General features: G+C 65.3%; 36 protein-coding genes and 3 pseudogenes. 17 read left to right on the plus strand and 22 right to left on the minus strand.

Going from position 1 to position 56845, the window contains the following annotated elements; all coding sequences use genetic code 11:
• The 9 genes from JZ792_RS22220 to JZ792_RS22260 all read right to left on the minus strand — a co-directional run.
• Positions 1-727, minus strand: a 727-nt coding sequence (locus JZ792_RS22220) for a class I SAM-dependent methyltransferase (protein ID WP_216912947.1), incomplete at its 3' end; no start/stop codon positions are given.
• Positions 728-879: 152 nt separating this feature from the next.
• Positions 880-1539: a hypothetical protein gene (locus JZ792_RS22225; protein WP_216912949.1), complete on the minus strand. Its 660-nt coding sequence runs from the start codon at positions 1537-1539 to the stop codon at positions 880-882.
• An 82-nt stretch (positions 1540-1621) separates the two neighbouring features.
• The gene (locus JZ792_RS22230; RefSeq protein WP_216912951.1) at positions 1622-2869 is read right to left on the minus strand and encodes a DNA-processing protein DprA; all 1248 of its coding nucleotides are present in this window, start codon (positions 2867-2869) and stop codon (positions 1622-1624) included.
• The gene (locus JZ792_RS22235) at positions 2788-3354 is read right to left on the minus strand and encodes a hypothetical protein (protein WP_216912953.1); all 567 of its coding nucleotides are present in this window, start codon (positions 3352-3354) and stop codon (positions 2788-2790) included. Before JZ792_RS22235 ends, JZ792_RS22230 begins: the two co-directional genes overlap by 82 nt.
• 92 nt (positions 3355-3446) lie before the next feature.
• The gene (locus JZ792_RS22240; RefSeq protein WP_216912955.1) at positions 3447-4007 is read right to left on the minus strand and encodes a hypothetical protein; all 561 of its coding nucleotides are present in this window, start codon (positions 4005-4007) and stop codon (positions 3447-3449) included.
• Between the two features lie 175 nt (positions 4008-4182).
• A complete protein-coding gene (locus tag JZ792_RS22245) occupies positions 4183-5700 on the minus strand; it encodes an ATP-binding protein (protein WP_216912957.1) in 1518 nt (505 codons plus the stop codon).
• 214 nt (positions 5701-5914) lie between these two features.
• Positions 5915-7330, minus strand: coding sequence for a DUF3560 domain-containing protein (locus JZ792_RS22250; protein ID WP_216912959.1), 1416 nt, complete (start codon positions 7328-7330; stop codon positions 5915-5917).
• Positions 7331-7426: 96 nt separating this feature from the next.
• A complete protein-coding gene (locus JZ792_RS22255) occupies positions 7427-8164 on the minus strand; it encodes a hypothetical protein (protein ID WP_216912961.1) in 738 nt (245 codons plus the stop codon).
• 53 nt (positions 8165-8217) lie between these two features.
• Positions 8218-8850 (minus strand): hypothetical protein, encoded by a 633-nt coding sequence (locus JZ792_RS22260; protein ID WP_216912963.1) that lies wholly within the window; start codon positions 8848-8850, stop codon positions 8218-8220.
• 279 nt (positions 8851-9129) lie between these two features.
• Here JZ792_RS22260 and JZ792_RS22265 point away from each other — a divergent pair.
• Positions 9130-10261: pseudogene (locus JZ792_RS22265) on the plus strand (IS3 family transposase).
• A 406-nt stretch (positions 10262-10667) separates the two neighbouring features.
• Here the strand turns inward: JZ792_RS22265 and JZ792_RS22270 are convergent.
• From JZ792_RS22270 to JZ792_RS22280, 3 genes are all read right to left on the minus strand, one after another.
• Positions 10668-12386 carry a caspase family protein gene (locus JZ792_RS22270; protein ID WP_216912965.1) on the minus strand — a complete coding sequence of 573 codons (1719 nt, stop codon included), beginning with the start codon at positions 12384-12386 and terminating at the stop codon, positions 10668-10670.
• Between the two features lie 32 nt (positions 12387-12418).
• Positions 12419-12706, minus strand: coding sequence for an effector-associated constant component EACC1 (locus tag JZ792_RS22275; protein ID WP_308165401.1), 288 nt, complete (start codon positions 12704-12706; stop codon positions 12419-12421).
• A 141-nt stretch (positions 12707-12847) separates the two neighbouring features.
• Positions 12848-13573: a hypothetical protein gene (locus tag JZ792_RS22280; protein WP_216912969.1), complete on the minus strand. Its 726-nt coding sequence runs from the start codon at positions 13571-13573 to the stop codon at positions 12848-12850.
• Between the two features lie 795 nt (positions 13574-14368).
• On the opposite strand from JZ792_RS22280, the gene JZ792_RS42135 reads away from it, so the two are divergent.
• The 4 genes from JZ792_RS42135 to JZ792_RS22300 all read left to right on the plus strand — a co-directional run bounded on the left by JZ792_RS42135 (position 14369) and on the right by JZ792_RS22300 (position 19522).
• On the plus strand, positions 14369-15199 hold the full coding sequence (locus JZ792_RS42135) for a site-specific integrase (RefSeq protein WP_254190164.1): 831 nt from the start codon (positions 14369-14371) through the stop codon (positions 15197-15199).
• Positions 15200-15300: 101 nt separating this feature from the next.
• Positions 15301-17028, plus strand: coding sequence for a hypothetical protein (locus tag JZ792_RS22290; RefSeq protein WP_216912971.1), 1728 nt, complete (start codon positions 15301-15303; stop codon positions 17026-17028).
• A complete protein-coding gene (locus JZ792_RS22295) occupies positions 17025-19103 on the plus strand; it encodes a hypothetical protein (RefSeq protein WP_216912972.1) in 2079 nt (692 codons plus the stop codon). Before JZ792_RS22290 ends, JZ792_RS22295 begins: the two co-directional genes overlap by 4 nt.
• Entirely contained in the window at positions 19103-19522 is a 420-nt protein-coding gene (locus JZ792_RS22300; protein ID WP_216912973.1) for a hypothetical protein, read from the plus strand. Before JZ792_RS22295 ends, JZ792_RS22300 begins: the two co-directional genes overlap by 1 nt.
• Before the next feature lie 243 nt (positions 19523-19765).
• Here the strand turns inward: JZ792_RS22300 and JZ792_RS22305 are convergent, their stop codons facing one another.
• Together JZ792_RS22305 and JZ792_RS22310 are read right to left on the minus strand one after the other, a co-directional pair.
• Positions 19766-21649 (minus strand): Vgb family protein, encoded by a 1884-nt coding sequence (locus JZ792_RS22305; protein WP_438804362.1) that lies wholly within the window; start codon positions 21647-21649, stop codon positions 19766-19768.
• 191 nt (positions 21650-21840) lie between these two features.
• Positions 21841-30162 carry a SpvB/TcaC N-terminal domain-containing protein gene (locus JZ792_RS22310; RefSeq protein WP_216912975.1) on the minus strand — a complete coding sequence of 2774 codons (8322 nt, stop codon included), beginning with the start codon at positions 30160-30162 and terminating at the stop codon, positions 21841-21843.
• A 669-nt stretch (positions 30163-30831) separates the two neighbouring features.
• On the opposite strand from JZ792_RS22310, the gene JZ792_RS22315 reads away from it, so the two are divergent.
• Together JZ792_RS22315 and JZ792_RS22320 are read left to right on the plus strand one after the other, a co-directional pair.
• Complete coding sequence (locus JZ792_RS22315) at positions 30832-31077, plus strand: hypothetical protein (protein ID WP_216912976.1); 246 nt, start codon at positions 30832-30834, stop codon at positions 31075-31077.
• Between the two features lie 623 nt (positions 31078-31700).
• The gene (locus JZ792_RS22320) at positions 31701-41513 is read left to right on the plus strand and encodes a Tc toxin subunit A-related protein (protein ID WP_216912978.1); all 9813 of its coding nucleotides are present in this window, start codon (positions 31701-31703) and stop codon (positions 41511-41513) included.
• A gap of 173 nt (positions 41514-41686) precedes the next feature.
• On the opposite strand, the gene JZ792_RS22325 is transcribed toward JZ792_RS22320, so the two are convergent.
• The 5 genes and pseudogenes from JZ792_RS22325 to JZ792_RS22345 form a co-directional block, all read right to left on the minus strand.
• The gene (locus JZ792_RS22325; RefSeq protein WP_216912980.1) at positions 41687-42358 is read right to left on the minus strand and encodes a hypothetical protein; all 672 of its coding nucleotides are present in this window, start codon (positions 42356-42358) and stop codon (positions 41687-41689) included.
• Positions 42359-42480: 122 nt separating this feature from the next.
• Complete coding sequence (locus JZ792_RS22330; RefSeq protein ID WP_216912982.1) at positions 42481-43290, minus strand: methyltransferase; 810 nt, start codon at positions 43288-43290, stop codon at positions 42481-42483.
• A 139-nt stretch (positions 43291-43429) separates the two neighbouring features.
• Positions 43430-43786 carry a hypothetical protein gene (locus JZ792_RS22335; RefSeq protein WP_216912984.1) on the minus strand — a complete coding sequence of 119 codons (357 nt, stop codon included), beginning with the start codon at positions 43784-43786 and terminating at the stop codon, positions 43430-43432.
• Positions 43783-44328 carry a hypothetical protein gene (locus tag JZ792_RS22340; protein WP_216912986.1) on the minus strand — a complete coding sequence of 182 codons (546 nt, stop codon included), beginning with the start codon at positions 44326-44328 and terminating at the stop codon, positions 43783-43785. The genes JZ792_RS22335 and JZ792_RS22340 overlap by 4 nt, the downstream gene beginning before the upstream one ends.
• 122 nt (positions 44329-44450) lie before the next feature.
• A pseudogene (locus tag JZ792_RS22345) lies at positions 44451-45254 on the minus strand (adenine nucleotide alpha hydrolase family protein); the annotation flags it as partial.
• A gap of 576 nt (positions 45255-45830) precedes the next feature.
• Here JZ792_RS22345 and JZ792_RS22350 point away from each other — a divergent pair.
• The 8 genes and pseudogenes from JZ792_RS22350 to JZ792_RS42150 form a co-directional block, all read left to right on the plus strand.
• Positions 45831-46125 (plus strand): annotated as a pseudogene (locus JZ792_RS22350) (response regulator); the annotation flags it as partial.
• A gap of 296 nt (positions 46126-46421) precedes the next feature.
• On the plus strand, positions 46422-47015 hold the full coding sequence (locus tag JZ792_RS22355) for a TetR/AcrR family transcriptional regulator (RefSeq protein WP_216912993.1): 594 nt from the start codon (positions 46422-46424) through the stop codon (positions 47013-47015).
• A gap of 269 nt (positions 47016-47284) precedes the next feature.
• On the plus strand, positions 47285-48028 hold the full coding sequence (locus JZ792_RS22360) for an NADPH-dependent F420 reductase (RefSeq protein WP_216912994.1): 744 nt from the start codon (positions 47285-47287) through the stop codon (positions 48026-48028).
• 13 nt (positions 48029-48041) lie between these two features.
• Positions 48042-48806: an NAD(P)-binding domain-containing protein gene (locus JZ792_RS22365; RefSeq protein WP_368858164.1), complete on the plus strand. Its 765-nt coding sequence runs from the start codon at positions 48042-48044 to the stop codon at positions 48804-48806.
• 254 nt (positions 48807-49060) lie between these two features.
• Positions 49061-49831, plus strand: a complete 771-nt coding sequence (locus tag JZ792_RS22370) for an NADPH-dependent F420 reductase (RefSeq protein WP_308165402.1) — start codon at positions 49061-49063, stop codon at positions 49829-49831.
• A gap of 91 nt (positions 49832-49922) precedes the next feature.
• Positions 49923-50684, plus strand: coding sequence for an SDR family NAD(P)-dependent oxidoreductase (locus JZ792_RS22375; RefSeq protein WP_216912997.1), 762 nt, complete (start codon positions 49923-49925; stop codon positions 50682-50684).
• Positions 50685-50834: 150 nt separating this feature from the next.
• Positions 50835-51521 carry an LLM class flavin-dependent oxidoreductase gene (locus JZ792_RS42145; RefSeq protein ID WP_254190165.1) on the plus strand — a complete coding sequence of 229 codons (687 nt, stop codon included), beginning with the start codon at positions 50835-50837 and terminating at the stop codon, positions 51519-51521.
• A gap of 219 nt (positions 51522-51740) precedes the next feature.
• Positions 51741-52157 (plus strand): LLM class oxidoreductase, encoded by a 417-nt coding sequence (locus tag JZ792_RS42150; protein WP_254190166.1) that lies wholly within the window; start codon positions 51741-51743, stop codon positions 52155-52157.
• A 101-nt stretch (positions 52158-52258) separates the two neighbouring features.
• Here JZ792_RS42150 and JZ792_RS43005 read toward each other — a convergent pair whose 3' ends face one another.
• Together JZ792_RS43005 and JZ792_RS22390 are read right to left on the minus strand one after the other, a co-directional pair.
• Entirely contained in the window at positions 52259-52501 is a 243-nt protein-coding gene (locus tag JZ792_RS43005) for a hypothetical protein (RefSeq protein ID WP_216912998.1), read from the minus strand.
• Between the two features lie 37 nt (positions 52502-52538).
• Positions 52539-53831: a family 1 glycosylhydrolase gene (locus tag JZ792_RS22390; protein ID WP_216912999.1), complete on the minus strand. Its 1293-nt coding sequence runs from the start codon at positions 53829-53831 to the stop codon at positions 52539-52541.
• A gap of 243 nt (positions 53832-54074) precedes the next feature.
• On the opposite strand from JZ792_RS22390, the gene JZ792_RS22395 reads away from it, so the two are divergent.
• Positions 54075-54692, plus strand: coding sequence for a TetR family transcriptional regulator (locus JZ792_RS22395; RefSeq protein ID WP_216913000.1), 618 nt, complete (start codon positions 54075-54077; stop codon positions 54690-54692).
• A 449-nt stretch (positions 54693-55141) separates the two neighbouring features.
• On the opposite strand, the gene JZ792_RS22400 is transcribed toward JZ792_RS22395, so the two are convergent.
• A complete protein-coding gene (locus JZ792_RS22400) occupies positions 55142-55963 on the minus strand; it encodes an SDR family NAD(P)-dependent oxidoreductase (RefSeq protein ID WP_216913002.1) in 822 nt (273 codons plus the stop codon).
• 98 nt (positions 55964-56061) lie between these two features.
• Between JZ792_RS22400 and JZ792_RS22405 the strand changes: the two genes are divergently transcribed.
• Entirely contained in the window at positions 56062-56676 is a 615-nt protein-coding gene (locus JZ792_RS22405; RefSeq protein WP_216913004.1) for a TetR/AcrR family transcriptional regulator, read from the plus strand.
• The last annotated feature ends 169 nt before the right edge of the window (positions 56677-56845 follow it).

Here is a 56845-nt window from a genome sequence, read left to right on the forward strand (position 1 = left end):
GCACGATCTCGGTGCGGGGTACCGGCTGATGCCAGTGGGTGTCGTGGAAGGCGGTATCGACACTGCACCCCGGCTCCAGAGCGATGCCGGTGCCGGAGGAGAAACGCTTGTACTCGGCGTCGCCTCGACCTTCGAGCATCTCCTGACGTCCCGAGTAGTGGAAAGGCGCTGAGGACTGCGGCACCAGGAACACACCGTGACGGGCAAGGTGCGAAGCCAGGGCGATAATGTGGTATTCGAAGCGTGGGCCGCGGTAGCCGGGGGCGTTGCCGGTGCGGGGGTGGTTGCCGAAGGGCGGGTTGGCGATCGCGGTGTCGAAGGGCCGCCACCGCTGGCGGCCGGTATCGAACACATCAGCGCACACCCAGGTCGCCTCGGGGACCAGCTTCATTCCGACGGCCACGAATTCGGGATTGGCTTCGACACAGACGATTTCGCGTGCGGGCAGCCCGCGGGCCTGCTCGTGCGGGTTGCGGCAGGCGAAGGCGAGGGCGCCGATCCCGGCGCACAGGTCGATGACTCGGTTGCCGATCACGTCCAGGGACATGCAGTCCGCGAGATCGCCGGGGGTGAAGAACGCGCCGCCGGGATGGTGATTCTGGTTGGCCGATTCCTGGAAGTGGGTGAGAACGAAACGCTTCTCGTCCTCGTCCAGGTCACGGCGCACACCGGCCAGCGCGAGGGCTTCGCGATGCGCGGCGGCTTGGTCTCGAGTGAGTCTGCCCATGGACATCGACCTCCGAACACAGGAAAGACGCCGTACCCTCGGGCAGAGGGTTCGGCGAAATGGGGGATGGATGGGGACACGGACCCGGCGCCCACCTCGGCTGGGGCGCTGACGCGCCTGTGCGGTTCGGAGATGTCGGCGGCGGGGGTGTTTCAGGATCGTGGGATGTGTGACGCGGATTGTGCGGATTGTTCTGGTGCGCGCAGGATCTGGAATTGGCGCAGTGCCCACCCCGAGGCGGCACGTAGCGGGGGGCTGTCGGTCACGGTCCCGGTGTCGGTGATCCGGGCGCGTTGCCAGCGGGTCGGGGAGCGCACCACGACCTGTTGGACGGCACCGACGCCGTGGCCGTAGGTGTAGGGGCGGTCCAGGCGGATGACCGCGCCGACCGCCTCCTTGACGCGGAGGCGGGCGTCGACGACGGCGCGGTGATGGCTTATCGCTTCATCGCGCCACTGCCGGGTGTGGGGATGCTCGGTGGGTGTGAGCGCTTCCAGGACCCGACGGGTGACCCCTTGGTGTTCGACGGGTCCTTCGGTCTCGTGCAAATGTTTGACGACGATCTCCGATACGCCGTGGCGGTGCTGGCGCAGGTAGAGCAGCACGTGCGCCGACACCGTCACCGGTGTGGTGGTGGTGTCGGCGATCGCGGCGTAGAGGGCATAGGACCAGCCGCCGTGGCGGCCGGTGCCCAGTGCGGTGCGGCAATGAGCCACGACGCGTTGTCCCTCGGCGAGGTTGTCGCGCAGGTTGTCCAGGACGAAGCGATGCGTATCGGTCGAGGCCGATACCTGGAATCCGGTCGAACCCATCGTGTCTCCTCGAAATCGGGCGCTACACGAGGCGCGCCGCGCGCGGCGCGCGATGGTCAGCAGTTGTCTGTGACGAAGTCGCTCAGCCGTCGCGTGGCGTCGGTGAGGTCGGTGGCCGAGGAGCCGGTGCCGTCGAATTCGGCGAGGATGGCCGCAATTGGCGGGTGTGGTCGGGGTGCGATGTGGGGCCGACGGCGGGTTCCTCGTCCTGATCGGAGCGGTCAAGAAGTACTTGCAGTGCGCGGACCCGGTCGGGACCGAGGTTGTGGGCGATGCGCGTCCCGGGTGAGGCCGGTGAGGCCGCGGTGGGTGCGGGCAGCTCGCTGGGCAACGTCTCAAGCCAGCTCAGGACTTCGCGGAGGTCGGTGAGGGCCACGACGGTGATGGCTTCGATCCGGTCGAGATCGTCGGTGTGCTCGGGTCTTGCGATGACGACGTAGCGGAATTCCGTGCGCGCCGCCGACGCGATGAGGGTGGCGAGCGCTGGGGGTGCGAAGCGAGGTCGCAGGCTGCCGTCGAGGCCGAGTTCGGCCAGGAACACGACGTGGTCGAGTATTCCGTGCCAGGGTGATTCGACGGCGAGTTGGTGGACGGTGACCGCGGCGGCGAGATCCTGGTGTGATCCGCCGCCGCAGCCGCCGAGTCGGTAGAGTCGATACGGGTCGTGGGGATATTCGGCGTCGCTGTTGATCAGCCCTGCGCGCACCCGATCGCGGGTCTCACGTGTGATCGGGTGCGCAGGAACGGATTCGGCGATCGGGTCCGCGACTGCGGTGGGACTGGCGGCGATGAGGGCCAGTTCGGTGCCGCCGTGGCTGGTCGGGGTGAGGGTCCAGGCGAAGGTGTCGATCACGTGAGTTCTCCTGTCAGGCGAACGGTTCGGTCGGCAGGTCACCGGCGACGAGGAGATGTCGCGGGGCGAGGTGACCGGGGTGACGTCGCGGTCGGCGATGAGGTGATTGCAGTCGCGGGAGGTCGGGGAGGTGATCTGCCCGGGTACGGCGTAGGCGTTGCGGCCCAGCCGCTGCGCCCAGGTGATCGACGCCGCGTTGGAGCAGTTCGGGTCGGTTTCGACAAGGACGGTGGCGCGAGACAGCGTGGCCAGCAACCGGTGCGCCGCCCCGACCCGCTGAGGGCGGGTGCGGGTGCCGGGCGGGTATTCGCTGACCAGGAGACCGGCGGGTTGGGGTGCGCGCAAGTGGTGGTCGTGGTGACGGTAGGCCAGATCGGTACCGCAGGACAGGACCGTCAACGTCGCCGCCCCAACCTGGCGGGCGGCGGTGAGCGCACAGGCGTCGATCCCGGCGCTGCCGGTGGCCGCAATCGCCATACCGCGGGCGGGGTGACATCGGTGACGATCGCGGTGCTCACCTGGCTGCCGTAGCCGGTCGCACGCGGTGTCCCGGTGACCGCGACCGCGTCCTCGGCGATCTCGGACACCCGGCCGGTGCCCGATGCCCACAACGCCACCGGGCCGACGAAGTGTTCGGGGCCCCACTCGGGTGCGTGCAGCGCGGGCAGATGCGCGCGCAGCCATTCCGGGGCGTCGGGGGTGATCAGTCGGCCCCCACCCGCGTAGTGCACGACCAGGTCGGCGGCGGCGCGGTCGGGATCCGCGCGGGCGAGAACGCCCCGGTCCACCTCGTCGCCGACGGTGCCGGTGGCCAGGGCGGTCGCCGCGTCTTCTACACCGAGTCGTTCGATCAACCGCCACACCGGTTTCGAGGGTCCGCGTGCGGCCCGCGACAGCAGCGCCCACGCGAGCCGCCGGGGCTCACGCATTGCCGCGAACGGGCACTGATCGGTGCTGTCCATGAGCGAACTCCGTTCTGTCGGTGAATGAATCGGCCCGGTCGATCGGGGCGGCACCCTTGTGGCGCTGCCGGTGCGGGGCCGGGTGATGGTGGTTATGTGCCGTAGTCGGTGAGCGGGCGCCCCGAGCGCCAGTTGACCCAGGCGTCGGCGATGTTGGGGCGCGACCCGCCCGCGGACACGAGCACGGCGAAGGCGTGGGCGAAATCGACCGCGTCACCGGAGCCGACACCCGCGGCGTCACACCAGCCGCGCACATAACCCAGCGCTTCGGCGCACAGCCACCACGCCGTCCGGTTCCCCAACGCCGTATCCCATTCGGCGACACCGGGCACCCGCGCCACCGCAGACGGGGCGGGGCGCAGGTCGGCGGTGAGGTCACCGCTGACCCGCCAGGTGACCCACGCCTGCGCCAGGCCGGGCACGACAACGCCCTCGTCGGTGAGGGATTCGGTGACCCGCTCGGCATAGGCGGAGGCGAACGCCGCCGCGGTCTCGGCCTCGGGAGTGCAGGTGTGCTGGATGTGCAGCGCACCCCAGACGAAGCCCTCTGCGCGGGCGCGCGCGTTCTCGACCCGTGCCCGGGTATCGGTGCCGGTGCCGGTGCCGGTGCCGGTGTCGGTGGTGGGCGGGTCGGTGGAGGCGGGTATGGGCATCAGGTGATGGCTCCTTCGAACGAACGACAACACCGCCCGGTGCGGACGGCGCAAAGGGTGAGTGCTGGTGGATGTCGACGCGTCCGCACGGTGAGCGCGGGCTCTCCAGGTTTCTGCGGTGCGGTGATCGCCGAGGGCGTGACCCGTTCGGGTGGCTGGGAGGTCGGGGCAGGGCCTACGGCCTGCCGAATCCGTGCAGGTGCAGGGCTTCGACAACGTCGTGGGTGCTGGGACCCTCGCCGCCGCGCAGGTCGGCGATGGTCGCGGCGACCGCGAGGACTCGGTCGCCGCCGCGGCGGGTGATCCGGCCCTCGCGCCGTGCCGCCTCGAGCGGCGCGGCTTCGGCCGATGACAACGGAAACCGCTGGCGCAGCAGCGCTGCGGGGACGCGCGCGTTGGTGGTGTAGCCGTGCTCGCCCCACCGCCGGGCTGCCGCTGTCCGGGCGGCGGTGACGCGGTGGCGGACCTCGGCACTGGTCTCGCGGGAGTCCGCGCCGAAACCGCCACGCTCGTCCGGGTTTTCGCGGACGGTGATGTCGACGCGGTCGGCGAGCACCCTGTGCAGCCGCTGCCGGTGGCCGCGCTCGGCCGCGGGTGGGCAGGTACACGCGCCCTGATGAGTTGCGGGGCACAGGCATTCGGGCGCGGTCGCCACCACGAGGGTCTCGCAGGGAAGTCGCAGCAGGGTGTCGCGGTTGGCGACGACGACCTCACCCTCTTCGAGGGGTGCCCGCAACGCCTCGAGCGCGCGCTCGTGCAGGTCGGGGTACGACGCGAGGTGCAGCACGCCGTGGTGGGCGCGCGCCAGCGCGCCGGGACGCGTGGAGGTGGCGCTGCCCAGCAGCGCGCGGGCACTGGCGGAGTGGTGGACCTCGACGTAGGGGCGGGATGCGTTCGGCGGGAGGGGGCCCTCGGGCAGGGTGGCGGCCAGTGAGGCGATCGCGCGGACCTGGAGCGATTCGTTCTCGGTCAGGCGCGGCAGGAGTCCGGGCAGGCGGCGGGCCAGCGCGCCGAGCCCGGCTGCCGGTGGCCCGATCAGGCGCAGGTGGTGGCCTCCGGCCGCGGCCACCTCGAGGGCCCAGCGTGCCCGGTAGTGACCGCGGATCTCACCCAGGTCCACCCCGGTCGATTCCGGTGGTGCCGCCACGGCGGCGGCGGGCACGGACAGGGCGCGGTCGCCGCCGCCGAGCCACGCCGCGACAGCGCGCAGATGATCGGCGCCCGCAACGGTGATCCCCGGCGCGAGAGCGGCCTCGGCCAGGTTGAGACCGGGCACGATGACGAGGGTGCGTCCGTGGTCGCGGGCGGCCAGGACCGCGGCCAGGATGCCGCGCACGGGCCGCAGAGCGCCGTCCGGGGCGAGTCGGCCGAGCAGGACGACTCCGGCCAGGCGCGGCGCGGGAAAGGTGGCTGGATCGGCGGCGGCCAGGACCGCCACCGCCCCGGCGAGGTCGTGGATACCCTCGATGCCCGAGTCGGCCCGTGTGGAGAGGGTGAGGGTGAGCCGGGCCTGCGGCCACTCCCGGCCTTCCCCGGCGACCGCGGCGCGGACCCGGTCCAGCCACGCCTGCGGCTGATCCCCGCACGGGCCGCTCACGCTGATCGAGGGCAGTCCCGGGGTGATCTCGGCCGCGACTTCACACAGCTGCCCGGACAGGCCGCGCACGATCACTGACCAGGCTGTTGCGCCCATCACCGTTGCCCTCGGAGGAACCGGTCGAGGGACGGGGACGGGCGAGGGGGCGATAACGGGGCTTGGCGGACGGTATCGGAGGGCATGACGGTTCTCCCATCTGGTGCTGGCTTGGGGGATGCTGCGGTGTGACAGCGGATTCAGCGAGCGGGCCGCACCATCACGCGGCGGCTCGGCTGGTCGCCCGGTCTCGGCCGCAGCGGGTGGTGGCTGATCAGGCAGCGGGCAGATAGGTGCGGGCCTCGACCAGGGCGCGGACCTGGTTGTGGACTTCCTCGGGCCAGCGCACCGGTCCGGTGATCGCGAACTCGGTCACCGGGAGTTCGACCGGGTCCCCATGCACGCGCGTGTCCGGGCGGCGGCGCGCCCGCAAACGCAGCACACCCGGTTCGGTGATCGGCTCGGGTGGGGTGGCGAACCAGTACGGCGGGTGCGGCCACACTGCGTCGTAGTCGATGCCGTCGATGTTCCAGGACCAGCGCTCGGCCTGAAGACCACGCTGGTAGTCGAGTTTGGTCTTGCCGGGCTTGCGTTTCGGGCGCGCCGGGACAGCGGTGGCGTCGAGGTCGGCGAAGACGTCGGGGAACCGTTCGCGGGCCTGGGCCTCGGTCATGACGGCGGTGATGTCGTGGAAGCGGACCGTGTCATCGGTGGTGATCCACCGGTGCCCGGTCATCTTCGCCACGATGGTGTGCAGAACCAGCGGGGACAGGGAAAAGTTCACCACCGACACCGATTTCGGATTCACGCGCGTGATCTGACGCCACGTCGACCCGTGCACACGCACGAAATCCCCGACCGTGAAATCCTCGCGCCCCCAGTCCGGGGTCAGCCCTTCGTCGATCTGGGATTGGCGGATCTGTTTCCAGTAGGCGATGTCGCGCTCACGCTGGACCATCGCGGCCAGCACCCGCTCCCGATACTCCCCGGTGGCCGGTTTCGTGGTTTCGGTCTGGTAGACCTCGCCGCGGCCGTCCAGGAAGCGGCGGGTGTGCCCGTCGAGGGCGCGCTGGTCTCCGCGTTGCTCGGCCTCCAGGGTGTCGATGCGGTTGGCGACTGTGCGCGGGGAATACCGGTGCTCGGTGGTGTGAGCGGCGGACTCGGCACGATCGTGCGCGCGGGTCGCCTCGCGCCCGGCTTCGACTGAGCGCCCGAAAGTCTTCCACGCCTTGTCGATCGCGTTGCGGTGACGGCGTTCGGAATGGTGCCCGATCTTGACCGGCTCTCCGAACGGAGGTAGCGCGTCGTGGGCTCGCTGATGCGCCGCTTCTGCGGCGTCGGCTGTCGCGTCCTTGCGCGATGCCTTGTCCTGCAACGCCTCGACACGGTCGGCTTGGCGTGCGGCGCGGTCGGTCTCGGCGTCGGCGGTGGCGCGCGCAGTGCGATCGATGTCGACCTCGACGGTGTATCCGGCCTCGCGCAGCTTCTTCGCGGCGTAGTCGATGTGATACTGCTTCGGTTGGTGATCCCGGGAGGACACCACGATCCAGCACTGGAGGCTCCTGGCCCACCTCCAATGCCCGATCGCCTCGCGCACCTGCGTCATGACCTCGTAGGTGCCATCGTTGCGGTCGGTGCCTTCCAGCAGGGTGCCCTCTTCTGCGGTGTGGGAGATCGTGAGTGCCGACACGACACCACCTCCTTCCATGAGATGTCGACATGCGCAGACATGCATGTATGTGAGTGGGTAGATCTGTTCCGGCGTAGGCGGGTGACCCGTGTGCGGTCAGTCGGTACCGGGGGCGGGGTCGGGCAGCCGGTAGTCGTGGGGGCCGAGGCGGGTGAGTTCGTCGTAGGTGAAGTCTTCGACGGGGTCACCGATCCACCGCGTGCGGGGCCCGGGCAGCGGCGCGTCGCCGTGCAGCCACGCGTCGAAGATCTCGCCGAGGTCGAACAACCTGTCGGTGTCGCGGTCGAGAACACACAGGCGGGCCGCGTCACCGCAGCACACCCGCATCACCGACAGCTCTGACGCGCGCTCGATCTGGCCGAACAGCCGACCGATGTGATCGCCGGGCACCGCCGCGAGCGGTCCGCGGCCGAGGCGGCCGGTGAACGCGCCGGGATTGAAGAACGCCCGCAGCCGGGTGGTGAGTTCGTGTCGGCGTGCGGTGATGACCGCGAACACCACCTCGCTGAAGGTGTCACCGATGCTCGACTTGCGCAGTGCCGCCCGCACGCGGGGCAGTTCGGCACGGGTGAGGCTGCCGCCGACCAAGCCCAACAGATCCGCCACCGACACCACCACCTCATCCGGCGCCGCGCTGACCGGCACCGGGGTCTTCGTCGGCGGCGGGTCGGTCGCGTCGGGGTCCTCGTCGCAGCCGCCGACCTCGAGGTAGGCCCCGGCCAGCGGGTCGCGGTCGGGGAACTCCACGAGAGTGAGGCCGCCCTCATCGATCCCGACATGACGGGAGGGGTCCAGACCGGAGGACCATGTGCGTAGTTCGTGGACGGGGATCATGAGCATCCTGCCTTTACTGTTGTCGGAGAAGAACTTGCGCGCCCGTCCTCGCGTCAGGGGCGGCCGGTGAGCAGGTGCAAGATGCCGTTGGCGACCTCGATGATGTGTTCGAGGTGGAATCGGGCCGCTTCGGCGGTGGAGATATCGGCGTCGGGGAAAAGCAGCTCGGTGAACCCGGTGGTCAACCCGAGCCCGTCGTGGCTGCCGTGCTGGTTGCGCAGCACGAGGGTGAAACCGGGCAGCGCGGCGGTGTCGTCGTGATCGAGGCACAGCTCCAGACGCGGGTCCTCGGCGAGGACATCGGCCTCGCGCGCCGCGTCGAAGAACGCCAGGAGATCGCTGGCGGGCTTGGCGTCGTGGCGGCCCGGCAGCAGGCCCTCGACCCGGTCGGCGTGCACCGCCAGCCAGCCCGCGAACGCGGGCTCGTCGATCGCGAACCGGACCGGATCGTGGTGGGCGATGACGAAAGCGGTCTCACTCGCACCCCTGGCACCGGTCGTGGCGTTCGTGACGGTGTCGTCGGGTTCGTCGTCCTCGGTGAGCAGCTCGTGGGCCCGGTTCAGCAGATCCTTCTGGCGCGCACTGAGGATGTCGTGGGGGTCCCCGGCGCAATCCCACAGCTGCGCGGCCGTGCAGAGGAGGGACTCGATCTCCTGGGGGGCGAAACCATGGGTGATCGCGTACACAGTCGGGTGTCCTTTCGGTCTGTGGAGACAGGGCACGCGCATCGGCGATGGGTCAGGACCCCATCTCCGAAGGCGAGAAGGCAGATCTCGGCGCGGCGAACCACGCACGGCCTGACCGGCACGGCGTATCCGGGCGCGGCCCTGGAGTCGGCGGGTGTGAAACTGGTTGCAGACGGCGAGGATTCAGGCTGCGATGGGTGTGGCCCGTCCCCAGTGAATGAGACCGCTCGGTATTAGAGTCCTGCAGGCCCGGTGAGGGCTGGAAGGACGATGAGAGATATGGCTGGTCGGAAGCGGCATTCTGCGGAGGACATCGTGCGCAAGCTGCGCCGCGCGGACGAGTTGGCTGCTGAAGGTAGGACCGGCGAGCAGATCGCCGCGGAGCTGGGAGTGTCGGCGGCGACGCTGTACAACTGGCGCCGCCAGTTCGGTGGCATGGACACCGACGCGGCGAAAGAGCTCAAGGAACTGCGCGAGCAGAACGCGCGGCTCAAGCGGTTGTTGGCCGAGGCGGAGCTGGAGAAGGACGCGTTGCGCGAGGTGGCGAAGGGAAAATTTTGAGCCCGGCCGCCAAGCGCCGCGCCGTGGACATGCTCAAACAGGTGTTGAGCATGTCGGAACGGTTGGCGTGCAAGGCGATCGGGCTCGCTCGCTCTACCTATCGGCGCGTCCCGGTCGCGGCGACCCCTGCCGATCCGGACGCCGGTCTGCGGGCCTGGCTGCGCGCTTACGCCACGAAACATCCGGGCCATGGGTTCCGGCGCGCCTGGGCCGCGCTGGTCCACGACGAGGGTCAGGAGGTGAACAAGAAAAAGATCCACCGGCTCTGGAAAGAGGAGGGCTTGCAGGTGCGGGCGCACTCCCCACGCAAACGTGCCGGCACCTCGTCGGCGCCGAGTATCGACGCCGATGCACCGAAAGTAGTGTGGGCGTTGGATTTCCAGTTCGACTCCACCGTCGACGGCAAGGCGGTGAAGATCGCGTCGATGATCGACGAGCACACCCGCGAGTCGCTACTGCACCTGGTGGAACGCTCGATCACCGCCGAGAAACTGGTGGCCGAGCTGGAGAAGGTGTTCACCAGCCGTGGTGGTCCACCGCTGGTGCTACGGATGGACAACGGACCGGAGCGCTGCAACAGTTCTGCGTCGATCGGGTCGGCATCTCCTACATTCCGCCCGGGACACCGTGGAACAACGGCTACATCGAATCGTTCAACCGGCGGCTACGCGCCGAATGCCTCAACCGCAACCACTGGAGCACCCTGCTGGAAGCCCGCGTGGTCATCGGTGACTTCAAGGACGAGCACAACCAGCGCCACCGCCACTCGGCACTGGGCTACCTGACCCCGGCCGAGTACGCTGCCCGCTGCGGCCACACCCACCACCCCGTGGCCTGCGACATCAACTGAACCTGGATCGAACACAACCCGGCTCTACTACCGGGCGGACTCGATATCGGGGACTCGCCAGGTGAGCGCGCGCCGTGCAGGGCGGCGTGTTGTGACTCGCACCGATGCATGGCCTTACCCGATTTGATGCTGCTGGCGGGGAACAACGATTCATGACCACAGCGTGCAATGGCAGTTGGCCAGCTCAGGTATCGGACGCGGGCAGTCTTGCGGATCGTTTAGTCTCGGCGGGGGTGCGTGATCGATGACGGTAGGGGGCTCGTCGGCGCTGTGGGCGTCCAGCAATACATTGAAGGCGCCCATGGGTGGACGAGCCGACGCCGGGGGCGCGACACGATCAGGTGTGAGCGCTTCGCTGGCCAACTATCAGTTGAGACTGGTCACCTATCGCTGTAAGGCACAGTGTCTAGCCAATCGTCACAGTTGAGGTTGCGCGTCGGTTTCCATTGAGGGTTTCGACAGCTGCCAGAAGATCTAGCCTCTCACCGATACGGCCAGTCGCGATCGCTGTGAAGTATAGGTATGCGTTCGAGCCAGGACTGTAACTTCCTATATTGACTCCGTCTCCATTGATCCCATTACCGAGCTTCTTTCCGGTTGGATTATTGCCATTGACGAGTTCGGCTGATTCCGGTACGAACTGTAACGTAGGAGGCCAGATGGCTTTCATGACAACGCCCCGTTGTTCGACGCTCCCGTAATTCGCGTAGGCGAGGGCGAATTCGACACGGTCACCGCTGGTGACTCTGACACTGTCGAACCACTCTTTGGTTCCTTCGCGGCGTACCTGGTTCTGGAACATGAAGCGGGGGTAGTCTGCGACGAGCCGAAAAGTCACGCGCCCCTCCCCACCGCCAGGGATCGAGTAGTCGTCGGCCGGGCTTGTTCCGAGACGGACGCCCTCGACGGTGAAGAGCTCGATCCCCTCGATCTGTCGGGAACGGCCATCGCATTCGATGGTTGCGCTGCCTTTCTTGTATCGCAGAGCGATGTCGGTAGGTGTGTTATTCATGAAGGTGACACAGTCGGACACCTCGACAGGCAAGGTGTTGGAAGCGCGTAGAGATGCTCGTACGATGTCGCCTTGGTGCGAGGCTGCGGATCGGATCAGCGCGGGGACTTCGACACGCAGACGTGTGAAGTTCGCAGCTCGCATGGGCGAATCGTTGCAGTAGAAGACCGAAATCTCGTATTCTCCACCGCCGGTGAGTTCGACGCGGTCGGCGAATACTGCGTCGGGGGAGACGTCACGAACTCGCATGAAGTTGCGTTCGTCGCCGTAACGCGGATTGTCGATGATCGAGTTCCACCGCGGGTGGGTTGGTGGAGCCGCGGTGGTGTAAATCTGCCGGCTCGGCCACCAACTAGTCGGGCTTGCGGGGCCCGAGATCCGGGACCGCTCAATTGCGGAGACGGTCGAGGAGACAGCAACGTTGCGTACTAGGGTGATGAGACCGCCGGTGTTGCGGTTGCGTGCCTGCGGGAGCGGGCGGGACTTGATCGACAGCGATCGGTGGACCGTCCGATAGATCGAGTCCATATCGAGAAGTCTCGGACCACCGGGAATCCCTGTGGACAGCGTTTCGATCAACTCGCCGGTGAAGGCGGTGAAGGTCTCACCCGGTGGCGCAAGGGCTTTCCGCGTCTCGGCCGATGCAGTGAGTACGTAGCTCCCCTGTACAGTCGCCCCCTCGGCGATACTGTCCGAGACGCTCATCCCGCCGAGTAGTGCCCGTCCGCTGTAGCAGCAGTCCAACACGACCACTTTGCGTTCGGCCGGCACAGCAGGGTCGATGATGACTCGGCGAAGTTCTTCATACCGCATGGATGTATACCCGCGCGCGGGCACGGAATCAGGAAGGGTGAGGCACAATTCGTCGGTGAAGGGATCGGCGAGGCCGTGTCCGGCGTAGTACACCACCAAGGTGTCGGTCGCCTCCGCCGCAGCATGTCGGACGCGATCGAGAATTTCGCGGGCGGTCCTGGGCTGGGATACCACTACACAATGTTGATCAGGAAGCCCCCACAGAGTTGGATTCGAGAAAACACTTTGTAGCCCTTCGAGGTTCGCCCGCACGGCAGGCAGATCATCGAGGAAGTCATAGGCATGTACGCCTATGAGCACGGCTCGTGACGTGGTCGGATCTGGCAGGCTTGTCACGTCTCATCTGGTTCGATCGGGATCTCGACGCCGTCACCTTCAACCGTGACCGACGGCGGTCGCGGTCGCGAATTACGCCACGATGCGACAGCAACCAGAAGGCTGCTCAGCGCGATCGCGTTGCTCAGAACGACATTGACCACTTCCAGCGTGCCGCCCATCCCGCCAGGCTCTCTGTCATCCCCCAATGCGACAGTGGCATGGCGACTAACCTCCGGATCGGCAGCGAGCCACCGATACAGCGAGTTTGCTGATGAATCCGACACTGTGATGCTCACGTCCACCCCCCACTTCTACCGCGTTGCCAGCGTCGACGCGCGGTGATCAGCGAACATCGCACGGCTAAACGACGCCGAGGGCAGTCTCCCAACATCTTTCGCGGCGCGAATGGACTCCATGGTCGTATATCAGGGACGATGAACCGGTCATGCTGCGATGGCGGCATCCGGCGTATCGCTGGCCAATTGTGATTGAGACCGGCCAGCTGTCGCTGTGAGGCACACGTGTTCGAGCGCGAGCAGCCGTTGGTCGGCGTGCCCGCCCCATCGGGTCTCGAAGCCGGGACGTTTTTTCGGCTGGATGCTGTGCGGGGCGGCGACGAAGAACTCCTCCAGGCGTGGATAGTTCTCGGTATCGACGGTCAGCCAGAGCCGGGTGTGCTCCCCTTCGGTCCGTACAGCGATCTCCAAGCTATCGGCGAGGTCGCAGATGAACCGCAGGGTTGCGGTGCGGTCGCCGCGATGGGTGACTTCCACCGCGCGCCAGGCTTGCGCGCGGGCACTGTAGCAGCGCCGCACGCGGTACACCGCCCACTCACACGCGTCCATCGTCGCGTCGGCCAAGGCGTGGACCTCGAACGCGCCATCCGCGCGTAGGCGATCCCGTAAAGATTTGCCCGGCCCGAACAGTCCACTGCGGTGGTTGAGCGCCAGCGCGCAGTACTCGTCGACGAGATGATGGAAGGCTTCGTCCGGATAGGCGCGGTAGCGAGCGAGCTGGTCGGGCCAATTGGGCACACTGACGTAACAACACTGCCTACAGCAACTTTTCGGCCACCACACGCCGAACAGTCCGTACAGGTAGCCCTGACTCATCGCACGGGTCATCCCGGCCTCGTGCAGCGGATAGATCGGATGGCGGCGCCCGCCCATCGTCACCGAGGTGTCGCGGGCGATCCGCCTCGTTTCCTCGGCGTATGTATGCGTGGACAGTGTCCGCGTTGATAGCTTGCCGCGGTGCAGATGACTGGGTGGCGGGTTCGGTTCACGCGTCGTGCTCGTCAGTGGCCTGTGGAGCCGCGAGAGTTGTTGGTGGAGTTGGGGCCGATTGCGGATTGGCTTGATGGTGAGTCGATTCCGGACGGGATACCGTTCTTGATCGCGCCTGACGGCAGTTACGACGTGGTGCTGAACCAGTATTTTCTGTCGTTGAGGATGGCGGCTGCGTCGCGCCATACCCATGATGCGGTGGCTCGGGATCTGGCTCGTTTCCTGGAGTTCCTGTGGTTCCACCGGCCTGGTGTCGATGGCGGGGGTGGGGTGAGGCGTCCTCGGACGTGGCGTGATGCTGAGGTCGAGGACCGGCGGGTGTTCGAGTTGTGGCGCTGTCGTGATGAGGATGGTCCGTTGGTGGCGGCGTCGACGTGGGAGCGTGAGGTGTCGTCGGTGAACTCCTTTTATCGGTGGGCGGTTCGGGTCGGTCATGTGGCGAGTTCGCCGATGGTGCAGCGGCGTAGCCGAACTCGACCGGGGCGGCGGGGCTCGGGGGAGCAGGAGACGGCGGCCGAGCGTCGTCCGGATGTGCGTCGGGATCGGGTGGAGTGGCTGACGCCGCGGGCGTATCGGGAGTGGCGGGATGTGGGTCTGCTCGGTTACGGGCGCGACGGGATGCCGGATTCGTTGTTTCGGGGGTCACGAGGGGCCCGTAACGCCGTGTATACGGACGTGATGATCCGTACCGGATTGCGGCTGGAGGAGCAGTCGAGTTTGACGATGTTCGAGTTGCCGGTCCGTGACGGCTTCCATGGCTACTACCGGCAGTGGCTGCCGGCGGCGATCGCGAAATTCGGTTCGGCCCGCAACATCTACTTCCCGGACAGCGTGTTGCGTGATGTGTGGTCCTATGTCGAGATCGACCGGGCGGCGGCGGTCGCGGCGGCGCGGGCGGCCGGTCGCTACGAATGTGTCGTCGACCCGCTGATCGTCGATCATCCGCAGCGAGCGGCGGTCCGTCTCGGTGGGCGGTGGGTCGGGGTGGAGCGGTTGAATCCGGGGCAGCGGGCGCGTTTGCTGCGGTGCACGCCGGGTGGGTTGGAACCGGCGGCGTTGTGGTTGGGTGAGGACGGGTTGGCGTTGGGGTTGTCGGCGTGGAAGTCGATGTTCCGCAGGGGAAGTGAGCGTTGCGCTAGGTTGGGTGTGGCGGTGTATTGCCATGCGCACATGCTGCGGCACAGCTTCGCAGTCACCACTTTGGAGCACTTGCAGCGCGGACACCTCGACGCTCTGGGGTCGCTGGATGCCCAGCAGCGCCGTCACTACCGGATGGTTTTCGGCGATCCGCTGGACTGGGTACGACGCCGGCTCGGTCATCGATCGGTGGAGACCACACAGAAATACCTGCACACTCTGGCCGAACTGGAGATGGAGACCAGAATGGCGCTGGTCGGCGACGCCTGGGAGGACCCACGCCTGCTGCGCCCTGCCGACGTCACCACCGAAACCGTCGCCGACGACACGACTGACTCGCACAGCACCGACGACCAGACGCGGACGCAGTGAACGACATCGCTGATCACGAGCGTGCAGGCAGGGCTGGTACCCGGCGAGGTCGGCCTTCGCGCCAACCCGCTGCCGTCTACGACCCAGGCCCGCCGGTCACCGTGGCCGGGGACCAGTTGGAGGTGGAGTTCGTCGGCCGTGACAACCGCCGCAGGGTCTACGACTTCACCGAGATGCCGATGCCAGGAATGCGCGTCGAACTCGCAGCGGCGTTTGCGATCCGTGTCGGTCACACCGGCACGCTGCACACGGTGGCGAGCGCGAACAATGCGTGGACGGCGGTGAAGCGGTTCACCGCCTTCCTCGCCACACTGGCGACGCCACCGTCGACGGTGGACGACATCACGGTCTCGCATTTGAAGCGGTACCGGGCGGCGAAGCTCGAGACCACCACCGAAGTCGCGGTGCTGGCCGAGATGCGTCGGATCTGCCGGGTGCTGATGGAGATCCCCGAGCAGCATCTTCAACCTGATACACGGTCGTATCTGCGGGTCGGGCAGTTGTCGACAACGGTGTCGGATCGCCACGGCGTGCCCGGATATTCCGACGAGGTCTTCGCGAACATCATGCGGGCGGCACGGTCGGATGTCGCCGTGATCCGTGACCGTATCCGCGCAGGCGAACAACTACTCGTGCAGTCGAGAGAACCTGGCGCACTCACCGAGGCGCGACAGCATGAGGCCGCGGAACTGGCGCAGCTCGCCGCCACCGGCGAGGTGCCGCTGCTGCGGTTTCCTAACGGTTCACCGGATCCCCGGTCACGACGTGACTATGCGGCACGGCTGTTCCTGATCAGCGCCGACCTGGCACCACTGGTGGTGCTCGGTGTCGGGTTGACCGGCCGCAACAGCGAAACGATCAAGGAACTGCCCGCGGTGCATCGGCTGCTCGACGATCGTGCCGTGCAGGTTGAGATCGTCAAACGCCGCCGCGGCGCCGGACACTGGTTCGCCGAGGTCGCCTGGGAGATCGGCGCTCCGCACCGTGCCCTGCACACTCCAGGTGGGTTCTATCTGCTGCTGCGGGAACTCACGGCCCGCTCACGCCAGTTCAGCGGATCGCGCACGCTGTGGTCGATATGGTTGAACGGCTCGGTCCGCGACCGATTCCGGGACAACGGCGGACATATGGACCCCTTCGCGAAGACGCTCGACCGGTGTATGAACCTGACCCGGTGGGCACGCCGACACGACCTGACCGAGCACGGAAAACCTCTGGTGCTGACCATGAACCGGCTCAAGACCACCGTCGAACGCCGCACCACCCGCGCGGTGGGCGGGCACCTGCCCTCGGCGGCGCGTACCAACACCCAGGACGTGCTGTTCACCAACTACCTCTCCGGTGACCCCGAGGTCCGCGACTGGGCACAAGATGTCGTCGCCGAAGCAATCGGCGACGCGGAAACCGCTGCGCGGGAAGCGCATCAGCGAATCATCGCCGCGAACAACGGACCGGTGCCGGTGATCGAAGCAGATCCCACTGCGATGACGACAGTGACCGCGTTCGCCTCGTGTCGTGCGATCGATGACAGCCCCTTCAACGACGGAGTGTGCCGAGCGTCGTTTCTGGCGTGCTTCGCCTGCCGCAACGCCGCGGTGACCGCGGAGCACCTGCCCGGAGTGGTCGATCTGCTGGCCGAGCTGGAACGCCGATGGCACGGCAGTACCGCTGAGGACTGGTGGCGCCGCTACGGGCAGGTGTGGATGTCGATCACCGAGGACATCCTGCCCGCGTTCACCCCGACCCAACTCGATCACGCCCGATCACACAGCGATGGACGCAGCACGCGCCTGCTGGACCTGCTGGAAGGACCGCGAGACATCCGATGACCAGCCCCACCCCAATCGCCGCCGCCACCGACCGTATCGACCCCAACGCACTCGTTCTGGCCCAACGCCCTCTACGGCCGGGCGCCCGCCTGGCCGACACACCTCGCTACCATCAGGACAGGTGGGATCTGTCGCGCGCAGTACTACAGAAACAGCAGCCGTCATGGGTGCTGGACTTCACCACCCTGCCCCCGCCGTTCCAGCAAACTGCCAAGCAACTGTTCTATTGCCGACTCACCGGTGACCTTCCCGAGGGCGAACGCCCCAGGAGTATCGCCTCGATCCGGACCGAGTTCAGCGCGTTCAAAATCGTGCTCGCCTGGTTGTATCGGCGCGGTCGTCGACGGTTGGCCGACGTTGTACCCGAGGACATCGAAACTTTGCTCAAACACCTCGTCCACGAGGGCAAATCGCGGGGATGGCGGGTGAGCGTGCGCGGCAGCGCGACCGATCTGTGGACATACCGCAGCCGACTCACCGACGCGCTGGTCTTCGATCCGTCGGTCGTGCTGGACGACGTCGAGGGGGTCCGTGGCAGCCGAGGTGAGAACACCACCGACCGCATCAGCGAACCCATCCTCGGTCCGCTGCTCGGATGGGCGCTGCGCTACGTCCAGGAACTGTCCGGCGACATCCTCACCGCCAGAACGGAATGGGCGAGCCTGCACGCGCGCCACTGGACACGACGAGCCCAACGCCGCCCCGCAGGCAGCAAAACCGCCACCCCGCTGCTGGCCGCCGTGCTCGACCGATACCTGCGCGAGGAGCGACCATTACCCGGGGGTCCGGTCGGCATCAACCACTCGCACCTGGCACGGGAAGCCGACGCCACCCGCAGTACCCTCAAGTGCATCCGAAACCTCGCCTTGATCGAGGACGCCGCACGACAAGTCGGCGTCGACGACAACTCCTACCTGTGGTCGCCGATGAGCGCGCTCATCGCCGGGCGGCCCTGGCTGCACCGAATGGCCTACGCGGACTACGCCGCCTACGAACAGCGCCTGAGCACCGCCTGCTACATCGTGATCGCCTACCTGTCGGGCATGCGGGACAGCGAGGTCAAACACCTGCACCGCGGCTGTCTGACCACGACATCGGACCGCACCGGACGGCTGACCCGCCACCACGTGACCAGCCGCGCCTTCAAAGGCGAGAACACCGCCGAGGGCGTTGAGGCCACCTGGGTCGTCGGGCCCCCGGTGGCCCGAGCGATCGGCATCCTCGAACAACTCCAACCCGCGGACCAGCCTTGGCTGTTCGCGCCGCTGTTCACCGGCCACCACTCCAACCAGCGCCGCGGCGGTCGCGTGTTCGTCAACGAGGCCCTTACCAGCAAAGCCACCAACGAGGACATCGCCGGATTCATCGCCTGGATCAACACCTACTGCGCTACCTGCGGCTTGCCCGACACGGTCCCCGACATCGACGGACGTCCGGCACGGGTGACCACACGCCAATTCCGTCGCACCCTGGCGTGGTTCATCGCGCGCCGCCCGGGTGGCTCCATCGCAGGGGCCATCGCCTATCGCCACCACAGCGTGCAAATGTTCGAAGGCTACGCGGGAACCTCCAACTCCGGATTCCGCGCCGAAGTCGAAGCCGAACAAGCCCTGGCCCGCGGCGAAGACCTCGCGATGATGGTCGAACGCCACGAACACGAAAGCCTGACCGGACCCGCAGCCGAGGAGGGACGACGTCGCCTCGCTGAATACGGTCGCCATGTTCGATTCCAGGGCATCGTGCCACGCGACCGTCGCCAGTTCGAGAAACTGGCCGCCCAGCACGATCCGCACGTCTACCCCGGACGCTACGTCACCTGCATCCACAACCCCGACAAAGCGCTGTGCCACAACGGAAACAACACCAACCCCGCCCTGGGCGACTGCCGACCGCTGGCCTGCCGCAACGTCGCGATCACCGCCGACAACACCACCGCCTGGCGCGAGCAACTGCACGACATCGAACAAGAACTCGACAACGACACCCACACCCCCTACCTGACCTCACGGTTGCGAACTCGCCGCGACCAGATTATGCGCCTTATCGACATCCGCGACCACATGCGAGGCGACTGATGACCACTCCCACACCGCCGCAATCGCAGCTCCAGGCAGTCGCCGCCGAGGTATTGGCCCACGCCCGCGAAACAGGTATCCGCGCCACCGTGACCTCACTGGCTCAGTACGCGGGCATCACCCGGCCCACGCTCTACCGCAACCACCCCGGCCTCGTTCAACAGTTCCTCGCCGACGCAGCCCAAAGCGCGGCCGAACTGTCGCCGCGCCCATCGCGCTCCTCGTCGAACGATGAACTGCGAGAACGAAACACCCGATTACGCGAGGAGAACCGACAACTGCGACTGCACCTGGACCACTACGAGGAACACATCCGCCGACTCACCATCGAGAACACGCGACTACAGGCCGCTGTCGCCGGGCACGTCTCGGATCTGTCCACGCACCGTCACCAGCGAATGATCAACGACATCCGGTGACAGGGCGACTCCGGAGCGCCGTGCGTGAACCGGGTGAGGACGGCATCTAGGCACAGGGAACTCGGGCAGTCGGCTACTCGTGTGGGTCGCGATCGCACACCGACTCTGCCGGTGTGCCCACGTGGCCATTTCCAGCGGATCCGCCGTATCGAATTTGCCTATCGGAAGTCGGGGCCGGCACCGCGTTGGCCGGGCAGCCAACAGCTGATCTTGTAATTCACAAGATCACCGACAGAGCCGAACTCAGACCCAGGATGGCTCGAAGTATCCGATCCGTTGGCCCTTGTACTCGGTGAACCACAGGCTTCCGCCCGGTCCGGCAGTGATGCAGACAGGCCAGCTATCGAGAGTCGGCAGCGTGGGGGTTTCGGTGATGGTCCCGTCCTGGGTGATCTTCCCGATGCGATTGCCGTCGTACTCGGTGAACCAGAGGTTTCCGTCCGGCCCGGCGGTGATGCCGAATGGCCCGCTGTTCGGGGTGAGGCCGGCGTCGTATTCGGTGATGGTTCCGTCCGGGGTGATCTTCCCGATTCGGTGGCCCTTGTACTCCGTGAACCACAGGTTTCCGTCCGGCCCGGCCGCGATACCGCTCGGCCGACTGTTCGGGGTGAGGTCGGCGTCGTATTCGGTGATGGTTCCGTTCGGGGTGATCTTCCCGATGCGATTGCCGTCGTACTCGGTGAACCAGAGGTTTCCGTCCGGCCCCGCGGTGATGCCGAATGGCCCGCTGTTCGGGGTGAGGCCCGTGGTGTATTCGGTGATGGTCCCGTCCGGGGTGATCCGTCCGATGCGATTGCCGAATTTCTCGGTGAACCACAGGTTTCCATCCGGGCCGGCCGCAATATACGCGGGGCCGCTGTTCGGGGTGAGGCCGGCGTCGTATTCGGTGATGGTTCCGTTCGGGGTGATCCGTCCGATGCGATTGCCCTCGAACTCGGTGAACCACAAGTTTCCATCCGGCCCGGCCGCGATACCGACCGGCCCGCTGTCCGGGGTGAGGCCGGTGGTGTATTCGGTGATGGTCCCGTCCGGGGTGATCCGTCCGATCCGGTGGCCTTTGTACTCGGTGAACCACATGTTTCCGTCCGGCCCGGCGGCGATGCCGACCGGCCAGCTGGGTAAGCGAGGGTATGCGGTGATGGTCCCGGCTGTGGTAATCCGCCCGATCAGGTGGCGCTCGTACTCGGTGAACCACAGGTTTCCATCCGGCCCGCCGGTGATACCGAATGGCCAGCTGTTCGGGGTCAGGCCGGTGGTGTATTCGGTGATGGTTCCGTCCGGGGTGATCCGTCCGATGCGATTGCCCTCGAACTCGGTGAACCACATGTTTCCATCCGGCCCCGCCGCGATACCGCTCGGCCGGCTGTTCGGGGTGAGGCCGTTTTTGTATTCCGTGATGGTTCCGTCCGGGGTGATCTTCCCGATGCGATGGCCGTCGTACTCGGTGAACCACATGTTTCCATCCGGACCGGCCGCAATACTCGTGGGGCCGCTGTTCGGGGTGAGGCCATCAGTATGTTCGGTGATGGTTCCAGCTGGAGTGATCCGCCCGATGCGATGGCCCTTGTACTCGGTGAACCACAGGCTTCCGTCCGGGCCGGCCGCGATATACGCGGGGCCGCTGTTCGGGGTGAGGCCGTCGGTGTGTTCGGTGATGGTTCCGTCCGGGGTGATCCGTCCGATTCGGTTGCCCTCGAACTCGGTGAACCACAGGTTTCCGTCCAGCCCGGCCGCGATACCGAGTGGGCCGCTGTTCGGGGTGAGGCCGTCGGTGTATTCGGTGATGGTCCCGTCCGGGGTGATCCGCCCGATCCCGATTCGGTCGCCGTCGGACTCGGTGAACCACAAGTTTCCATCCAGACCAGCCGCAATACAGCCCAGGCTGACGTTCGGACTGAGGCCGTCAGCGGTTTCGGTGATGGCTCCGGCTGGAGTAATCCGCCCTATCCACTGATAATCGGTAAACCACAGATTTCCATCCGGCCCGGCAGTGATGATCTCTGGATAGCTGTGGAGGCGGGGGTATTCGGTTATGGCCCTGGCGGCACGTCGGACCGAAACGCCAGCTCTGATAGGGCTCATCGGGCGACCTCGATCCTGGCCATGATGGGCGATGGGTGGCAGCATGGCTTGATCCTTTCAGTCTTTCCTGAGCCGGCATTAGTGCGACTCCCGCAAGTGAACTTATATTCTCCGAGTTTATAGACAGAAAAGCCGGATATTCAATCGACTCAGCTAACCATGTCCCTATTTATTCAGACGTCGAGAAGCGTCGAAGCACGGTGTCATATCCTTCGCCGAACTGGCGATACTGTTGTTTAAAGGCCGAAACTAAACCCGGCGCGCAGGAAACCACGGATCGCATCTCCGGCAGCCGCCTGGATTGGGCCAGCCTTTCGATCTTCCCACGACTGAGCAGTCAGGGCGGGAACTCCCAAGAACGGGACTTGGGCCACAGCGAAGGCATCGTCAGCCACTCCGGCGAGAATCCCGACGACGAGGGTGCCAGCACCCATGAGTTGGGCGTTGACCTCGCCGCGGTTGTGAGACCGTTCGAATTTGACAGTTTCGTTCGCTTCGTTCGCCGCTCCGACCATCGTGGATACATAGCCCGCCACCCTAAGTGCTTTTGACGCGTTCGCTGCCGTCCATGCCGCTGCGCGTGCGAAGCGACCCGGCGCTGCGGTACCGGTCGACGGCGCTGCCACGGGATCAGGCACGGGTGGGACAGGGGTGGGGGCTGCTTTGGGAGAGACTTGAGGTGCACTGCTCGGGCCCATCGAGGTTGGGCCCGGCTTGTCGAAAGGCAATGACAACTGTTCAGATTGGACAGCGCCCGCGGCGGGAGGTCCCGGCGCCGCCGGGGCCTTATGGTAGCCCTCGGCTGCGGCTGCGATCTCCAGGCGTGCTTCGAACTGCCTCGCATACGAAGCCATTTCAGCTTCGAAAGGCTCGGGAGGTGGCGCCTTGAATCTTGTCCCTGGCGATACTGTTAAGTCGCGCGATTTTCCGTCAATGTAGACGCGCGCAAATTTGCCCTCTTGGACGGCCTGGGATCGCAACTCACCCGCTTCTGACGCCAGTGCAACGTTTTCCTCGCCAGGGCCGGGTGTCAGCGGGACGCGGGTACCAGCGGGCTGGGTGACAAAAGGTTGGTCGGCTGGATGCCACCAGTGTAGGCCACCCATTCCGGGCCCGAATGCATAGTCAAGTCCCCTTAGTGCCTCCCGTTGCAACGGAGTGATTCCGCGATCCGCCGCTCTTGCGACTGGTCTGATTGTGAATTGGGTTTGATTCATGAGCCAGGTCTGTTCTTCTTGACGTCCGTCCGGATCTTGCATATTTATTGGCCGTGCGCTGACGAATTGATAAAGATTCAGTCCGCTCGCGATCCCGGAAGGGTCGCAGCTCATCCACCGACCGATCCAGGGCGCGTAGTATCTGGCACCGTAGTAACAAAGCCCTGTTTCGTCGTCGCGTTCCTTGCCGGTGTATCGGTAGCGTTTCGGTGTTTCCGTTGCTATAGCCTGATAGGTGGAGCTGCCGTAGGGCGCATATTCTTCGTAAGAGATGATCTGCGCTCGGTCATTTAGCTCCACACTGGCCGATCCGAGGTGACCGCCGACCTGATAGCGAATAAGCTGCTGTGGCGCTTGGTCGTTGCCCGCCCTATCGATCGTGCGTGTCTCCACCAGGGAGATACGCTGTTGGCCGTCCATCACATGGAGCGTCTCGCGCTCAAGTGTGGCTGTGTTGCTGCTGATGGGGCCGCCATGCGTGCGGAAGATCTCGAAGCCGCCAAGGTAGATGCGCTCCTCGGTGAGGCCCGGCGCCTTCTCCCACACCTTGCGCACGCGCTGGCCAGCAGCGTCGTAGACGTAGAACGCAACTCCGCCACCGCCTTTGCCGACCTGTTGCAACTGGTCCTTGTAGTCCCAGTGCATATTCGGCCCTGCACCTCCGCTTCCCAGGTGCGGCATGCGCAGCATGTTGCCGTGGGCGTCGTGCGGGTAGGTGTCGGGTGCGCCGTTGCCGACCTGAGTGCTGGTCAGCCGGTTGCTCTGCTTGCCCGGCTCGGTCAGGCTGGCTTCTGCGTAGGTGTACGCGCGCGTCCAGCCTGCGTGCGCTGGGTCGTTACCGCGGTGCTGCATTTGCAAGAAGTTGCCGACAGCGTCATACACGTAGCGTTCGGTGTAAGTGCCCATGGCTTTGCTGTCTCCGGGATGCGGCAGCCCGACACGGCCGGCGTCGTCGGGTGAGTGTGGGATCGGTACCCCGCCTTGCCCCAAGTGCTCGCGACCGGTGGCCTGGATCAGCCGGTAGAGCGCGTCGTAGGTGTAGTCGTTGCTCGGCTCGACGCGCTGGTTCTTGAAGTAGACGGCCTGCTGTGCATCGTCGCGGATGTGGGTGATGTTGCCCGCGGGGTCGTAGATGTAGTGCAGGTTCTGCACGCCGCACCTCCTGCCTGTGGGTGGCTGCTTGGGCGCGGCGATGCTGTCCGGGGGTGGGTTCGGGTTTTCGCAGTCGTCAGTGAAGGCCACGCCCTGGGCCGTCGCGGGGTTCACGCCTCGGCGCGTGTACAGGTGCGTCAGTCGGAAGGTGTCGGGGTCGTAGGTGTAGGTGGTGCGGATGACCGTCGCGTCGCGGGTCTTGTAGTCGATGAGTGTGCGCTGGCCTTTGGCGTCGTAGTCGATGTTGGCTACGCCGACTGGCGACGGCGCGTCGTCGACACCGGGGTCGAGCAGGCCCGTCGGCTCAGTGCCGCGCTCCAGCCAGACGTCCACTCGCTCCAGCAGGTTGGCCTCGTTGAACACGTGCTGGATGACGTTGATCTTGTTGGGATGCCCGGGCCGGGTCCGGCTGCTGTGTGGGGCGATGGACTGGATGGGCCGGTTGAGTGCGTCGTATCGCGTGCTGCTCTCGAAGGTTTCGTCGTCGAGGTGAGCGTTCCACGGGTCCGGGAGGGCGGTGTAGTCGCTGAGCAGTTGCCGGTTGCTGTAGAGCAGGTTGCCTTTGAAGTCGTAGGCCGCGGTCGGGTTAGTGCTGGTGTTGTGCCGTATGTAGGTGGCGATGCCTGCGCAGTCGAAGTGCCAGCGAATGCGAGTGCGCATGTTGAGGCGCTGCGCCTCTGCTTCCTGGGCTGGCGTGGCGTTGAGGGGTGGCTCACCGTAACCGATCCATTCGACGAGGATGTCGCCGCGGTTGAGCGTGCGAGGATCGGAGTTGGGTTTGAGCGGATCGGCGTCGCTGAAGGTGCCGCGGACGGTCTGCTTCACCGGGCGGTGCAGGGAGTCGTAGGTCGTCGTGAAGTTGTGGCCGCGGCCGTCCCAGGCGCGGATGGGTTTGCCTGCCACGTTGTTGAGTGTCCAGCGCGGGCCGGCTTCCATGCTGAGTTGGTGGATGCGGTTGCCCAGCATGTCGTAGGCGTACTGCATGACGATGCGCTGCTCCAGCGCGCCCAGGGGCAGGTTGTCGGCGTCTGGCAGCTTTCGTTCGTCGAACACCTTGCGCTGGTTGCCTTCTATATCCAGCTCGACGCGGGTGCGGAACTGTTCGTCGGGTTTTTCGTGGAGCCGATGGCCTGCGCAGATCACCCTGTTGCGTGTCACGGTTAGGAAGGGGCGACCTAGTGCGTCGAAATGCGCGGTGGTGGGTGTGTCGGCGTGCGCTGCGGCACGCTCGGCCGCGTTGCGCTCGTCGGCGCCCAGTGCGTTGCCGATGCGCTGGGCGTGCCAGGTCTGCCAGGTCGCGGGTTGGGTCTTGAAGAACCTCTTGACGTAGCTGCCGATGTCGGGGTCGGTGCGCGGGTCGCCGGTCTGCAGGTTGCGCGGCGCGCAGGTGTCGTTGACGTCGTAGGTTGTCTGCTGCCAGGGGTCGAACACCACTTTGTCGTAGGTGTGGTTCGGGTGCAGCGTGGCGATGACGCGTCCGGCGGGGTCGTAGAAGAGCACCGGGCTGACGCCGATGCGCACATCCATCTCGAAGCGGTGGGTGTCGGTGAAGAAGGGCTCGTACTGGCGGACCGGTTTGCCCTTGTTGTTGTACACGGTCCAGCCGCTGCCGACCCAGCGTGGACTCACGTCATGGGGTGTCATCACGGGCCTGTTGTCGGGACCGACGATTGTCTTGCCGTCTGCGTCGCGCTGCGGTGCGGGCCCGGGCTCGGCCTGGATCTTGTTCTGGATCTCGCGGCTGAAGCCGTCGGAGTAGCTGAAGCTGAGCTGGATCTTCAGTCCCTGCGGCGGCAGCGCGTCGTGTACGTGGGTTTCGCGGGCGAGCGTGGCGGCGCATGCAGGCAGCCACTTCTCCGGTTTCTTGGGATGCGCCCGCTGTGTGCGTTGGAAGCGGTCGAGGTCGTAGACGATGCGCGTCGTGGCGTCTTTGAGCAGTGCTGCCGCCGTGGCGTGCGGATCGGCGGCGTCGAAGAATCCGTCGAGCTGGTCTTGCGTGAGATCAGGGACGAAACCGGCGAGCGAGTCGCCCTCCGCCGGCGCGGGCAACGGCTTGCCCATCACAGCGGTGCCGACCACCATGCCGAGCGTGTCGAAGGCGACTTCGGTCCGGTTGCGGTTGGGGTCGCTGACCAGACGCGGCTGCAGCACTCGGTAGTCATTGGTGTCCACGGTGACACGGTTGTTCAGCACGTCGCGAGTCTCGACCATCAGCAGGTCGTGGGCGTCGACGTCGACCAGGGTGTTGTGGCCGAAGGGGTCCAGGTAGCGGCGAGGCAGGAAGAAGTGTTGCTGGGCTTGCGCCAGTTCGGTCGCCGCGTTGTCGCCCGGATTCGGGCTGAAGAACGATCGCCCCGAGGGAATCCACCAGTGATCGTCGGTGTCGCTCGCGGGGAAGCGGCCGTCATTCTTGAGCAGCTGACTTTTCAGGTAGCCACCCTGGTCGCCGCTCTTGCCTCCGAGTATGACCATCGGATCGGGTATCAGCGGCTCAGGGATTTGTCCCTGGCGCGGACGTTGGAAAACCTGGGTGAGCAGACCGGGGGTGAAAGCGAGTTTGTAGCTTTCGCCAGGCAGGGCGAGTGGTTGCAGTTCCCCGAGCGGTAGGAGGACGGTCAAGTCGTCGCTGCGGTAGAGGGTGCGCACCGATTCGATGGGGCGGCGGCGATGGTTGCCGGAGGCGGTGGCTTCGTAGGGGACTTCCGGGGCCGTGAACTTGTGGCGTAGACGTCCCGGCCTCGCGAGGTCGGGTTCGACGAAATCCGAGGCGCTGTAGCGGCCGTCTGTGCCGGTGATCGGGTATCCGGTCAATTCGAACGCAATCGCCTCGCACCCAAGCGGGTTGCGGTGTGTGTCGGGTGAGTCGATGGCGTTGGTGACACGGTTTTCGGTGTAGGTGAGCAGCGCCGTGGTTTGCCGATCACGGTCCCATTGCTCCGACAATGGTGAGGTGCGGCGTCCGTATCCGATGGCGGCTTGTTTGAGAACGTTGCCGTAGTCGTCGACTTCCAGTGTCAGCGTGTGCTGGATGCGCGGGTCCGTGGGGTTGCGCTCGTAGTGGTAGCTCAGTGCCTCGCGCGCGTGGGTGCTGAACACGGCGTGGCGGTTGGAAGCCCGTGACTGGAGCGGGCGGATGGTGAAGTTGTGTTCGGTGACGGTGTAGGGCCGGCGAGCGCGCTCGATCTGCTCAGGTGTGGCACCGGGATGGTCGGCGTCGTCGGCATAGACCTCTTGGCGCAGCATCGAGCCCTTGAGGGCACGGCAGGCTTCACGCTCTTCGTCGAGCGTAAGTCCTTCGGGAAGCTCGGTGTCCGGCAACAGCATTGCCGCGGCTTGCAGGTCCGTGAGGCCGGGCTCGCGAAAGTATTCGCCTTGGTCGGTGCCGTTCGCCAGGCCGGCGAAGTAGTCGGAGACGTGCTCTCGGCCGAGGTAGAGGCCGGTATGGAACCAGGTCTTGGTGTGGACAGGTGGGACATGCGAGGCGGCATCGATGTTGTCGGCTGGTATCTCGCCCTCGGCAAGGGCCGCGAATTGCTCGGTGTCCCACTGCTCGACCATGCCGAAGCCGCGGAACTCGCGCTCTTCGCCGTCGAAGTGGCCGTGGTGGTAGGCGTAGCGGGTGACGAAGCGGTTGCGGCTGATGTGGTCCCAGGTTTCTACGCGCTCGACCACGTGTACGGGGAACGGCAGGCGCATGATCCAGGGTTTTCCGGCCTGTTTGTCCTGTAGGTAGAACTGGGTCGAAGGGGCGTAGTCGACGCGGGTTTCGGCACCGAGGTTGTTGACGGTCTTGACCAGCAGATGGGGCTTGCGGTCGCCCATGAGGTTGACGTAGCGCATCGGCGACTGTGCGTCGCCCGGCAGGCGCGACGACCAGACCAGGCAGGCGGTGCCGTTGCCCAGAAGGTCGATCGGCACAATGCTCACCAGGTCATCGACGCGCGGGAACACTTTCAGCACCTGCGGCTGACTCCACCCGTTGCCGGACTGGTTGAAATACAGGCGCACGCCGTCGCGGTGCAGGTAGATGATGTCGGTGGTGCCGCTGCCGTCGATGTCGGCCAGGCGGATGCGCTGGTGATCGAACTGGTCGGGGTTGTCGAACCAGGGCGCGTTGTCCATCGTCACCTTGGCGCCGAACCGGCCGTAGCCGAGGTTGGGCCAGTAACACACTTCGCCGTTGCGGATACGGATGATATCGGTCAGGCCGTCGCCCGACAGATCGGCCAGGTAGATGGATTGCGTGCCATCGGCGAAGACGACGCGGGGTCCCTTCTCCTCGTCGAGCGCGTGCGCGACGCGCCGGGCGGGACCGAAACCTTCTTCGGCGAGCGAGGCATGCCATACAAAGGTGTCGTCTTCGGTGATGAGCACGTCGGCATGGCCGTCGCCGTCCAGATCGACGAACTTGAGGTTGGGGTCGCGGAATTCGCGGTTCAGCCGCGAGGCGAAGGGACGGAAGGGCTGCCAGCCTTCGGCCTCGTCATGCTCGTACAGGCCGGGGGTGGGGCCTTCCGTCATAACGAGGTCAGGCTGACCATCGCCGGCGAGGTCCATGATCTCGGCGCCTGCGCTCAGGGCGAGGTTCGGTTTGAGGGCAACGGCTTCAATCGGGGCGAACGTTGCCTTGACGACCTCGCTGCCGTCCAGCTGTCGCTGCGGGATCGGGCTCCGGTTGCGTTTGTAGTACCAAGCTCCGGCCTGCTCGGTGAGAATGCCGGGGATACCTTCGCCGTGCAGGTCGGTCCAGCGGTAGACGCTGTCGTCCAGGCCTATGGGCAGGTTCTCCAGGCTCGCCGGGTCGACCTCTTCGACGACCTCCTGCACGATGGGCACTGTGTAGGTGAACTCCACCGGCGGCAGGCTGCGGCGTGTGATCGAATCGCCTTCCTGCTTCCACCCTGTTTGCGTCACCTGCTTCAGGAAGCTGTAGACAGGCCCCGAGGCAGTACCGGGGTCGATCTCGTCGTCGTAGGTGAAATCGGTGCTGCGAACCACACCTCGGTAGCCCGGTTGCGCCGCCCGGTCTCCGACCGCCGGCTGGTCGGGAATGTGGTGCAGCATCAGTACCCGCTCGCATCGGCGGCAGGTGCGCACCTCGAAACCCGAACGGTAGCTGGAGAAAGCATCCGTGCGATAGAGCCACGGCTTCTCCGCCTGGCCCATCGGGTTGGCCTCGTCCAACTCCCCGTAGTCGAATCGCACTTCGAACAACCAGTCCGTGTCGGTGTCCGACGGCGGATCGGGTAGGTCGCTCAGGTTCCGGGGACGTCGCCCCTGGGCATCGAGCAGCGGCCTGATGTTGCCGTACAGCACACGCTGCAGGTAGCGATTCGTGGTGCGGCGCGAATCCGAGGCCAGGCCTCGGTTGTGCTGATGGACCTGACCCAACGGATCGGTTTGGCCTGGCCGTAGCCGGTAGTCGCCGTCCTCGGTCTTGTAGAGGTAGCGGATGCCGTTGCCTCTGTCGTCGCGCGATTCGCAGATCAGCCACGAATAGACGCGGCTGTCATCGAGCGGGTCGGTGATACGCGAATTCGTGTCGTAGCCATACAGTGTGAGGATGTTGTCCTTGGAGATCGAACGCCAATGGACATCGCCGGGCGAGCCGATCTTGCTCCAGCGCTCGATGCGGGCGAAGAGCCCTTCGATACGCGGGCGGTACCGCCGCACGCGGTAACCGTCGAGTTCGTCTTCGTGCACGACGAGGCGACCGGACGCATCCCGCACCCAAGAGCCGTCCGCGTCACACTGGAAACCACTGTGGTCGGCGATCCAGGTACCGTCCGGGTCTCGCCGATAGACCGGCACCAGATCTTCGGCACCCGAGAGGACGAAGACATCGGAATCGGCAGCGTCGAAATACCGCGGGAGGCCTTTGTCGGTCTTGCGCGTGATCGACGGTAACGACAGGCTCCACCCGAAGCCGAAAGGGCCGTTACCCGAACCGGAGTCATAAGACAGCGAGAACTGCGGTCCGAAACCGGAGCGGCCCGGGCTGGTGGCGATGGGCACCGACATCGAGCCGGTGCCGGTGACCGGGTTGGCGGCGAACTTCTCACCGATACCGCGGATCGCGCCGCCCCCCTTGGGTAGGCCTATATTGGGCGGCACCAGGCCCTGCGGGGTGCTGGACTCCTCGCTTCGGCCGGTGTCGCGGGCCCGTCCCTGTGTCCAATGGTCATCCATGGCACTACCCCCTCCAGTCGCCCACACAGGTGATGTTGCCGGCGTGAGGACCGATCCTCACCCGGGCAGCCAAGTTTCGGCGACCTCGCCGGTCTAACGCGCGAACAGCGAGGCCGGATTCTTCGGTGGTCGAGTCGACGGCGATCCCCAGCGCACCACCACCTTCGGGAGACTCGACGGTAGGCGCCGAAATCATGAACTCCCGTTTGCTGGGATCTGTGGCCGTGACACTGTCACCCGGCTTGTTCGCATCAGATTGGAACGCCATCGCTGACTCTCCTTACTGGGTGCCCTGCACACAGCGCCACACCGGACTCGGACGACCGCTCTCAGGACAGCGATATAAAGCGTAGGCGGCACGTGCCGAATCATTCATGGACTTCGGGACAACGATATTGTGAATCTGGGGCCCGCAGGAGTAGGACACGGTCGCCTGTCCCCGGCAATAATGCCGACTGATCGGCCCCCCATGAAGGGGCCGCGGTTATGAGTGAATCCGGTCGACGGCAGTAGCCGATGAACTCGCGAGTACGTCATCAAATGAGACCTCGGGATTTCTTCGCGCGTTACCGCCGCTGTGGGCGATCACATGCGACCATACAAGTAGGAAGCGCTCTGCTCGGCGGGGCCGAAACGTACAGGTCCGCTCTTCACATTCCGGAGGTGCGCGTGGAGGTTTCGCTCACGGGAACGGTGGATGGTATCGATGTCCATGCTCTTGTCTCAGGGCAACCCGTCCACTGTTTCGCGGTCATCAACGGTCCTGGCCGCGATCCCGTTCAGATCGTCGTCTATGAGCCTCGCTTACAGACGGCTCTCGAACTCGCGTCGGCAAAGAATTGCGAGGTTGAAGTCACGGTCTCGGAAGACGGAACACAAACCGTCGCTACGCGTGTCCGGCTGCTGGATCGCTGAGGACAGTCCAGTGGCCTCATCCGGGAGTAGTGAAACTGTCGACTTTCGGTTGGAATTGCCTTCCACTGCGAATCCCGCAGTGCGTAGAGGCGTACTCGTGCATTGTTGGTAGGCAGGCGCCGATCGTTCGGTGCAGAAGGAATACAGAAAGAAGCGAGCGTTTGTCCCGCTGAATGACCGTAAGAACGGTACGGAGGCATCGTGTGGGTACTGTCCCGCCGCGAGAGATGTCGCGCCGCGGCCTGCCGGGGTTGCACCTGTGTCGGGGGTGCGACGCTGCCCGCCACATCGGGACTTCTATCCCGCTGTCAATCACCAGTTGGTCGCTCGGCCAGGATTGGTGCACCGAGCGTTCTTCGGCGACCCGTGATGGCGGCAGGGCGATCGCGGCGTGCGCCCCCGCACGGTTGCCCTGTAGCACAGGGGATCTCGAAAGCTTGAAGTTTCCGGTGCGCACCCAGGACCAGATGATCGTCCGGTCGGATTGCGGCCGGTTCGGACCCACCTGTACCTCCCTCGGGGGTCGTATCTGACTCAGCGCGGCCAATGTGCCTCGCGCGCGTGCAACTCGAACTCGAACACAAGCAATTCCAACTGGTGTCAGCCCCTCGAAGGAGAACGCCATGGCCAAGAACCTGAGTATCGGCGCGGTCGGCGCAGAGGTCGCGTGGCTACATGAGCAGCTGCAGCGACATGATTTCGACATCCCGGACTCCGAGGTACGCAGCTTGTTCTTCGGGCCGGGCACATGTGAGGCCGTGCGGGCATATCAGCGAGAGCATGAAATCACCTGCAGCGGTGAGGTGGACGACTCGACCATGGCACTGCTGGCCGACGACCCGCCGCCATCCGAAGGCGGGGTCGGGCCGAGTGGCTCGGTACCGATCGCGGCCGAAGAGGAGATGACCGCGACGTTCTGGGTGGTGCACGGCGTGGTCCGCGAGGATGGCGAGCTCTACCCGGATCGGCCGCTGGTGCGTGTCTTCGACGCCGCGCACGTCGGCGGGGACGGCCTCGGTCACGCCACCGCCGGGCGCGACGGCACGTACCGGATCGAGTACGAGCCGCCGCAACCCGGCGGCACCACGGACTTCGCTGTGGCCGTGTCGGCCTTCTCCACCGATGGTCGCGAAATCGGCTTCTCGGCACCCGAACAGCCCGCTGGGCCCGACATGGAGATCGATCTCGAAGTCACCGACCCGAGGCCGCCGCGGCGGGTGCGCGGCACCGTCGTCGACACACAGGGCCTACCCGTTCCAGACCTCATCGTCAGGGTGCTCGACCGTGACATCGGGGCACCCATCGATGTTCTCGGGGTTGTGGAGACCCACTCCGACGGCGCCTTCTCGGTGAAATACCGGTTAGGGAAGTTCGTACGCGACGACGTCGATCCGCCCGTCGCCGATATCGTGTTCGACCTCCGGCAACATGACGAGCTGAAGTTCGACGAGCGGAAGTTCCGTGTCGAACGCCTCCCCGCCGGTGAGGACGACGTGATCACCGCGCCCCTGCCGGTTCCCGATGACGAACTCGTGCTGGGCATCGTCGCCCGCCCCGACGAACTGGTGCGTATCACCGTCACCGACATCGCCGGCACGCCGTTCGGCCCGTCGGAATACAAGCGGATCATCACCGCGCTACTGCCGATCACCAGCCGCCACGACATCGTGGAGTTCGACGAAGCCAAGTACCGCGACATCAGCTTCGCGGCCCGCGAGACCGGCGCCGCCGTCGACCTCATCGACGCGATGGTCGCAGCCCACAAGCTGCAGGTGAGGCTCGGTGAATCGGTGGCGCAGCAAACCTGTTACGGCGTGGTCCGCCACACGGGTGCCCGTACCGTGAATGCAGTGGCAGCGCTTCTGGTTTCGGACTTGATCGATGCGCTCGACACGGCAGTCAAGGTCGGGACGATCGACTCGCTGGACGAAGCTGCAAGCGTCGTCGCCGCTGAGCTGCATCGTGTAGCGGTAAGCAGGGCGCTAGAAGCGGATCCGGCCAACGCCAGTGTCACTACCCCCTTGACACACGCCGTATCGGATTCGGCCGTGCGGGCGTCGGTGTTGTCCATCCTGCTGGCTCCGCAGGAAGGGGACGTGTGGGAAGAGATCGAACTCCAACATCCCCAGGTCGATATCGGTCGACTGCAGTATTCGCTTCAACTGAGCGCGCTGGTGAACGACAACGACAAACTGTTCACAGCGATCACCACCAAGATGCCCAACATCACCGCAATGGACGCATTGGTCCGCCAACTCGATCACGCCACTTTGGTCGAAGCGATCAAGGACGCGAACGCCGTACCCGATGACCCCGCGCCGGGAGAATCACAGGCCGACATGCAAGACCGGCTCGCGCGGTCATTGCGCCGATTGATGGATGCCGCCCACCCTACTGCCGCCGTGGCACGCACGTTCGCGAAAATCCACGAAACCAAACCGAATATGGTCGATGCGCCGACGACAGCGTTTCTCGACATGCTGGCAGTCGAGGGAATCGATCTGGCCACCGCCGATTTGAATGCTGTGACAGCGTCCAAGAAGATCGTACGTGCCCTGACCGACGGGCAGCGCATCGCTGGGCTCGCCGGTGCCCAGCGCGCGCAGCGGCTGTTCCGAGTCAGCGGCGACGCGATGGACCTTGGTTTGCTGGCGTCGGCACTCGATGTCACCGGCAAACCCTTCGGCGGAGCCGTCGACATCGCCCGGCTGGGCAGACCAGCGTTTCTGGCGCGATTCCCGTCGGCCACGCAGGTCCAGGTGGCCGCGCTCGAGCAGGTCCACAGCCGGGCTCAAACGCTGGCCGATTCGCTGGCCGATTTGCTCGTCGCCCAACATCAGGACAACCGTCCCGACCAGATCCGCAGCACGGCTTCCGGGCTGTACCAACCACCGCCCGACACCGCGTTGGTCACCGAAAATCAGGATGCTCGACCTGACTACGTCCAGCTGTCGACCACCGAGGCGATCGGAGATCAGGTCAGGCTCGCGTCCTGGACAAAGATCTTCGGCAGTGAGGAGCAGTGTGAATGCGACGAGTGCCGGTCGGTGATCGGGCCGGCCGCCTACCTTGTCGACCTGTTCGAATACCTGGACAAGCGATGCAAGCCGGACAAGCCGGACGCGATGGGCGTCACATTGCTCGACCGCCTCATCGGCCACCCGACCAAAGGTGAGGGCGGCAGCCCGATCGCCGGGATTCGCCCAGATCTGGCCCATATCGAACTGACTTGTCACAACGTGAACACCACGATCCCGTTCATCGATGTGATCAACCAGATCCTCGAAAGCGTGATCGCATTCGACGGCAGCGTCATCCCGCTCGCGACAGACGGCAACGGCAACATCATTCAGCCCCCCGTGCTGGCACCGAACGAGCTGAGTCCGGGCGTAACCGGGGCGCAGTTGTCGGCGTCCCCGGAACGGATCATCGCGAAGGCGTATAAGAAGCTAGCCGACGCCGTCTGCCCGATCGGGTTGCCCTACGACCGGCAGCTCGACACCACACGCACCTGGATGCGCCAATCCGGTGTGGACCGCGCCACCGCGCTACGCATCTTCCGGCAGCCCGACGACGCCATCGCCGCCGAAACTCTCGGACTCTTTCGGCGCGACTGGGAAATCATCACCGGCAATGCCTTCGGCGGAAGCGCACCAGACCCCGCGCCTCCCTCGGCAGCCGTGTTGTACGGGGTGGCCACCACCGACGCCCTGACAAACGCACGCCAAGTGATGCAGGCACTCGCGATCACCTTCGAGCGTCTGGTGGAGGTGGTGCGCACCAACTTCGTCGGCGGATTGGTCCCCGACGCCAACGACCCCGACACCGCGGCACGCATCCTGCTGACCGTCGAGCAACTCAAGAAGCTACGTACTGCGAACTATCAGACAACCGATCCACAGATCCTGCGTGCGCTGGAGCTCGGTGGGATCACCGGCGACGATGTGAAAGCATTCGACGCCGCCCACCCGGGTAGCACCATCGTGTTGGATCCCTCGATCTCCTGCGACCCGGACGCCGTGGGGCTGCGCCACCTCGACGACACCCCCCTCAAGGATGGCGAATGGTTGCGCATCCATAGATTCGTGCGATTGTCCACCCGCAGCGGCATCGCGCCCGCCGACTTGGATGTCGCGCTCACCGCCATAGGTGCACCCACCGCTACTGATCGCGCCACCCTGCGCCAACTGCGCGATTTGGCGCGGCTGCGCAACTTCCTCGGTGTCGACTGGCCGCGCGCCGCAGCAGTCGTCGGGGGTATCGGAACCCGAGGCCGCACAAATCTCTACGACGAGCTGTTCGTCGACTCGGGTTTGGCGCAGGTCCACCCCCTCCTCGGGCGCGGCCCAGCCGGTGTCCTGGTCCAGGGCGGGCAGGTGGAACTCGCCGCGGTCGCCGAAGCGATAGCGAGTGTCCTGCAATGGACCCCGGAAGTACTGGCAGCAGTCGCCAGCGAACTGAAACTGACCCGCGTAACACTCGCTCACGTATCGACGCTTCACAGAATCGCGATCCTCGCACGTGCGTTGGGTATCCCTGCGGTGGAGACGCTTCGGCTCCACACGTTGCTGCGGCCGAACAATAGCGCGGGGTCCACCCTGCGGTTCCTCGAACGCGCTGAACGCATCATCGGCCTGCGGGTCGGAATCACGGCGATCGAGGCACTCGCTGCCGAACCCAAAACACCGCGGTCGGGAGACCCTGCGGTGGACGCGGCCCAAGCCGCGCGTATCACCCTTGAGACGACCCTTCATGCTGCCGGTACCGGTAGCGAGCCCGCCGAGGCGAGAAAGCTCGTTGTCGATACGGTCGCCAAGGAACTCGAAATCGACCCCGGCTCTGCCCGCCAGCTGGTCGACGCCAGCGGTGACCTCGCCGCCTTGTCGTTCAAACCCAGCAAAGACCAGCTCGATCGTGCGCAGACAGAGCTGATCAGAATTGCCCGTCTGGCCAAGATCATCCGCGCGCTCGCCGGCGCCGGGCTGTCACTGTGTGACGTGCTGGGGCGTCCGAGCCGGCCGGCCAACGTCTCGCTGGCGGTGATGATCCGCTCCGGTCTGTCCGCCACACGCCTGGAAGTCATCGACGACATGGCCCGATTCGCCGACCTCGCTCGGCGGATCGGGCGGCCGGAGCGCCTCGCAGAGGCGGCATCCAGGGTCCTCGGCAACGACTATGCCGCGATGATCTCCGCGATCGCGTCCTGGCTCGACGTCAGTGACAAGAGGGCATCAGCGATACGCAACCTCCGTGGAGCGGCCGGACCTGCTCCGCTGGAGTTCCTCGCCGATCTGGCCGACATGTCTCGAGCCACAAAGCGTTTCGGAATCGAGCCAACCCAGGTAAATCTCGTACTCGGTGAGCCCGTAGCACCGAACGCGGTCGAGACCCTGCTGGCGGGTGTGGCGACACACTACTCGTCGGCGAGCTGGCTGGAACTGTCCAAACAACTCACCGACCCTATTCGGGAGCGCAGCCGCGACGCGCTCGTCGCCTACCTCAAACATCACGAGGTGGGAATTACCGACGACAACGACCTTTTCGCCAAATACCTCGTCGATGTGGGCCGTGACTCATTCGTGCTCACCTCACCGATCCAACAGGCCACCTTCGCTGTACAGACCTTTGTCCAGCGCTGCCTGCTGGGACTGTACGGGCCGGTGATGCGCGACCAGGTCAACAGTGACGAATGGGTTGTCCAGGGCAGTTACCCGGTCTGGGCGTCACGCATGATGACCTTCCTGTGGCCCGAGCAAATCCTCAACCCCGCATGGCGCGACGACAAGAGCCCGGCCTTCATCGAGCTGGAAAACGGGCTGCGCCAAGGAGATGTCACCGAGGCCAACGCCCGCAAAGCTCTCGAGGGATACCTCGACTCGATGGCCGTCACCTCGTCGCTGGAGATCTGCGGCACCTACCTCCAGGACAGGTTCACCGGGGCCGACTCCACACGGTTCATCGCTGTCCTACATATCGTGGGGCGCACCCGCACATCGCCGCGACGCTACTTCTACCGCCGCTACGAAACACATCAACACCACAAAGAATGGACCGACTGGGAGCCGATCACCGCCGATATCGAAGGCATCGAACAAGATCGCGTCCAAGGACGTAAACAGGACTCCGACCCACCTCCACAAACTCCAGGTGTCCATGTGCAGCCGGTGGTCTGGGGTGGTGCCCTGCACCTGTTCTGGGCAACATTGGTACGCAAGGTCGACATACCAAGCGCGCCACCGAAAGCGGATATCGCCGCTCCGAAGATCGAAGGCCGAATCTCCGAACCTTATTGGGAGATCAAACTCAACTACACACGCCGTGACCCAGCAGGCTGGACGCCGAAAACCCAGTGGCCAGCTGTCGTGGAAACATGGACGGCTCCGTACACGATTCACTACTACGTCGGGTTCGGCGGTGAATTCTACGATATGAGTTACGAAGAAACTGCGCGTCCGATCTGGTACGAGCCGGAAGAGTTGCTTCTACATGTCAAGACGGTGCAGGACGACGCTGCCCTTGTGATCTCCGTAGCAAGCCGTTCCGCGACGACGCAATCAGAACTCCTGTTCACGTTTACCACAGCTGGACCGCACGGGCGTACGACCATTAGCCGCGACTGGGGCCTTCCCGGGGGAGATCATCCTGAGTGGAAGGGCACTGTTTCGTCTGATTTCCAGGCTATCTCGGCGAGCGGCGATCTCTTTGCGGTTGCTTCGAGCGACAGGCCCAGCGGCGATCGGCTGCTGACGGCGTCGACACCGATGCGTATCAACAGTCCCACACAAGCTTTCCCGGACCCGATGCGTGTACCGCTGTTACTCGACCTCGGGGACAACGTCTATTTCGCCCAGACCGCGCCTGGAACTACGTCGATTGGCTTGCTTCACCTCGCCAACTTCGAGGACGACAGCCACGCCGTGCATCCGTCCTACAGCGACACTGTGATCGACTCGGTGAGCCGACCGCTGGTCGGCCCAGCAGTGATCGACCAGGCAAAAGCGCAGCAGTTGGCGAGGATCAGAAAGGTTACGCCGCCCGAGTTGATTTCGGCCGCGAAAGCCACCGTGGCTCAATCGCTGAAAGCCCGCAACCCGTGGATCAACGGCAAAGCGCTCGTGGTGGCCACGGCGGATTTCACCTCCCCAAGCGTCGCAATCAATCCACCGTCGACCGTCACAGCTGTCCCCCCAACGGACGCAGCCACCATCGCGACACTTGAACACGAACGGTGGTGGGGCGGAGGTTGGTGGAGCGGTGATTGGGGACTAGGTGAATGGTGGAGCTGGTGGCGGAACAGGACCATCCCCGCCGTCGATCTGACAGTGAGCCCGTTATCCAACCCGTTCGTCAATCAGTTTCAAAACGCACTGCGAACAGGCGGGCTCGACGCACTCTACAAACCTGGGCTTCAGCACACACAACTCGACGCGGCTCAGACGTTCCGGACCCGTTGCGCCCCCGACCCCCAGCGCGTCACCGCTCCCGATACCGAAGGCGTGGAGTTCGAGAGCACCGCGCCCTGCGGCCGCCAACACTGGGAACTGTTCTTCCACATCCCCGCGCTACTGCAAGATCTGCAGCGCGAGAACAAGCAGCTCGACGCCGCACTCGCGACGATCCGACGCATCTACGACCCCCTGTCACCGGTCACCGACCCCAAAGACGTGTGGCGCTTCACGCCGTTCCGCGACGCCCAACCGATCCGAATCGAAGAACTCTTGGCAAAACTCAACCAGCCGCCGGAGGACAAGGAACGACAGGACGTCGAAGCCCAACTCGACCAGATGCGCCTGTACCCGTTCCAGGGCCACAGGATTGCACGACTGCGCCCGATCGCCTACAAGCGATGGTTGGTAACGGAATTCGTGCGGTTGCTCATCGAGCTGACCGACCGCGAACTGCGGGCGTTCACGCCGGAAAGTGTCAACCGCAGCTTCTTGTACTGCCTTACCGCGGCAGCGATCATGGGACAGGCTCCGCAACGGGTTCGCCCCCGAGCAGCGATGGCCCCACGCACCTACGCCGAACTGCGACCACTGCTCGATTCGTCCAGCAACGCATTGCTGGCCGCGGAAACGTATGTCGGGGCCCAGCCGGTGGTGTCATCGGCTGCCGCTCCCGCCCCCGGAGCCGTGGCCCGTATGGCTCGCGCCGCCGCGATCGGCTACTTCGGCATCCCCCGGAACAAGAAACTGCATGCGCTGTGGGATCTTGTCGAGGATCGCCTGTTCAAACTCCGCCACGGCATGAACATCGACGGCGTACGCGTCCAGCTACCACTGTTCCTGCCACCGATCGACCCGGCGGTGCTGGCACAAGCAGTCGCCGGCGGCCAAGACCTGAACGCCGCCCTGCAGATGCTGGGCGCCGAGAGGCCGCGCTACCGCTTCGCCGTCGCGCACCGTGAAGCCGTCGCCGCCGCACAGAATCTCATCACCATCGGCGAGGCCCTGCTTCAGGCGTACACGCAGCGTGACGCCGAATCACTGGCACGGCTCACCGCCACACAGCAGAAAGACATGGCCCAACAAATCCTCGACGCCCGCGCCAAACAGGTCCAAATCGCCGAGGCGGAACTGGCCGATACCGAAGGGCAACGCGAAGCCCACCTGCAGACGTGGCGGCATTTCCGCGACCTGCTCGGCTTAAACCTCAGCGAACCCGGTCCCAGCCCCGACAAGTCCGGCTACGCCGCCGCGCAACGGCAACTCAACCTCGTGCAATCCAGCTCGGTGAACTTCGCTTCACTGCAAGTGATTCCGGACATCGTGAAAGGCGTCGCGTTTCTCGCGAGCCCGTCAACCGCGGCGGGGCTTGCGTTGATCGACGCGAGCGCGGGGGGAGTGACGATGGCGCCCGGGATGATGCTGGCCGAGGAGAAACAAGAGCTCGAATCCTCGTTCGAAGCCGTGAAGCTGAGTTTCGATGCGGCGTTGCTCGAGATACTCGCAGGCGCCCTCGGATTGATACCGAACTTCGAAGGCGCGGTGAAGCCGCTCGGCGCTGGCGCGGCAATTCACTTCGGCGGACCCGCGCTCGCCGCAGCTGCCCGCGCCGCGGCCGGCAACAAGAACACCGCCGGCGGCATGCACCGCTTCCTGGCACAGGTCTACGGTAAGCAAGCCAGCCTGGTGCTACGCGAGCGTGACTGGATCCTCGGCCTCAACCAAGCCGCCGCGCACGTGCACGAGATCGACAAGCGCATCGCGGTATCCAAACTACGCATCGAACTCGCCAAAGCCGAACAATCCACACAGACCCTCGCACTCCAACACGCCGAACAGATCACGACCTACCTGGAAACCCAGAAGTTCACACGCTTCGAACTCTTCGATCAGCGAATCAACCACTTACGCGACCTGTTCCGACGCATCGCCGACATCGGCTTCGATCTAGCGCACGACGCCCAGATCTGCTATCGAGCGGAACGCGATCCGAAGGACTTGACGAACTTTGTCACGGTCGGACCGGCCGCATCCGCCGAGGCCGAGTTGCTCAGCGGCCATCGGCTGATGGCATGTCTGCAGGAAATGAACCGCAGCTTCATAGCCACCTCACCCGTCGGACCACAGCTGACCAAACACATCTCACTGCGCGAGATCGACCCTGTAGCACTGCAACTACTGCGCGAAACCGGAACGACCACCTTCAAAATCGATGAACTGTGGTTCGACCTCGATCACCCGGCCCACTACGACCGGCGGATCGTCAGCGTCGCAGTATCGATCCCGTGCGTCACCGGGCCGATGGCCGGCGTCGGAGGAACCCTCACACTGACCGACGCGTGGCGGCGCCGGACCGATTCCGACGACCCTGGCTTACTGGAACAAGAAACCCCCCTCGTGGGGGTCAAATCCATCGCGCTGAGCTCGGGCCGCGACGACTCCGGCCGATTCGAAATACGTGTCGACGACCCTCTATACCATCCGTTCGAAGGCCTCGGCGCGGTATCACGATGGGACCTGACCCTTCCTGCCATGTTGCGCAAATTCAACTACCGCACAATCTCCGACGTCGTCCTGAGCATTCGATATACGGCCGAGGCCGGTAGCCAGAGCCGAGAAACAAAGTGGATCGAGGCATTCAAGGGGCTCACACAGTTCGGCGGCACAGCAGTGCAGTTGATCAGCCTGCGTCACGACCGACCGGATGCCTGGGCAACATACCAATCCACCGGGAAGCTGCGCCTCCCGGCGCCGGTCGACATGCTCCCGTATGTCTTGCGCCACTTCCGCGGCGTCACACTGAAGCTCGCCAGTGGCGAGGCACAACCGATATTCATCGACAAGGAGGCCGACCCGGGCGACTCGAAGCATGCGGACGCTGACGGAAGTGACCTCGTCGTCGACGATCTCGGCGTAGCCGACCGCAAGACACTCGATGACGTCACGGTCCGAGCACAATTCACACTCACCACCGGGCCCTTGTCACCCTGACTCGACAGCTCATGTTCCCACCCACCACTACCCCCGAATTGAAGTCAAACGCGGCTCGCCGCAACACCGTTCATATGCAGTCCGACTGAACAACAGGACTTCGGGACCGCCCTCGGGATGCTCAGCCCGATACGCTGACGGCGCTCGCTGAACTTTGGCGAGCGCCGTCAACGCTACGAACAATCCTTGACAGAGGCAGCCAAGGCTGCCTGAAACCCTGTCCACCCTTCGGGGTGAACCTCATCGAGCTGACCGGTCCGGCTACCCACGCGGCTTCTGATGGACATTGGACGCATAACAATTCGGCGACATAACTCGGCCGAAAAACCCACCGCGTGGATGTAGGGTCGCGGACCCAAATGTGTTGCACGCCAAGCATCTAGGGGCTGTCCCTTGGCCTTGGCTGAACAGGTGCGCCCGGCCAGGGTGGGCATGACCCCGTTGGCGCGGTGCTCGGCGGAGAGGGGGTAGAAGCCGTGCTCGTCGGGATCGGGATGTAGCCGGGTCGGGGACCGGGTGTCTTGCAGGACGACGATCCCGTCCGCGACTTTCGGTCCGGCGCGGGCGACTTCGACGAAACGCACCCGGCGGGCGGCGAGCAACGGCAGGATATGCTGCGCGACAAGGTCACAGGTCGAGTGCCACTCGTCACCTGTTTGAGCCACCATTGCCACCAGGTTCGACAGATCATCGAGCAACTCCGGTGGCCGGAACCCCGGATCGAGCAGAGTACGGGTAAGTCCCGCGGCGCTGTCGACACCCAATCCGAACGACCAGCAGACAGGCATCGCGTCGTCATCGAAAAGCGTTGCGAGAGGGAATAATCCCTCGGATCCCTCGCCCATGGTGGTCGTTCCTTTCGCAGAGGACGCGGCCCCGGTAGGCACTCGGCCGGACGGCCGGGGCCGGAATCGACAGGCGGAGACCGCCCTCGGTGAGGACCGGGGCTTGCGGATTGCCGCCGGTGTCAGCGGTGGAGGGGGCGGCGCGCGTGCAGGAGCACGGTGTCGGTGTCGGTGCCCGAGGCGGCGAACGCCCCGGCGGGCAGTGGTTCGTGACCGCCGTGGGCGGTGATGAATTCCCGCATCGCTCGGTAGTCGCGGTGGTTGCGGTAGGTGTAGCCGTTGGGGGCCAGGGCCAGCAGCTGCCCGCCGTCGTCGAGCAGGTCCCAGGCGGTGTGGAGGTGGTCCATCCACACGGTCGGACGGCCGGGTAGCGCGAAGGGCGGGTTCATTACCACCGCGGCGTACCGCGAGGTCGCGGTCGCGGCGAATTCCTCGAACCCGTCGATGACGATGGTGATCCGCGGGTCGTAGTCGATGCAGGCGGCACGCGCGCGGTCGGGCTCGACGGCGGTGACTTCCACGCCCGGGTTGGTGGCCAGGATCGCGCGCACCAGCGCGCCGTCCCCGGCCGAGGGCTCGAGCACGCGCGCGCCGGGTGGGAGAGCGGCGATACCGGAATGCTGTCCGGCGACGAGGTGGCGGGCCAGCGGCTCGGGGGTCGCCCAGTACGCCTCGAGGACCTTGCGGTCGGTGTTGGGGGTGCTGCCGCGCGCCAGGGCCGCTTCGATGATCTGGCTCGGGTCGTCGGGAAAGACGTGGGCTCGGGCCCGGCGGTTCCATTTCCCGCCCATGGCCTCGAGGACCCGATCGACTTTCTGGTAGTCGGCCGTGCTGAGCTGCTGGGGCAGGTACAGGTTGCGGCCTTCGATCCGGGCCTCGGCCAGGATCTCGCGAGCGAACTCGGGCACCGGAACCGAGGTACTGACAGCCATCGATGATCACCTTTCACACTGGTCTAGGTAGGGCAGAGAGGGCTCGGCGGCCGGGTATTCGAGCGACGCCGCACCACAGCCGCGCGCCCGTTGGGCCGTGGCGGATGCGAACTTGCGGCGTCGTGTCGGCGTCGGGGCGTCAACGCGATGTGTCGATGAGCAGTTCGACCCATTCCCCGGTGACGGCGAGGCGATAGAGCACGCGGTGGTCTCCGGTCTTGGTGGTGGTGGCGTGCAGCCGGTAGTGCTCGGTCCAGGTGCGCAACTCGTCCCCGGCTGCGGTGACCCGGTGGCGGGCGTCGGGGTCCAGGGACTCGAAGTGCTCGCCGTGGTCGGCCAGACTGCCGGTGTACAAGGTGCCCGCGTAGGACCAGACGTAGCGGCGGGGTTCACTGTGCAGACACCGCGGGTGATGGCGAACATGCACACCGCCCAGGACCGAGGACGCGGACCCGGGACACCCGCAGGCAGCCACCACCCCGGCGGGGTGACTCATGCGCCGGGTTTCCCGGTGATGCGGGCGATCAGGGCTCGCAAGGCGTGCGGTCGTCCGTGACGGGTCTGGGTGTTGAGGTAGGTCGACAGTTCGACCGCGGCGACGAAGGCGTCGCGGAGGGTTTCCCCGAGTTGGTCGACCTCGCTGCGCCTGTCGAGGAGTTGCTGGATCTGCTCGCTCAGCCGCGTGATGTGGGGTCCGGGTCCTGCCATCGCGGCCGGGACCACAACGACACCGAACTCCGTGGCCAGCATGGCCAGCAACTCGCGCGGGGTGGGCATCGGGGCGCGGTCGGCGGCCTGGACCTCGGCGAGGCCCTGCGGGGTCGAGCAGACCGCGCAGTCCTCGCGGGGCTGCTCGTAGCTGCACCGGGTCCCGGTGACCTCGTCGAGGGGATCGCCCTGCTGGATCAACGCGTCCAGACACCAGCGGCCGTTCTCGAACACCATGTACACCTTCACCGCGTCCTCGATCCGATGCTCATCGGGCATGTACGGATCGAAAGCGGGGTCCTCGGCGGCGTTGATTGCGTTGTCAATCAAGATGTTTCGCCTTTCTACAAGTTCAGGTGGGGCATGCGGATCCCGGGTCGAGGGCCGGGCGTGCCGGGACACGGACACAGGACGGAGGGAGAGCCGGGCACCCCGGGGAGGGGGTCGCGGGTTCAGTCGATCCAGTCAGCGCCCGGCCCGGTCCCGATGTCGCTGGCGGCTTCGGCGATGACCTCGGCCATGGACACATCCACCCGGAAGCGGTGCCTGATGTCGGCTTCGACCGCGGCGTACTGCGCTGCCAAATCGGGGTGCAGGCGCGCGGCCCGTACCAGCCCTGACCTGGAGGAATAGATGCAGAAGACACACGATGCGCGTGCGAAACCCGCCCGGTACGAACTATGCGGTCGGGTGCCCGCCGCGGCGACCCGCGCCCACACCGTCTCGAGGTCCCAGCTGTGGATCGGCAGCCAGGTATCGACGATCCGACGCGAGTTCGAGACACTGCCGGTAGGCGGGCTCCCGGCGGTGCGGGCGGTACTGCACCGCGTGCACAGACACGTCCTGCCCGGCTCGTGGACGAAGGCCGCTCGGTTTGATCTCTCGACGGATTCCTGCCCGCGGTGGCCCATGGCGTGGAGCACCCTGATCGGGCGGTCGGTGATCCCGGTGGCGCGAGACTCCGCGACCAGCATCGTGATCACCCGCCGCGCCGGTCCCCTTTTGAAATCACTTGTGCACCAGCGTGTTCGGTGGGATGGCCACTTGCCGTGTTCGGCGACACGGGCGAGCAGATCACCGCCTGTGCGGGCTACCACCTCGTGACGCAGTCCATAGTGCAGGGCGTGCTCCCGCGCGAGAGCGGCAGTTCCGGGCCAATCGGCTCGGCCCATCGAGGCATGGACGGTCGTGACCCGGTCGAGCACATCGAGCCGATGAAACTCCTCGACCAGGACATCCAGCATTGCCTGGCTGTCCTTGCCGCCGCTTCTTCCGCCAGTTCGATTGGGGCCGAGGGCTTACTTGTTCGTGGAATTATTGCAGGTCCACCTCGGCAGTGCCGGAGCAGGGCGGCAACAGATCTGTTGCACCAGTATTGCTTCGAGCGGGTGTGGTTCGTGGTGATGCGAGTGTCTTGGTGGAGACTTCTGATCGTCTCGTGCTGGCGGTGTTCGGGAACAAGCTCTACTGCGCTTTGCCGCGAGCGCACCTTACTGGGGTAGGCGAGAGAATCGCATCAGCCGAGTTTCGGGCTTCGTAGCGGTATATCGTTGGTAGGGAGGGGTTTTCAAGTTCGTGTGCTGAGGCGCTCAAGGAGTGCGGGGGCGTCGTGGCGCATGATCCCTGCTCGGTCCGGCGGGTACTCGGACGTTGCGGGTGCGCGACGGCTTGTTCCGAGGCGGTGCTGCGCGGTCGGATCAGCCGCGCGGTGGTGCGGTCGTCTGGATGGTCGGCGGCAGCGGTTCGGGTCCAGGACCACACGCAACGTGGACAGGGCCTCCAGTCGGCCGCGGTGGAAGGTGTTCATCCCGCGCTGTTCAGAAGCGACGATTCTGGTCGCTGTAAGGACCCCGGCGCGGCCGATCGATATCCTGCCATCGAGGACGACCCGGGTGATGCGCTGATCACCCGGGAGGCGTTCGCGGAGAACACCTTCGGTAGTACCGTGCACGTGGCGCGGAATGGTGAGCAGACCCTGGACTTCCTGTTCCCTCGCGGCGAATACCGCGATGCGCCGCGCCCGGACCTGGTCCTGCTCGATCTGAACCTGCCCAATACGACGGCCGCCAGATCCTGGCCTGCATCCGAGCCGACGCCGATCTGGCGGATCTGGCGGTGATCATCCTGATCGCAGAGTGCCGACTCGTCCGGCCCAGGTCGATTACCGCCATTCGATTGAGCGGCGTGCGTGGCGGTAGGCGGGCGATCCAAATGCCCGGCATCATGACCGATGCGAGTTCCCGTGCTGGTCGCGGTGGCGTCGAGTACCTAACGTCAGACCCTGCTCACCGACTGTCTTGCAGCGGTCGGTAGCACCCGGCGCACCCGGCGGGTTGACCGGATGCTGCCTCCGCTTTATGCTGGGGAGGTATCCGGAGGCAGAGTCCGTTTTATCGTGGGCCCTGGAGCAGTCGGGAGGACGTATGGGTGTCGAGCAGTCGGGTCGTCGGCCGCGTGTGGATGTTGCGCGCAACCGAGTCGCTCTGCTGGAGGCGGCTCAGCGTCATTTCCTGAGGTTCGGGGTCGGTACTTCGCTGGAGGCGGTCGCCAAGGAGGCCGGCGTCGGGCCGGGCACGTTGTATCGGCACTTCCCCAACCGCGAGGCACTGCTCGCGGCGGTGTTGCAATCCCGTTCCGAAGAACTGGAGGCACGTCGAGCCGATATCTCGCAGCTCGACGACGCGTCGGAAAGACTGCGGCGATGGCTGCGCGCGATGGAGGAATACTTCAGCGCGTTCAGCGGGTTGCCAGAACCGCTCATGGCCGCGGCGAGAGCGCTGGATCCGGACAACCCGCTGACGGTGCCCTGCGAGAACATCATCGCGACCACCGACGAGTATGTGCTCGCCGCGCAGCTCACGGGACAGGTGCGGGCCTCGGTGACCGGGCGTGACTTGTTCCTGCTGGCCGTCTCGGTGGCATGGACCATGGGTGCCGCTGGGGTCGACCACGAGGTGCTCGACCGTCTGCTGACACTGATCGAGAACGGCTACCGCGAACAAGACGACAAGCGGTAGAGCGGATCGTCCTCCACACCGGGTAGCTCGGGATCCGAGGTGGAACTGTCGCGTTCGTGTTCGGTAACGCCCGCGACGGAGTCAGGTGTCCATCGGTGCGCGAATTCATGGAACCCGGTGTTGTGGTTGGCCGCGCGTTCGGCCCGGGATCTGTAGGGCCGAAGACTCGGCAGAGGCTGTACCGAGGCTCGGCCGTTGGGGCCGCAGCGAAGTGTCCGCACAGTCTCGTCTGATGAATGAAAAGGAAAAGCAACCCAAGGAGTTACTGGATGAAGATAGGCATTCTCGGGGTCGGACATATCGGTAAGACGCTCAGTCGGGAGTTGAGCGGGGCCGGACATGATGTGAAGGTCGCCAACTCGCGCGGGCCCGACACGATCGACGCCACGGCCCTGGCCACGGGAGCACGTGCGGTACCCGCCGCCGAGGCCGTGAAAGACGTGGACGTCGTCATCCTGTCCATACCGCTGAACCGCGTTCCCGAGATCGTGGCGTTGCTGGGCGGTGTTCCCGCCGAGACGGTCGTCATCGACACCTCGAACTACTACCCGGGGCGTGATTCCGAGATCGCGGCCATCGAAGCAGGCCAGGTCGAAAGTCTCTGGGTCGCGCAACAGCTCGGCCGCTCGATCGTCAAGGCATGGAATTCCATCGGCTCGGACTCCTTCGCCCTGAAAGGTACGCCTGTAGGGACTCCGGGACGTGTGGCGCTCCCGGTCGCGGCCGACGACGACAGCGAACGCGCGGTCGCCATAGCGCTGGTCGAGGACACCGGATTCGATGGATTCGACGCCGGAGCGCTGGCGCAATCGTGGCGCCAGCAGCCCGGGGCGCCGAGTTACTGCACCGATCTCACCCGCGAGGAACTGCGCGCCGCCCTGGCCGGCGCCGAAGCCGCGAGACTGCCGAAGCGCCGCGACCTGGCAGGCGCCGCCATCGCCGAAAGGTTCGGCGAAAGGACCAACCCCGACTCCGAGTACGGCGTGCGCCTCAGCCGCGCGTTGTTCATGTAGCCATTCGGACACGATGAAAAGGAAGGAACACGATATGAGGATTTCCGTTATCGGCGCCGGAGCCATCGGCGGCAACATCGCCCGGCGACTCGCCGAGGCTGGACACGAGGTACTGGTCGCGGATGCCCGCGGACCGCAGGCAGTCGCCGCCGACGTCCGACAGTCAGGCGCTCGCGCAGTCGAGGTGGACGCCGCGACCCACGACAGGCAGGTCATCGTCGTGTCGATCCCGTTCGGCAAGCAGCCCGAGCTCGCCGACCTCCTCGCCGGGGTTTCCGACGACACGGTGATCGTCGACACCTCGAACTACTACCCCGCCATGAACGGCCATGTCGAGGCGGTCGACAACGGACAGGTCGAAAGTGTGTGGAGCGCGCAGCAACTCGGCACACCGATCGTGAAGGCATGGAACGCCGCACTCGCGGGAACACAGCAGACCAAAGGACTGCCCCCAGGGACTCCGGGGCGCATCGCCATCCCCGTCGCCGCCGATTCCGAACGAGCACGCCGAACCGTCATGCAACTCGTTGACGACACGGGCTTCGACCCCTTCGACGCCGGGGTGCTGGCCCAATCGTGGCGGCAACAACCGGGCACGCCCGCCTACTGCACCGAACTGAACCTCGAGGAACTGGGACAGGCCCTGGCGGCGGCCGACAAGGACGAAGCGTCCCGCACTCGTGACCGGCTCTGGGAGCATTTCGCGAGCCTCACCGAGGCGCCCTCACTGGATCAGACCGTCGCGATCAACCGCGCCGCACACCACCGCCCCAGCTAACTGCCGACAACCTCTCTCCGGGTAGGAGAGATGCCGTGGTCGGCCCGTGGCGATGTTGCTATCTCATGCGGTCATCTTTACGCCGACCAACAGCAAGCCGAGCACTGGTTCCTCGCTACTTTGACCACCAGCTGGGTGCGGGGTGCGAATTTGGCCGACGGCGAATCTGCCGCGGCCCCGACCGTTCTCACCAGAAACGGGTGGGAGTCGCCCATACATACAGATCCCCCGTCAGGCGGTGCAGGCGATAGGTAGTGCGGAGACGATCACGCTCGTGCGGGTATGAGTACTCAGCCATCATCAGCAAGGAGAGCAACGTGAAGCGCATTGGAATCATCGGCAGCGGATCGATCGGAGCAGCGGTCGCTCGGCTGGCTATCGCGGCCGATTACGAAGTGTTGATCGCCAATTCGCGAGGACCTGAGTCGCTCACGGACTTGATCGACGAGCTCGGCCCCCGGGCACAGGCCGGGGAGGTCCGTGCGGCAGCGGAGTTCGGCGACATCCCGGTCCTGGCCGTACCGCTGGCCGCGTACCCGAACCTGCCCATAGACGCCTTCGCGGGAAAGTCGATCCTGTCCACGGGTAACTACTACCCTCACCGGGACGGTCGCATCGAGGAACTGGACACACTCGAGAGCACCACCGCCGAGTACGAGCAAACACTGCTCCCGGACACGCTCATCGTCAAAGCCTTCAACAACATCCTCTTCCCCCACATCCCGAACCTCGCCAACTCCCTCCCGCGCACAGCACTGCCGGTCGCCGGAGACGACACCGCGGCCAAGAACCGCGTCTGCGACATCGTGAACGCGCTCGGATTCGACACGGTCGACGCCGGGACGCTCGCGGAGTCGTGGCGCTTCGAACCGGATTCCGGTGCCTACACGCCGATCTACGCCGCCAGCGCAGACGGATTCAAAAACGATTACCTCGCCGACCCCGGGGCTCCCGTTTCGGCAGGCCGTCTGCGCACGCTGCTTACTGCCTCGCATCGCCCTGATGTCGGGGCGCGACAGTTCTGACGCATAAGAAGACCGACCTCCAGGAGGGGATGGGCCGCGAACGTGCGGTATAGGCCGTCATCCGATGAGACAACACGAATGGAACGATAAAATGCCACGTCTGAACAGCAAGATCGCCCTCATCACCGGCGCTGCCAGCGGCATCGGACTCGCCACGGCGCAAATCTTTGCTGCCGAGGGAGCCAAAGTCGTCGTCACCGACGTATCGCAGGACGCGCTCGCCCGCGCCCTCGAAGACATTTCCGCCTCGGGAGCAGAGGTGATCGCGCACGTGCTCGACGTCAGTTCACCCGAGGACTGGAAACGGGTCATCGCCGACGTCACCGCTTCATGGGGAACTATCGACATCCTGGTCAACAACGCCGGGATCGCCCTCCCCAAGGGCCTGCTCGATACTGAACTCGACGAGTGGAACAAGGTTCTTGCGATCAATGCGACAGGCACCTGGCTCGGTATGAAAAACGTCATTCCCGTCATGCAGGCCGCAGGGCGTGGCGCGATCGTGAACGTCTCGTCGCTCGCGGCCATCATCTCCGGTCCGGCCGACGGCGGCGGCGCTGCCTATTCCGCCTCGAAGGGCGCAGTCCGCTCCCTGACCAAGCACGCAGCGAACTATTTCGCTGCCGACAGCATCCGTGTGAACTCGGTTCACCCCGGCCCGATCTACACAAGCCTCATCAAGAACTACGACATCACCAAGGAGGACGCTGCGGACCCCGTGAACTCGGTTCTGCCACCGCACATCGGCGAATCCTCCGACATTGCCTACGGCATCCTGTATCTCGCATCTGACGAGGCGAAATTCGTCACCGGCGAAGAACTGATCATCGACGGCGGCTACGTCGTCCATTGAGACGAGGCCAACCCCCGCCTCCCTTCGGGTAGTCCACCACCACGCATGGCCGAGCGGCCACCCGAACTCTGGATTCGAGCGGAGATATCTCCGTATAGCGCGCAACCGACAGACGAACAGCTCGGAGCTGCACACGGAAAAGAGGACATGATGACCAGACAAATGATTATCGGCATGCATCTGGGCAACGGGTACGGCAACCTGCCCGGTGCCTGGCGCGCCCCGGCGGTCGACCCCACGAGCTATACGAGTTTCGACGCGAAGGTCCGGCATGCCCAAGCGGCCGAGCGTGGAAAGCTCCAGTTCCTGTTCCTGCCGGACGGTCCCAGTCACGTCGGCGACATCGAGAATGAGCCACCCAACTTCAATCTCGACGTCATGGTTACGTTGGCAGCTGTTGCCCGCGAAACGAACCGGATCGGCCTCGTCGCTACTGGCTCGACCACCTTCAACGAGCCGTTCAACCTCGCGCGACAGTTCAAGGCGCTGGATGTCATGAGTCATGGACGGACCGGTTGGAACGCCGTCACATCGAGCGGCGAGGACGTCGCGGCGAATTATGGCGCACGACTGCCGTCCAGCTCCGAACGCTACGGGAGGGCGCATGAGACGGTCCAGCTGGTACAGGCTCTTTGGGGCAGCTGGGGAAAGGCTGCATGGGTGCACGACAAGGCGACGGGCCGCTTCGCGAACGCCGAGCAGGTCGCTCCCATCAATATGGGCGGCAATTTCGTCGCCTCGCGCGGGCCGCTGTACATTCCTCCCTCCGAGCAGGGGCAACCCGTCATCTTCCACGCCGGAGGCAGTCCGAACGCCCTCGATCTCGCCGGCCGCTAGGCCAGTGGCGTCATCGGCGCGGCTTTCACGATCGATGATGCGCGTGCGCAGCGCACCGCGTTTCGGGAAGCAACCGAACGCGCCGGGCGGGACCCGGACGAGCTCAAATTCTTTGCCGACCTGATGACGACGATCACGAGCGATAGTCGAGAAGGTCTCGATCGCCGAATCACCCTGAGCGGACGAACATTTCCTCAGCGCGCGTCCTATCTCGGACGGATGCTCGGCCTGCGCCTCGATCCTGCGCGGCTCGACGAGCCACTATCGCCGGAACAGTTGTCCAAGGCACGGCCGTCACCGGCCGACCCCCGCTCGGTCCATGCACTCGAGATCGCGCGTGAAGGCTGGACGCTCCGCGACGTGCTCGCGCACGGTGTCATCGATTACCACCCAGTCATCGTCGGACCGGCCGCCAACGCCGCTGACCACATGCAGGAATGGTTCGAGGCAGACGCGGTCGACGGCTTCTGGGTCTCGCCGGACATCTACGAGGACGGGGTTGACGCCTTCGTCGATGGCGTGGTGCCGATCCTCCAGGATCGCGGGCTGTTCCACCGAGAATATGACGGCGCCACCCTCCGAGAACACCTCGGGGCACCGGCCCGATATGGAGTCGATCCACGCGTCACGCGGTGACTTCGATCGAACCATCCGCAAAGCCGTGCGCGCCCGCGGACACTTCCTCAACGAGACCGCCGCGCGGAAATGTGTCTACACGGCTTTTATGAGCCTCGACTTCACCCGCGCAGGACGTGCACGGTGGACCATGAGAGGGAAAGCGCGCCCCTGAACGCCTTCCGGATCGCCTTCGAGAGCCGCCCGATCCCCACCAGCCACTGCAAGAGTTCGACAACCAAGATCAGCCGTCGACTGGACAGACCCAGTTGTTGGCAGAACGGATCGGCTCCGCTGTCGCGGTGGCCGAGACCGCACCGAGTACCAGGGTCGAGCAGGCACCGTGACCAAGTGTCGAGCTTCATCAGGGATTATCCTGCTTGTGGACCGCGTCCCGGCTCGTCAGCGCGGCTCTACCGACACCGGATCGCCGCAACTGTCGGGTAGCGCGATCAGTGAGCACGGTGCGGGTCGGCGCGTGGGCCGGTAGGTGGCGGGCACTCCGTGGTGTTCGGTGATCTCGCGGTATGCCGTCACCGCGACGGTCGGTCGGCGGGTCAGGGCCGGGTCGTGGACGGCGTCGACGCTGTAGAGACCGAATCGGGGACCGTATTCACCCCACTCGTAGTTGTCGGTGAGGCTCCAGTAGTTGTAGGAGACGATGTTGATGCCGTCTCGGCGTGCGCGCTGAATCCAGTAGACGGTGTCGCGGAGGTGGTCGTCGCGGCGGTACCCTTCGGCACGGTTTTGATCCGCGTCGGTGGCCAATCCGTTCTCGATGACCCGCAGCGGCTTGTTCGGGTATTTGGCGGCGAAGTAGCGCAGCACGTAGTACATGCTTTCCGGTGATTGCGGCAGATTCCAGAACGAGCCGCCCGAGGTGACGAACGACGACAGTTCCGACGGCGCGATCGAGTAGTACTGGTCGACGCCGATGAAGTCGAAGGAATCGACCATACGGTCGGAGAACACGGCTTCCAGTGCCGGTTCCACACCGGGCAGTGGGATGTAGGCGATGTTCGAGGAGACCTGGCCCCCGGGCTGCACGGCATGGATGTGGGTCGTGATCGCCCGATGAGCCGCGATGATCCCATCGACCATGAGCCCGGTGTTCGCCGGCGCCAAACCGCCGTAGGTCAGTTCCCGCCGGACGTATTCGCTGGGCTCGTTGAAGGTGATCCAAATCGGCTCGGCCCAGGTGTAGCGATCAACGACACGTCGCCCGAAAGCGGTCAGGGATGCGGCCATCTCCGGGTTGTTCCACCCCCCACGATCGACCGCCCAACCGGGATGGACCCAGTGATTCAACGTGATCATGGGACGCATGCCCGAGGCCACGATGCGGCCGATCACCGCGTCGTAGAACGCCCAACCGGCCGCGTCGTCGACACCGGGTTGCGGTTCGACGCGCGACCACTCCACCGACAAGCGGTAGTTGTCCACACCGATCGAGGCCGCCCTGGCGACGTCGCCCTCGTACTGGTGGAAGAAGTCCACGGCGTTTCCCACCGGCTCGTGCAACTTCCCTTCGTTGCCGTAGCGCAGGTAGTTCGAGTCCTGGTTGAAACCTTCGGACTGGAAACCGGATTGAGCGACACCGAACTCGAAGTCCGCCGGTAACGCGGGAAGGTCTTCGGCCGCTGAGGGCGCCGCAAGAGCAGTCAGAGCCAGCACCGAGACCACTGCGGACAGCATCGCGGTGACAGTAGTCGATTGACGCATAACTTCCTTCGTTCGGAACTCACGAAACTGCGTCGTGTCCCTCCGCGTCGGGCAGTGGACCGAAGTGAACAGTGATCAGGCCGTGAGTGCGGCTCGACCGACACGTCATTCAGATACGTTGATGTATCCAGATACGTCGATGTCTTCGGGTATTGTTGTGTTCGGACCGAGCAGTGTCAAGGAGGCACCCGTCAGAGAAGGTCGAACATGCCCCGGTTGACCCGCGCCGAGAGCATGCGGCGCACCCGCAACCTGCTGCTCACCGCCGCCGAGGAGGTCTTCGCGGAAAAGGGCTTCACGCAAGCTTCCCTCGAAGACATCGCGGACAGGGCCGGGTACACCCGAGGTGCGGTCTATGCGAACTTCACCAACAAGGAAGATCTGTTCCTCGCGCTTCTCGGAGACTGGCTCGATCGCGACATCGAAGAGAGCGAAGAAATTCTGGCTCCGGGCGGTGACGCCATGCAGACAGTCGACACTCTGCGAGGCAGAGGCGGCAATCGCTTCGCCGACCGCGAACGTTTCGTGCTGATGCTCGAATTCCGGCTCTACGCGATGCGAAATCCTCTGGCGGCACAGGCATTACGCGACTACGATAGAAAATCGCGAGACTGGTACGCGCGTTCTACCCGGCGCGTGATCGAAGGAATGGGACTGCCCCTGCCCGCACCCGCCGAGCAAATGGCACTGGTGGCACTCGCTCTCGAGCACGGTATAGCTCTGCTCGCCCACACCGATCCCGAGGCGATTTCTCAGGACTCCTATCTGGACGCGGCGACGCTGCTGGGCACGGCACTGATCAGCGCTGCCGAGAGAGAACGCAGCGCGCGGTAGTCGGCTCGACCCAGGCACCATCGCGCACCCAGTACAGCCTGCCGGGCTCAGCCCGCCGCCGTCGGCGAAGCACTCCGGCGCCCACGGATTGCGCATGCGTTCGGATAATTGACCGATGGGTCCGCTATCCGGTGCACTCGGCGCGGTGGCGATCTCGGGTGCCGCCGACCGTCGTGCCGCTACCCTCACCGCAGTTGCGGCCGCTCGCTGCGCAATCAGATACAGCGTCAGTATCTGCGAGTCGAATCGGCCGGCAGGCACGCCGCGATCCACCCGCGTTCGACAACGGCGCACACGAAGACGACGGGCGAGGTATCGACGTCCGCCGCCTCGGCAAGGCGGATGAGCGGACTTTCGTCCACCGGCTCAACGCGGCAGTCCACACCAGCGCCATGGGCCAGGCGGTCGAGGGTCGACTTGCAAGCCCGCCGGAAACGGCGGCCGGGCGGTCACCCCTGGCCGGCCTCGGCCGCGGCGGACACCTCGGCCCACTCCTGCCAGCCCTTGATCCGGTCGGCGTAGAGCGGAGGGACGATCTGGAGGGGGAAGGTACCGAAGAAGACCCGCGACGGTGGGGTCTCGGCGTCGACGACCTTCAGCAGCGCGGCGCCGACACCCGCCGGGTCGGGATTGGGGATGGTGGCGAAGCCGGCGTGGACCGTCTCCCGGAAGCTGTCGTAGGCCGACAGCGGTGCGGAATGAGCCGAGGACGCGTTGAACTCGGTGCCGAAAGGCCCGGGCTCGACAACGGTGACCTTGATGCCGAAGCCGGCGACTTCCTGGGCCAGGGAGTCCGAGAGTCCCTCGACCGCCGCCTTGGAGGCGGTGTAGCCGCCCGTGGTGGGGTAGGCGGCAAGGGCGATCAGGCTGGAGATGTTGATGATGTGGCCGCTGCCCTGAGCGCGGAGGTAGGGCAGCGCCGCCTGAACGACCCAGAGGGTGCCGAACACATTCGTCTCGAACTGGGCGCGGACGTCGTCTTCGGTCAGCTCTTCGACCATGCCGAACAGGCCGTAGCCGGCGTTGTTGACGACGACGTCGAGGCGGCCGAAGTGTTCGTGGGCCCGCCGGACCGAGTCGGTCACGGCAGCCTTATCTGTTACGTCCAGGGGTAGCGGCAAGATCGCGTCGCCGTGGATGGCGACCAGATCGGCCAGCGCGTCGGTGTCGCGGGCGGTCGCGGCGACCTTGTCGCCGCGCGAGAGCGCGGCCTCGGTGAACCGGCGGCCCAAGCCGCGGGATGAACCGGTGATGAACCAGATCTTGCTCATGAGAAGCACTCCTCGATAGGGATACTGAAACAACAAAAGAGACTCTATACCAATACGGAACTCAGTACCACTTGGGTTCTGTGTACTACACTCACGAGATGGCCGAGACATCCAGGACCGCGCGCTCCACGCTGCGGGAGCGGACACGAGCCGTGATGCGCGAAGAGGTCATCGAGATCGCGTTCCGGCTCTTCTCCGAACAGGGCTTCGACAAGACAACGGTCGAACAGATCGCCGCCGAGGCAGGCTTGTCGCGCACCACCTTCTTCCGGTACTTCGGGACCAAGGAGGAACTCGTCCTCGGCAGAATGAGCGAGTTCGGTCCCCGGATCGCCGCTGCGCTGGCCGCCCGCCCCGCCGACGAGGGGCCCTGGGAAGCGCTACGCCGCTGCTTCGACGTGATCACCGAGCCGACGGCCGAGGAGCCCCAAACCTTCCTGAACCTGATGCGGCTGCTCGACGACGCTTGCGCCCTGATGACCCGCCAGTGGGAGAAGACACAGGGCTGGCACAGCCTGCTGGTGCCACAGATCCGCCACCGACTCGGTGGTGATCCGGAATCCACGCGCGACCTGCGCGCCCACGCCCTCGTAGGCTCAGCAATCTCCTGCCTGGACGCCGCAACCGACGCCTGGACCGCGGCCAGCGGAACCACACCGTTGTCCGAACTCCTCGACCAGGCCATGGGCGTACTGGTCGAGCCACCCGCATAACCCCGAGAACGAGCAGCGTGCCCTGGCCGTAGCACCATCGGGCTGGGGCGACTTGCCGCCCCGGTCACTGCTCGGCCTTGCCAGCAGTTCCGGCGCCGAACCCACCCGATCCGGAACGAACTCCAACCACGGCAACGTGCACACCGCCACCCCCAACCGACCCCTGGGC

It is taken from the genome of Nocardia noduli, from assembly GCF_019038455.1.
GTDB lineage: Bacteria > Actinomycetota > Actinomycetes > Mycobacteriales > Mycobacteriaceae > Nocardia > Nocardia noduli.

Excerpts from the sequence above, each read along its gene's own strand:
- JZ792_RS22355 (WP_216912993.1), top strand. The coding sequence starts at position 46,422 with ATGGGTGTCGAGCAGTCGGGTCGTCGGCCGCGTGTGGATGTTGCGCGC.
- JZ792_RS22375 (WP_216912997.1), top strand. The coding sequence starts at position 49,923 with ATGCCACGTCTGAACAGCAAGATCGCCCTCATCACCGGCGCTGCCAGC.
- JZ792_RS22365 (WP_368858164.1), top strand. The coding sequence starts at position 48,042 with ATGAAAAGGAAGGAACACGATATGAGGATTTCCGTTATCGGCGCCGGA.
- JZ792_RS22360 (WP_216912994.1), top strand. The coding sequence starts at position 47,285 with ATGAAGATAGGCATTCTCGGGGTCGGACATATCGGTAAGACGCTCAGT.
- JZ792_RS22310 (WP_216912975.1), bottom strand. The coding sequence starts at position 30,162 with ATGGATGACCATTGGACACAGGGACGGGCCCGCGACACCGGCCGAAGC.
- JZ792_RS22335 (WP_216912984.1), bottom strand. The coding sequence starts at position 43,786 with ATGAGTCACCCCGCCGGGGTGGTGGCTGCCTGCGGGTGTCCCGGGTCC.
- JZ792_RS22400 (WP_216913002.1), bottom strand. The coding sequence starts at position 55,963 with ATGAGCAAGATCTGGTTCATCACCGGTTCATCCCGCGGCTTGGGCCGC.
- JZ792_RS22255 (WP_216912961.1), bottom strand. The coding sequence starts at position 8,164 with ATGATCCCCGTCCACGAACTACGCACATGGTCCTCCGGTCTGGACCCC.
- JZ792_RS22240 (WP_216912955.1), bottom strand. The coding sequence starts at position 4,007 with ATGCCCATACCCGCCTCCACCGACCCGCCCACCACCGACACCGGCACC.
- JZ792_RS22300 (WP_216912973.1), top strand. The coding sequence starts at position 19,103 with ATGACCACTCCCACACCGCCGCAATCGCAGCTCCAGGCAGTCGCCGCC.
- JZ792_RS22405 (WP_216913004.1), top strand. The coding sequence starts at position 56,062 with ATGGCCGAGACATCCAGGACCGCGCGCTCCACGCTGCGGGAGCGGACA.
- JZ792_RS22320 (WP_216912978.1), top strand. The coding sequence starts at position 31,701 with ATGGCCAAGAACCTGAGTATCGGCGCGGTCGGCGCAGAGGTCGCGTGG.
- JZ792_RS42145 (WP_254190165.1), top strand. The coding sequence starts at position 50,835 with ATGACCAGACAAATGATTATCGGCATGCATCTGGGCAACGGGTACGGC.
- JZ792_RS22305 (WP_438804362.1), bottom strand. The coding sequence starts at position 21,649 with ATGCTGCCACCCATCGCCCATCATGGCCAGGATCGAGGTCGCCCGATG.
- JZ792_RS22225 (WP_216912949.1), bottom strand. The coding sequence starts at position 1,539 with ATGGGTTCGACCGGATTCCAGGTATCGGCCTCGACCGATACGCATCGC.
- JZ792_RS42150 (WP_254190166.1), top strand. The coding sequence starts at position 51,741 with ATGCTCGGCCTGCGCCTCGATCCTGCGCGGCTCGACGAGCCACTATCG.
- JZ792_RS43005 (WP_216912998.1), bottom strand. The coding sequence starts at position 52,501 with ATGAAGCTCGACACTTGGTCACGGTGCCTGCTCGACCCTGGTACTCGG.
- JZ792_RS22325 (WP_216912980.1), bottom strand. The coding sequence starts at position 42,358 with ATGGGCGAGGGATCCGAGGGATTATTCCCTCTCGCAACGCTTTTCGAT.
- JZ792_RS22280 (WP_216912969.1), bottom strand. The coding sequence starts at position 13,573 with ATGGGCGGGCGCCGCCATCCGATCTATCCGCTGCACGAGGCCGGGATG.
- JZ792_RS42135 (WP_254190164.1), top strand. The coding sequence starts at position 14,369 with ATGATCCGTACCGGATTGCGGCTGGAGGAGCAGTCGAGTTTGACGATG.
- JZ792_RS22390 (WP_216912999.1), bottom strand. The coding sequence starts at position 53,831 with ATGCTGTCCGCAGTGGTCTCGGTGCTGGCTCTGACTGCTCTTGCGGCG.
- JZ792_RS22230 (WP_216912951.1), bottom strand. The coding sequence starts at position 2,869 with ATGGCGATTGCGGCCACCGGCAGCGCCGGGATCGACGCCTGTGCGCTC.
- JZ792_RS22295 (WP_216912972.1), top strand. The coding sequence starts at position 17,025 with ATGACCAGCCCCACCCCAATCGCCGCCGCCACCGACCGTATCGACCCC.
- JZ792_RS22245 (WP_216912957.1), bottom strand. The coding sequence starts at position 5,700 with ATGGGCGCAACAGCCTGGTCAGTGATCGTGCGCGGCCTGTCCGGGCAG.
- JZ792_RS22235 (WP_216912953.1), bottom strand. The coding sequence starts at position 3,354 with ATGGACAGCACCGATCAGTGCCCGTTCGCGGCAATGCGTGAGCCCCGG.
- JZ792_RS22330 (WP_216912982.1), bottom strand. The coding sequence starts at position 43,290 with ATGGCTGTCAGTACCTCGGTTCCGGTGCCCGAGTTCGCTCGCGAGATC.